The sequence below is a fragment of the Embleya scabrispora genome, from assembly GCF_002024165.1.
GTDB lineage: Bacteria > Actinomycetota > Actinomycetes > Streptomycetales > Streptomycetaceae > Embleya > Embleya scabrispora_A.
This window is the reverse complement of record NZ_MWQN01000004.1, coordinates 1-56217: the sequence shown is the minus strand read 5'-3', so window position 1 is coordinate 56217 and position 56217 is coordinate 1. Positions and strand designations below refer to the sequence as shown.

Here is a 56217-nt window from a genome sequence, read left to right as displayed (position 1 = left end):
CCAACGGCACCGGCGTACCCGTGCCGCAGAGGGGATGACCGCGGGCGTCGATCCGCCGCCGGTGTGCTCGCGTGCCGGTGACACGGTCCCTGGCGGGGCGGTCGTTCCTTCGTCCCGGTGGCCGGTTCAGCGGGAGTTGGACCAGACCAGGATGCCGGCGGCCGAATTCCGTGGTCACCGGGATGTGTGCCGCGGTCGCCTCCTCCAGGCGCGATTCGTCGACGACGATCGGGCTCACGTCGTCGCCGAGCGGGGCGAGGGCTCGCCCCTGGCCGGAAGCCGGATCATGGCGACGGCCGCGCGCAGTGCCGGCAGGTGCTCGGGAATGGACGCCATCGCCATCGCCACCGGCGCGCTGCGCAGTCGGTTCTCGAACAGATCGATCAGCGCGGCGTACCCGTCCGGGGACTCGACCGACACCGGGTATCCCTCGATCGCGCCGTGGCAACAGGAACGCCCCCCGTGCCGAATCGGTAGACGGCTCCGGAGGGCCCTCGAGGACGACGTGGAGCCGGGAGTGATTGAGAACCTCGACCTGGTCCGGATTCACATACACGCGACGGTTCACCATCACCGCATCCCGCAGGGCCGCCCCCCACGCCGCCGCTCCCTATTTCGATCCCGACGGTTGTGGACCGGGGTGCGAACCGGCCCGTCGGCGTCTTTTCGATCTCATCGTGCCGGGCGAGTCAGGCCGGCGATCTTGTCGACCTGGGCCTTCATGACGGCCTTGGGGATCGCCGTCGGCGGTGGACCGTACATTCCCACGGAAGTGCCTCTGAGCAGTATCGGCCCAACTCGCACCACGGTGACGACGGACGAGTACTGCTCGCCCGTGTCGAAGTCCATCGTCAGGCTGTCGTCGCCGATGCCGTGGCCCGGGCCGCCGGTCAGTGTGTCCTCGGTCGCGGCACCCGGATCGGCGGGGTCGTCGGTCCACACCGCGAAGTCGCCGCACGACGGCAACGCCTTCCAGGCGGCCTCCAGGGCCTTGGCCGCGCCGTCCCCGGGGAGCACGGCGATGCTCACCGCGTTGACGGTGCCGGGTGCGTCCTCCGAGTCCAGTCCGAGGTGCGTCACGGTCGTGGGCGTCGCGGCCCCGGAGAGGTCCTCCAGGTCGGCGATCGGCTGACACTGCGGCTTGGTCGCCCTGGGGTTCAACGCCACCCGGGTGGCCTCCCCGGTCGGCGTCCACCCCGGCGGCAGGTCGCCGGGTACGACCCAGGCCGCCCGCAATCGTTCGGCGGTCGACTCCCCGCTCTTCGTCGCGTCGGGCACACCATCGGACGGGACCGCGGGCGAACCCGCCGCGGCGGCAGGGCCGTCGGAGGAGCGTTTCGGATCACGGGCCTCGCCCGAGCCGGACCGACACGCCCCGGCCGCCAGGACCAGGGGAACGACGACGGCGGCGGCGGCGAGACGCCCGCGGGCGGTGTGCATAACAGGGTCTACCGATCACTGGGTCCTGGGGACGCGCGCATCCTCGCACGCCCGCCCCGGCCGACATACCGTGCCCGTGCACCGACACGTTCGCCCTGCGGCCGTCGAACGCCCCCGCCGTCGTGTCGGCTGTGCCCGCGGGGTCGGGTCGGGTCGGGTGTGGTGTCGGGGCGGGGTGGGGTGTGTGGGTCAGCCGGGGAGGACGCCCTTGATGGTGTCGACGGGCACGGTTTGTTCGGCCTTGGGGGTGTCGACGTGGACCGGGGTGCCGTGGCGGGAGAAGGTCGTGGTGGCGACGACGTCCATGCCCGCCTCTTGGAGTGTCAGTCGGGTGCGGACGACGCGGCCCTCGGAGTTCAGCCACACGTCCGCGGGGATGCTCAGCCGACCGTCGGGGAACAGCGGTGCGATGTCCGGGGGTCCGGCGCGTATCTTCTCGGTGATGCGCAGGGTGATCGCGTCCTCGAGGAGTGCCCCGCGATAGTGGGTGGTGGGCGTGCCGTCGAGGTCCTCGGCGCCGACCCTGGTCGTCTCGTGGATCGAGGCGAGTTGTTCGAGGACGTGCTCGGGATCGTTCAGCGGGGCGCGGAGCACGTAGTGGGCTTCGGCGGCCGTGCGCGGCATCGTCGCCCATTTGCCCTCGGTCTGCGGCAGGTTGGACACATGGACGCGGCCGTCGGCGAAGATTTCGTCGATGTGGCTGATACCGCCCTCGGGGAAGTCCACGGCGACGTGCCCGAGGTCGCCGGCGAAATCGAAGTCGCCGGTCATCGTCAGCATGAAGTGTTTGCCCTCGGCGCCGAGTTCGTGTCGCGTCTCGAAGTGGGCGGTGCCCGCGCGGGTGGCGGCGATGGCCGTGCGGACCGTCTCGCCATGATCGGCGGCCGGGGGAGCGGGTTGCGATGGGGACTCGGCCCGGCCGGGGGAGGTGCCGGAGCAACCGGCACACAGGGCGACGACGGCGAGGAAGGGTACGGCACGGCGAATCATGGCGCTCCGGGGTCACACGACGAGACGACGTCGGGGAGGCGACGTTCGCGGTCGAGGCGAGCGTGCCATACCGGTTGGCCGCCAGTGAACCGGATTTCCCGCCGGGGAGGCCGACCTCGGGCTTTCATGACGCTGCCCGGCCGGCTCGTCGTAGATCGCGGACGGGAGTTGCGTGCCGTGTGGGCGGGCGGGTCGTACGGTGGCGTTCGCGTGTTGGATGACGTTCGGGGTCGGCGGGTCGTGGATGAAGCAGTGGGCCACGGTCACCAAAGGTGATCGTGCGCAGTGGGACTACGTTCCACCGCGACCGCCGAAAGCCCTCACGGGAACCGCACGTTGCCCCCATCGCGGCCTCCGGGCGGAAAGGGCATCCCGGATGCCGCGGAGCCTACTTCGAGAGCGGCGAAGGTGGGGGAGCAGGCCTGCGACGACATCCTCGGGGGTGAACGTGAAGGTGTTCCGGAACGGGCCGTCGCCGTGGCGGACGGCCAGGAGCAGGGGCTCGGCGTCGGGCCCGAGGGAACGCCCCCACCCGTGAGGAGTTCGGTCGGCCGGGCGGACCGCCCTGCGCATCGACCGGACCCGCACGGCGCGAGGGGGACGGGTACCGGTTCGCCGAGGTCCACGTCGTGCTCGACACCATGAACGCCGTGCCGTTCGCCGAGCGGTGACGCCCGCTTCCGCCGCGTCGGTGACCCCGAGGAAGAGGTACGGAGGAGCGAGGCGGGCCGGTGGACGGACCGGTCCGCCTCGTGCGTTGTCCGGGCCGGGTTCGGGTGCGGGTCCGGGCCCACCTTCCCCGTCGTCGAGCCCCGTCCGACCGCCGGCGTCGGGCGTCGGTATCGTCGCGGGGTGAAGGATGACGAGGGCGGCCGGGTATCCCCAGTCGATCTGCTGCTCGAGTACACCGATGCGGCGACGGCCGCGCGGGTCCGCGTCCGTCTCGGGCCGTCGGTCGTTGTCTCCGACGTCGAAGCCGGCGTTCACCGTGTTCGGGCCGGCGCCGTGGCGCTCGGCACGCAGTCGCCGCCGGACGGCGTGGCAGGCCCGGACCCGGGCACCCCCTTGGCGCAGTGGCTGCGGAATCTCAAGACCCGCGTGGACGGCACGGCACTCGACGGACATTCCCGCAGCGACTGGGACCTGATCGCAGCCGAGCACCTGCGCGTGCCATACCGCGACGACATCGCTCGTCAGTTGCTCATCCACCCCGACTGCCCGACGGACGCCGCCCTCGTCCTGGCCGCCGAGTCGCCGGGCGATGTCACCACGGGGCGCCAGGGCACCGCGTTCAGCGCGGCGCTGGACCGACGCCTCCTGACCGCCCGGCAATTCGCCCTCGAGGGCCGACCCGCGTGGCGCGCGCTGGGCACCGTGGCTCGGCACGCGCGTGCCGTGCACGCCGAGCCCCGCATCGCACCCCTGGACCGCGTCCTGGACGAGGCGGCCCGCATGCTCCCGGGCCCCGACCCGGCCGCGTGGGCGTGGCTGGCGCACCACGCACCGGACTACCCGGGGACGTTCACCGAGTTGTGCGCGGACGCCGCAAGCGCCGCCGGTCCAGACCGCGTCGGCGCCGGGGCGCCCCTCGCGGGAGCCGACCCGCACGATCGCGACACCGCCCGGGTCATGGCGCAACGTTGGGGCCGCATGACCCCGCTCGGACTGCTGGGCCGGCTCCCGCCGAAGGACGCCGCCGCCGTGCTCGCGGTGCTGCCCTCCGACGTCCGCGACGTGTTCAGGTGGGTCGACGAGCCGCTTCCCGGCCACCTCGTCCTCGCGCTGATGCGAAACCCTGAGCTCGACGCGCGTGCCCTCGTCGGCCGGCTGATCCCCGACCGAAAGACGGCGGGCGTGCTGCTCGCGAGGCACGACCGGCACATCAACGCCGCGCTGTTGTTCGAGTCGTCGAACCCCGCGATCCGGTACGCGGCCTTCGTCGCGACCCGCCGCGACGCGTCGCCCCGGGTGCGGCTGACGGCATTCGACCGCAGTTGGCTGAACGCGCCGTACCGGGACGGCTGCCTGGAGGCGGTGCACGGCCATCACACCGCGTTGCTCCGCGCGGTGCTGCGCCGCCGCGCCGACGACCTGGGCCCGGCGGGCGTGTTGCGGGGGCTGCTCAGCCTGTGGGAGGCGCAGGGCCGGGGGGCGCTGCTCGACCCCCGGCTGCGGTCGCTGCTGACCCACACGCCCGCCACGCGGCAGGCCCGGCGGTGGGCCCTCGGCGCCCCCGACGGCCTGGCCCGATTGCGCGCCGAAACCCTGCGCCGTGAGCAGCCGGACGAGCTCGTCGCCGCCATTCGCGCACGGCCCGAACGCGCGGCGCGGCACGTGCCGGACTCGTTCTGGCCCGCGGCCGCGGCGGCCCACGAGCACGACCCGCTGCCGCGCGCGGCGCTGGTGCTCCTCGCCCGGCATTCGTCGTGTCCCGCCGAACTGCTCCGTGCGGCCGCGGACGTGGACGACCGGCTGGCGGTCGAACTGGCCGCCGGCTCGCGCGAGCACGCGCTCGCGGCACTCGCCCGGCCGCTTCCACCCGCGTCGCGGCAGGCTCGTCTCGGACTGTGCTGGTTCGGCAACGCCCTCGCCGACGAAGTGCTCTCGGTCGGGGAGTTCGTCGAACTCGGCCACCCGGCGGTGCGGTTGCTGGAAGCACTGGCGGACCTGTTCGGCGTCTTCCCCGACGGCCACGCCGAAGCCTCCGCCATGATCGCCGAGCACGTGCGGGCGACGATCGCCGGCGACCCGGAGGCGTGGGCGGTGGCCGTGATGCTGCTGCCGGACTTCACCGGGACCGTACCGGAACTCCTCGCGACAGCAGCGGCGGCCGCGTCCACGTGATTCGGCCCGCGGGGCGGCGAATTCCGGACAGGCGGCGATGATACGAAGCCGTCGGAATCCTCGTGACACGGGGGAGGGGCGGACCGGAGCACCCCCTCCGGTCGACCGGCGACACCGGGTTGCGTGCACGGGCGTTCCGCGATGGCGTGGGCGGGCGCGGTGGAAACGGACGCCTCGTCGGGTCGGCGTTCCGCCGGCCACGCGCGCATTCACCCGTCGCGGCACGACCACCTCGATGCAGCCCCGCAACACGGTGCTTGCGGCGTCGTCGCACGGTGTGGGTTCGGCGTTGACGATGATCGACTCGACACCGCGGTCGATCGCGGCGGTGCACGGGTCGGCGGCGGCTCGCACCCGCAGCGAGGTTCCGATCACGAGCAATACCTCGGCCGTCCGCAAGGCGTTCGCGGTACGCCCGACGAGGTCGAGATCCCGGTGTTCGCCGAACGGGACCGTGTCCGGGCGCAACGTCCCCTTCCCGCACGCCGGACACGGGGGCTCGTCCATGCCGCCCGGACCCGCGCGCAGCGCGTCCGCCATCGGCACCCGGCAGCGGCATCGCACGCAGCGGGCCCGAGCCGGGCTCCCGTGCAGTTCGAGCACGCGCTCGACGGGGCTGCCCGCCGTCCGATGCAGTCCGTCGACGTTCCGCATGGCGATGATCGCCCGAAGCCGGGGGAGCGCCCGGTGCGCCGCGCCGGCGACATGCCGGGCCTGCGGCGCCGGCCGCCGTGCCGGGGAGGTTCGTCGAGCTGCGGGTCCGGTGCTCCGGAGGTCAGGCCGAGGTGTCTGCCGTCGGCCCGGTGGCCGAGACCGGGACGTGTGTCGCGGATGCGCCGCGGCCTCTTTGGATGAACCGGTCGACCCGGGCAGGTTGTTCGGCGTCGAAGGCGTGCTCGGGAACGGTGGCGACACAGCCCGGGGCCGTCCCGATCACCAACAACCCGTACTGCCGCCGTACGTCCAACGCCGCGGGCCAGAGCACCGTCGACGCGCCCACGCCCGGTCGGGTGCGGGTGAAGCCGTCGTCGTCCAGGACGACTTCGATCACACCCTGCCCGATCAGCGAGCGCACCTGCCTGCCGTGAACGAACACCAGGGCAAACGGCATGAGGAGCAGCCATCAGCGCGCGAAGCCCTCCTCGGTGAGGATCGCCAACAGGGGCAGGAATACGGGCAGCGTGACGATCAACCACCGGATCCGCTTCGGATACGCCGCGAGCATCGTCGCGGCACCACTCCTCCACGTGTGCGTGAAGGTAGTCGAGATCACCATGCGCGGATGCCAAAGCACATCGGAACCACCGGCCGGGTGGCATCCGGCGACCCACCTCCGGGGCGGGAGGGGTTCGCAAACATCGACCTCTGCTCCGACGCCGAGGTCTCGCCGAGGGATCTCGGCCGTGCTGGAATTCGGTGTGCTCCGACGCAGGTTGGCGTCGGTGCCCTGATCGGAGAAGGCTCACTGTTGGCAAGGCACTCGACGACGTGCAACACCGTCCACGCTCTCCCGACCCACCCCGACCACCACGTACACCTGCGACACGCGAGCATCGGCCGGAACGACGTCGTCGAGGAAACCCTGCGTCTCGAAGGCCCCATCGCCCACATGCCCCTGCGCTACGCCCTCGAGGACATCGACCTCGACGAGGGCGTTACCATCCGCCACGGCGATGCCATGATCATCGCCTTCGGCGCGGCCGGCCGCGCCCCGGCCGTGCACGCCGACCCCAATGTGTTCGACCCCGCCCGCGCGGGCAAGGAACACCTCGCCTTCGGCCACGGCCCGCACCACCGCCTCGGCGCGCCCCTGACCCGCATGGAGGCCGACGTCGCGCTACGCGCCCTCTTCACCCGCTTCCCCCGCCTCACCCTCGCCCACCCCGAACACGCCCTCGCACGCCGGGAATCGTTCACAGCCAACGGCCTCCGCGAACTCCCCGTCCCCCTGTCGAGTACAAGCCCCGCGTGCTCGGGCACCCTGCCCCACGGTGTCCGCGCGTGACGTTCGCACTGGTCACCGGCTCGAATTGGGATGCCCACTCGGCCGGTAGCTTGTATGAATACCCCATGTCGATTCGTGTGCTGCTTACCGATCTGGACCACGCGAACTGGGAGGACGTGGTCGACCTGACGGTCTCCCGGGAACAACGCGACTTCATCGCGCCGAACGTGTACTCGATCGCGGAGAGTCGCTTTCTCCCGGGTTTCGTGACCAGGGCGGTGCTGCACGAGGGGCGCGCGGTGGGTTTCGCGATGTACGGACCCGATCCCGACGACGGGGAGATCTGGCTCTACCGCTTGATGATCGACGAGGCCCACCAGGCCCGGGGACTGGGACGCGCCGCTCTCCGGGAAGTCGTCACGCACGCGCGGGAGGTGTTCTCGGCACCCCTGATCCGGCTCGGTGTACGTGCGGACAATGTTGCGGCCAGGGCGCTGTACATCTCCGCGGGATTCGTTCTCACAGGCCGGGTCTTCGGCGACGAGGAGATCCTGGACCTACACCTCTCCGGTCAGCGCGGGGCCAACTGAGCCGTCGTGTCTGTGGGTATGACCGTGCCGACAGCACTCCTCCCGCCCCGCGTGCAGTCGGTCATTCGTTCCGAACCGGTCGCCGTACAGGCGGCCGGTCACCGGGACCGACACGCAAGAGGTAGATCGAGACGGAGTTCGCGGTGGCGAGGCGGAAGGCTTCGCGTCCGGGCGGATGTTGCGGTGGCACCGGGGCACCCGGCCCAGCCCTGGAAGGACATCGATGGGTGGGCCGACACCCGGAACGCGAACCCACGAGCGTTCACCCGCCTGTTCTCCCGGGGCGGCGAGGTGCGGTGCCGGGCGTCGTGGAACTCGGCGGCGGTTCGAAGACACGCGCTAGCTAGCGGACGGTCCCGGTTCCGAGGCCGGCCACGACCAGGCCGGTGAGTGTGTCGACCACGTCATCCACGGAGGCCCGCCCGCGGTTCAGTTCGATGGCGAGCGCCTCGGCCGCGCCCAGCACGCCGGTACAGCACAGCCGAAGGGCGTCGACCCGAAGGTGCGTGTACGGCCGCAGCGCGGCGGCCATCAGGTCGGCATAGTCGTCGGCCATCTCCTGTCTGCCTGCCTCCATGTCCGGATTGCCCTTGAGCGCCGCGGAAACCGCGTTGAGCTCCGGCATGTCGGTGGCGCAGGCGAAATACGCGGCGCTGATGACGCGGGCGACCTCCTCGGCAACGGGCGCGGCATCCCGCAACGCCCGGGTGACGGAGGCCCGGTGGCGTTCGTCGAGGCGCCGGTAGAGCGCGAGCAGCAGGCCGGGGCGGGTGCCGAAGTGGTCGTACACGATCGGCCTGCTGACGCCGGCTGCCTCGGCGAGGGTGACCAGCGTGAGCCCGTCGGCACCCTGGGTGCGCACGATCGCCACGGCGGTGTCGAGCAACTGCTCCCGCCTGGCCGCCTTGGACAGGCGGGTCGGTGTGGTCGCCATGGTCCTCCCTTGCTGTCGCCTTCCAGCTTATGTTACAAAACGTAGGTTACAAAATGTAGGTTGGCGATGGCGAAGGAGACTCACCATGGGACGGCCCAACTCGGTTCTGATTCTGGGTGGTTCGGGGCAGGCGGGTGCGGGTGCCGCCGCCGTGCTGCGCCGATGGCACCCGGAACTGCCCCTGACGATCGCGGGCCGCGACTTCGGCCGCGCCCAGCGGGTCGCCGACGAACTCGGCGCGGCCACAGCCGCGACCGTCGACCTGGGGCGCGGGGACTTGGGCCTGCCGGCCGACGGAGGATATCTGGCGGTCGTCGCCGCGCTGTGGGACGACCGGTTGCAGGGGCTGAGGTACGCGCAGGAGCGCGGGTTGCCCTACCTGAGCATTTCCAGCGGCCTGGTGGACATCGCACCGGAGATCGTCGCGAGCGCCCAACGCCCGGGCGGCTCCGCGGTCTTGATGGCGAGTCACTTCTGTGCGGGGATCGGTGTTCTGGCGACGCTGTACGCCACCAGGGAGTTCGAACGCATCGACACGATCCGCATCGGCGCCGTCCTGGACGAGTCGGATGCCGGCGGCCCCGCGGGGCTGGCGGATCTTGAGCGGTGGGCCACCGCCACCTCGGCCGGACTGGTGCGCCGTGACGGCGTGTTCACGTGGGTCGCCGAACCCGACGCGCGGACGGATGTGCCACGTACCGACGGGATCCTCGTGCCCGGACGGAGCATCGCCATCCTCGACGTGCCGAGTCTCGCGCTGGCGACGGGGGCGCCGAACGTCCGCTTCGACTTCGCCGTCGGTGAGTCCGCGGGTCGGCGGCGCGGCGGCCCCGCCTCCGTCGAGATCCGCATCGACGTCGAAGGAACCGGCCCAGGGGGGCAACCGCGCGGCCTGCACCGCTACCTGGTCCATCCGGACGGGCAACGACCGCTGACCGCGCTGGGCATCGCCCTCGGCGTCGAGCGACTGCTCGGGCTGCGCGGCGCGGCCGTACCGCCGGGCGTCCACACTCCCGAGGCACTGCTCGACGCGTCCTACGCGGCGGAGCGTTTGGCGGAAATCGGCGCCGAGTTCGTCGACGTGCCCGGCGACAAGTGAACGCCTTCGCGGGCCCGCCGGCGGTCACGCGTGTTCGGTGAGCCGCGCCGGCGACGTGCCGGGCCCGGCGGCACCGGCGGCCTGCTCGCCGGCCTGCTCGGCGCCCGGGAGTCGCTGCTCTCGCCAGGCGAGGAAGATCATGACCGCGGGGAGCAGGATGTCGGCGATCAACACCCCGCCGGTGTTGCCCGGCTCGTGGTCGCCGTGGGCGAACCACTGGTGGACGTGGCCGACGGCCGCACCCCACAGGAACATGCCGGCGCCGAGGCCGATGGTCACGCGCTCGCGGGGCGTGGCCGAGCGCGAGGCCGCCCGCAAGCCCATGACGGCCAGGCCCAGATTCGCGAAGGCGATCTCGAACTGGAACGGGCTGCGCGTGAAACCGATGGTGTCGGCCATCGTGCCGGGCCCGACGAGGAAGGCCACCGTCATCCACAGGCTGCCGCACCCGAGCGCGGCGACGGCCCACCAGCGCTGCCAGGTCTCCAGCGCGGCTCGCCGAGAAGGGCTCCGGCGGGTGCGGAGCAGTGCACCGACCACCGCCAACAGCACCCAGAACAGAGGAAACGCGGACTTCATGGTGTAGGTCATAGCGTCCATGATTCGAGTGTTGCATGGTTAATATTAACTATGCAACATTCCTGTTAGGCTCGTCTCATGGACGACGGACTCGCAGACCTGCTGCACCGCGTGGTGTACCTCCTCGGCGAGGCCACCCGGAAACGCACCGACGACGCGGACGGCCCGAGCTACAGCCAAATGCGCCTACTGGGCACGCTGGAGGAGATCGAGCCCGCGACGCAGCACCGCCTGGCACAGGCGATGTCGGTCTCCGACCCGGCGATCAGCCGCGCGCTGCGCCCGCTGGAGGCCGCGGGGCTCGTACGCGTGCGCGTCGATCCCGAACACGCGCGGCGGCGCTTGGTCGAGACGACCGAGGCGGGCCGGAAGGCGTTCCACGACAGCGGGAAGCCGCTGTACGACGAGCTGCGCGAGGGCCTGCTCAGGGCGGACTTCCCCTACGAGCGCTACCTCGCCGACACCGCGACGCTGGCACGGATCCTGGAAGGCGCCCGAGCCGAATAGCGGGGCCCGTTCCCGGAACCCGCCGCCCGGTGTCGTACCGCGACGTGTACGTTCGGGCGTCCCCACCCGCTCGGCGCCCGCCTCGGGCGGCGGCCGAGCCCGCACCGGCTCGACGCCCGTGCCGAGGGATTCGCCGACTTCGTCGTGCCCATGCGCGGTGGGGCGCCGTCCGGATCGTGGCCACCGCGCGGGAGGGCCGTCAGCGGGATCGACGACCACACGCGCTTTGGCATCCCGGACAGCCGGATTGCGTCGTCACACCGGTCCGGATCGGCAATCGGTGTCCCGGCCGGCGTGGGGCTCGGTGAAATGCCGTGAATTGGCGGGCGGTTGTCGCCGATGATCCGCACGTGACCGACTTCGACGACGCCGCCCGACCCGTGTCCGGCGCCCCCGAGTGGGGTGCCGGCCGCAGCAGTCCGAGCAGCGATGGCAGCGCCTGACAACCCGGTCGGCCCTGGGATTGGGATTGCCCGAGGCCCGCGACGGCGGACTCTCGATCGGGGTGGCGAACCTTACCGCCCGGGCACCCGCCTTGCCTCGCTCGGGGGACCGGCCCCGATGCGTCGCCGGCGAGAGCCGCCCACCCGCCTGCCGTCTTCGAGGACCACCCTGCCGTTCTCGTCGGCAATCGTGCCGTCGGCCCGCAGCCGAGCCCGGATCTCCTTCGGGACGGGACCCGTGAAACGCGTCGGTGCCGCCTCGGCCTCGCACGATAGGGGCAGTGCCTCAGACCCTCCCACCCGGACGGCAAGGTTCTCCGCTCGGGGCGTCGGTTCTCCGATCCGATGCCCGCCGGGCACGCCGAGGTGCGGCCGATGGTGTCCTCTCGCGCCGTCGCGTACGGAGGCGCCGCGCGCCCGATGCCCGGGCTGCGCCGTGCGAAGGTCGCCAACCTCGTGGTCGAATCGGCCGCTCGCGCAACGTTCCCGCGAACCCGCAGCACGAGACGAAGGCGTCCCCGCCGAGGGTGCCGTAACCGGAACTGCCGGAGGGGGCGTTCCCGTGCGGAAGCCCCCCGGAAGCCCCCCGGGAACACCCCTTCCGCATGTCCGCGGTCAGGCGTACACGATCTCGTGCTTGTCCTGGTCGGCCGCCGCGAACGCGAGCAGGTGCGCGGCCTCGGCCTCGATGTCCGCGCGGTGCGCCTTGAGCGCGTCCTTCGGCTCGGGGCCCGAGCTGATCAGCAGGGTCGCGGTCTCGCTGGTGCGTTCGATGCGCCACGCCGCGCGCCCGAAGCCGTCCACCAGCAGGCCGCCCCACAGCATGTTCCCTTGCGACAACCGCCACTGGTGCCACTCCTTCGAGATGACCCGTGTGCGGTCGTCGTGGGAGAGGAGCAGGTTGTCGAAGTCGGCGAGGAACCGCACGGGCGCGGGGACGTCGGCGTCGGGGCGCGGCGCGTCGGGGAGGTCGAACAGTTCGCGTCCCGCCTCGTCGCGGAAGACGACCAGTCGGGGGCGCAGGCGTTCGAGGACGGGCTTGAGGCGGGTGATGCCGCACCACACCTGGACATCCTTGACGGAGGCAGGGCCGAGTGCGGCGAGGTAGCGCAGCACCATCGCGTCGATGGACGGGTCGGCGTCGAGCGGCTTGCCGAGCCACACGTCGGAGGTGGTGTGCGCGATGGCACCGCTCCGGCCCCACAGTCCGCGCGGCGGCACCTGGACGAGGGGTGCCCACGCACGCAGCGCCTGGGCGAGGGCGGGCGGCTGGGCGTCCGGCCACTTTTCGCCTAGGTACGCGCCCACCTCGGCGAAGGTGCGCGGCTGCTCTTCGACGAACGCCCGTCCGATGCGGATCAGTTCGTCACGGTCGGCGGCGGCGTAGCCCTTGCCGTGCGCGCCCTTGGTCATGCGTTCGAGAACCGGGTCGATGAGCGGCCGCCAGGCGAGGCAGTCGGCGGCGCTGACGGTGTGGATGGTGGAGCGCATGAGCGCGATCCGGACGACCTGGCGGCCGGTCATCAGGTCGACCAACTCCGCGGGGTCGAAGCCGGCGATGCGCGTCCACAGCGTGTAGTACGACGACGTGGGGTGCTGCGCCTGCAGGCCCGCGAGGTGTTCCACCATCTCAAGGGCGGGTATGGAGACACGCTTCAGGAGGTGTTGCCTGGCCAGGGTCGCGCGGTTGAGCTCACGCCGGCTGAGGACTCGGGCACGTTCGGTCGTCATGGGACCGACTCTATGAGCCCATCAGGAAAGTTTCGCTCCTAAATGCGCGAGCCCGCGACGAAGCGCTCCCACTGCCGAAACGCTCGGGAAGGTCACGCCACGGGAGGCCCGTTCGTGTTCGGGACAGATCCCGTCCTCGACAAAATCCACGGTGAGCTACGCGTCCTTCTCGTGCCGGCCGTTCGACGGAGGAGAAGCAAGCACCTGCCCATCGGAGTTGTTCGGCGGCGGAGGGCCCTTCGACGCATCCGGCGGCGGCTTCTCGTGCCGTCCCATGAACGCCTCCTCGACCACCCGGAGAAAACCCATGGGGCGCGACGTGGCGTCCGACCGAGCGCGGATCCCGGGTGGCCGGCGACCGCGACCCCGCCCGATCACCCGCCTCCGGGGCAGGGTACGCCGCCCCGCTCCCGCCACCGGACACGCGCGCCGTCTCCGGCGCAGGTACGGCGGACGGGCCACGCCGGCCGAGGAGTTCACCACGACTCCGCCTCGGCCCTCGGGGCACTCGGCGACACATCGCCACAGCCTTCCGCGCTCGCCGCACCCGCCTCGTGCAGGGCCCGGTCGACCCGGCGCGGCCCCGGTGATATGTCCAGGCCAACTGCCTGCAAGGCAACACCCAAACCGGGGTCGTGCAAATCATGTCCTGCAACAAACGACAGAACCAGGCATGGCTTGTCTCCGGCACGGGACTCGAGAACGCGACCATTCGCGCCGGCTACGCCCAGTCCAAGTGCCTGAGCCACAACCCCTCCACGGACGTCGTCTACCTCGTGGCATGCGAGGGCACACGAACGCAGGCATGGCTCCTGTCCTGACCGCCTCACCTGCACGCACGGCGCCCCGGCCCCGCCCGCGCGTTTTCCGTCGCGACGCGCGCGGCGGCGCGATCCGGGGCGTGTCCGTCCGCACCCGGCGCGTGTACCTGCGGCTCGGTGACCCCCCGGAGGCCGGCGGCAGGGCACGGCAGGCAACGCGACGCCGGCGGCGACCGCAACGGGTCGCCGCCGACGCACCGTCAAGCGGGAGCGGCCTTCGATCGCCCGCCCCGAAGCGTTCCATCCGATGACCCGCAGGAGCCGGTTCGGCGATCCGGCACCCGCATTCGCGGACAGTTGGATCGCCGCCGCGCCACTGACATGCGGTGTCGCCATGGAGATGCCACTGGCCTTCCGTGTGGCGGTGTCACCGTCCTTCCACGCCGAGACGATGTTCGTCCCGGGAGCGAACAGGTCGGTACACGTGCCGTAGTTCGAACCGGACGCCCGTCGGTCGAAGGCGTCGGAATTCTGCACCGTGATCGCCTCGGGAGCCGGCCAGGCGAGTAGTCACAGGCATCCGTGCCGTCGTTGCCCGCGCCCGCGACGTAGGTGATCCCCGCGGCGATCGACTTGCGGAACTGCCGACGCGACACCCGAATGCCGGTGTCGGTTACGTAGGCGGTCACGTTCGCGCCGCACCATTTTCCCGGGGCCGCGCCCACCACTTCGCCATGCCGGGATCAGGGGAGTTCGGCGACCTCGATGCCGCGGCGGGCGATGCGGTGTGTGATGCGGCGTTTCGGCAGGTAGGCGCGGACGAAGCGGTAGTCGTAGGCCTTGTCGCCGGTGAATCAAGGCCTGGGCTGTCGTGGGTGTTCGCGCCGGAGATCCCCATCGACAGGGGCAGACCAGCGCGATCGACCAACAGGTGGATCCTCGACCCGTACTTCCCCCGATCCACAGGATGGGGACCCGTCACCTCCCCCTTTTCAGGGCCCGCATGTTCACCGAGTCCACCGCGCACCGCGACACGCTCGAACAACTCCCACAGCTCGTCCGGCACCAGCCGCTCCACAAGCGTCGTCACACACGCCACAGGATAGCGAGCACGCCAAAAGAAACGACGTTCCAGGGGCAAGTAGCTAGTCGGCTGCGTGGCCGAGCTGAGCCGGTGCTGCCTGCGGCGCGCCGGTGGCGGTGAACAGGGCGTGGGCGGTGGTGCGGACGTGTTCTGCGACGACTTCCGGGGTGGAGGCGTCGAGTTTGCCGTCGAGGTGGAGGAAGGCCAGGCCGTGGACGAGGGCCCACACCATGGTGGAGAGGGCCTCGGGGTCGCCGTGGGGGAAGGCGGCGCGGGCGATGCCGCGCACGTACTCCTTGATCGCGGCGGTCGCGTTGGCCCGCTCCTCGTTGGCGGGGTCGCAAGGTTCGGCGAACATCACGCGGAACAGTGCCGGGTGCCGGAGTGCGAACCGGACGTAGGCGACAGCCACGTCGGCGAGTTCGTCGGGGGTCGCCGGTGACGGATGTACGGAGGCGAGCTGTTCGGTGAGCTCGCGGTACCCCTCGGCGGCGACCGCGGACAGCAGGGCCTCGCGGTCGGCGTAGTGGCGGTATGGGGCGCCGGTCGACACGCCTGCGCGCCGTGCCACGGCGCGCAGCGACAGTGCGGCGCTGCCGTCTTCCTCCAGAAGGTCGCGTGCGGCGCGCAGGCAGGCCGTTCGCAGATCGCCGTGGTGGTACGAGCCGCTTGCTTGCGACACAGGTCACACTCCCTCGCGTATGCACTGCTTACATCTATCCTTTAATGTGAGCAGTGCACACATTGTAGGGGATTTCGGATCGAGAGGAGAACGCGGATGACCAGCGAGTTGTTCTCGCCACTGTCGCTGCGCTCCGGGCAGGTGCTGGGCAACCGGATCGCGAAGGCGGCCATGGAGGAGATGGCCGGCCGAGGTCAGGTCCCCGACGGCAGGCTGCTCGCGCTGTACCGGTGATGGGCCTCCGGCGGCACCGGCCTGCTCATCACCGGCAACGTCATGGTGCACGCCGAGGCGCTTACCGGTCCCGGCGGCGTCGTACTCGACCGGGCCGCGCCGCTGGAGCCGTTCGCCGCATGCGCCGAAGCGGCCAAGTCCGGAGGCGGGGCGGTCTGGATGCAGGTCAACCACCCCGGCCGCCAGGTCCAGGCCGACATGCCCGGTGTCGTGTGGGGGCCATCCGACGCCGGCGCCGGAGCCTCGCGGCCTGTCGCGGAGCCGTGATGACGCCCGGTAGTGGCCGATCGCTCTCGACCGCGTATTGGACGATGATGGTCGAGGGCGCCTGTGCCGGGTCCGGGCGGACGACGGCACCGTTCCCGTCCCGAGCGTGAGGGAGAACGCCATGACCAAGGTCCTCTTCGTGGTGTCCGCAGCGGATCGTTGGACGCTGCGGGACGGAGTGGTGCATCCCTCGGGCTTCTGGGGCGAAGAGCTGGCGATGCCGCACAAGATCTTCTCCGCGGCGGGGTGGGAGACCACGATCGCCACCCCGGGCGGAAAACCACCGACGCTGGATCGGCTCAGCATGTCGTGGACCGCCGGCCTGCCGGGCAAGCTGCGCGAGGTTCGCCGGTACCTGGACACGATCAAGACCGCGCTCGACAACCCCCGGTCGCTGGACGACGTCGACTCGGACGCCTTCGACGTGGTGTTCTACCCCGGCGGCCACGGACCGATGGAAGACCTCGCGGTCGACCCGGTCTCCGGCGCGCTGCTCACCCGCGCGCTGGCCTCCGGCAAGCCGCTTGCCCTGCTGTGCCACGCGCCCGCCGCGGCGTTCGCGGCGCACAACGCCGACGGATCGTGGCCGTTTGCCGGATACCGGATGACCGGCCTGTCCAACGTCGAGGAGAAGTTCAACAGCTTCGGCCGCAAGGCCAAGTGGCTGCTGGAGGACCGCTTGCGCGCCGGCGGTGCCCACTACACCAAGTCCCGCCTGCCGTTGCGTCCCTTCGTCGTCGTCGACCGCAACCTCTACACCGGCCAGAACCCGGCCTCCTCCGAACAGCTCGCCCAGCGGCTCGTCGCCGACGTCGGCTGACCCGCCCGCGTACAGGGCGCCGCGGGCGGCGTTCCGCTCGGTGTGGCGACACGGTCCCGACGTCTCATGGTCAGCGCCGATCGCGGGCACCCGGCGTGCCGAGCGCGGTCGCTACCGGACGCGGTGCGACGGAGTTCGCGCGAACGAACTGCTGCACGACACAGAGCGCTCCTGCCGACCGACGCCCGGCCCGGCCCGGCTCGCCACGGCCGTTCCGGTGTGCGGACCAGCCGAATCCGGGGGCAGTACCGAGAATCACGCGAGAGACCGAGAGACGCTGTCGCCCTCAAGCGCTCGGGGCGGCCGAGCCGCCTCGGGGACCTCCGACACGTCCTGCCGGCGTTGTGGCATGTGATGCGCCCGGCGCGCGGGGCGCTGCCGCCATTCCCGGCGCGTTCCTCACGCTTGCCGTCCTCGAACGGGGGCATTCGTGCGTCCGGTTCGAGACCGCGCGCGAAGCCGAGGCTGCGCCCGGGCCCTGGGTTCGCTTGCCGGAGCGCTGATCATCAGGCCTGCGGGGCGGGTGGTGGACACCGCCGCCGCGGTGTCCGCACGGCTCGATGCCCTGGGAACCGCGACGCCGGGAAGGTCAGCGGACACGTGCGGCTTTCAGGAGCTTCAAGGCGCCGGTGAACACGGCCGCCCAGGTCTCGGGTGAGACGCGCGCCGGTGGGGTGAAGCCCTGGACGCGCTGGTGGGCGACGGTCTGAGGTTCGGTGTACTTGAGGATTCCGTCGGCGCCATGGCGGCGGCCGAGTCCGGAGTCGCCCATGCCGCCCATGGGTGCGTCGATGCTGCCCCAGGCGGCGGCGAAGGCTTCGTTGACGTTGACGGTGCCGGCGTGGACGCGCGCGGCGACGGTCCGGCCGCGGGCTCCGTTGCGGGTCCAGACGCAGGCGTTGAGGCCGTACGGCGTGGCGTTGGCCCGCGCGATCGCGTCGTCGACGTCGCGGTAGGAGTGGATGGAGACGACGGGCCCGAAGGTCTCGTGCTCGTACACGGTCATGTCGGGGGTGACGCCGGTGAGGATCGTCGGTTCGTAGAACAGCGGCCCGATGTCGGGCCGCGCCCTGCCGCCGGCGAGGACGGTCGCGCCCTTGCCGGCGGCGTCCTCGACGTGGGCGGTGACGGTGGCCAGTTGGGACGGGTTGGTGAGGCTGCCGACGTCGACGCTGTAGTCGTACGACGCGCCGAGCTTCAGCTTCTCGGTGCGGGCGACGAACGCGGCGACGAACCGGTCGCGGATGGGCTCGGCGACGTACAGGCGCTCGATGGAGACGCAGAGTTGGCCGGCGGAGGGGAAGCACGCGGCGACGGCGCCGTCGGCGGCCTTGTCGATGTCGGCGTCGTCGAGGACGATCATGGCGTTCTTGCCGCCGAGTTCGAGGGACGCGCCGATGAGACGTGCGCCGGCGTCGCTCGCGATCCGGCGACCGACGGCGGTGGAGCCGGTGAACATCATGTAGTCGGCGTTGTCCATCAGCGCGCCGCCGATGGAGCTGCCGCGCCCGACGACCATCTGCCACACGTCGGTCGGCAGGCCGGCCTCGTGCATCAGGTCCAGCGCCCACAGCGCGGTCAGCGCGGTCTGGGTATCCGGCTTCTGGACGACGGCGTTGCCGGCCATGAGCGCCGGGATGGCGTCGCCGGCGGCCATGCTGAGCGGGTAGTTCCACGGGGAGATGACGGTGACGACGCCCTTGGGATGGCGTAGTTCGGTGGTGTGGGTGAGCACCGGGATCGCGCCGCGACGACGCTTGGGCTTCAGCAGTTTCTGCGCGCTGCGGGCGTAGTAGCGGGAGGTGATCGCGATGTCGGTGACCTCCAGGAACGCGTCGCGGCGGGTCTTGCCGCTCTCGGCCTGCATCAGGTCCAAGGCCTCGTCCCGGCGGGCCAGGACGAGGTCGTGGAAGCGCAGCAGGATCCTCGCGCGCTCGCGCGGCGCGGTAGCGGCCCAGACTTGCTGGGCGGTGCGGGCGCGCGCGAAGGCGTCTTGGACGTCTGTCGGCGTGGACACGGGCAGGTCGGCCAACGGCGCGCCGGTGTAGGGGGTGTCGGTGGTGACCCTGGCGGCATCCGCGACTGCCGCGACGCGGCGGGTCAGGCGCGCGATCAGCTCCGGGGTCAGCGACGCGGGCAGGCTGCTGGGGCTGCGGGTGTCGAGGAGGGCGTGGTCGGTGGTCATGGGGGGAGGCTCCTGGTGCCTAGTGCCGGGTGGGGACGGAGACGGGGACCGGCATGTGCAGGGCGAGTTGCCCTTCGGTCATGACGTCGAGGCGCACGGTCCTGGTCGGGTCGAGGGAGCGTAGGTCGTCGGCCATGCGGCCCTCGCCGATCTCGAGGACGAGTTCGCGGGGTCGGCGCTTGGTGCCCGCGGACAGCACGTTGGTCTGGCTGAACGTCGAGTGCCATGCGCCGTCGATCGACGTGTACGAGGTCAGGGCCGAGACGCGCTCGCCGCTCGGATACGCGGTCTGGGCGGGGGTGGACACCGCGAGGGAAACGTCCGTCCCGCCCGCGTCGTTGGCGACGCGCGCGGTGGTCCGGTCGGCGTCGATGTCGACGTCGAGCCCGGTCACCCACTTGGGGAAGCCGTAGCCGTCGTGCCCGCGGACCTGCGCGATCTCGGTGCTCACCGGCAACGACAACACGTACGAGTCGAGGTGCTCGTTCTTGAGCGCGGCGGCGAGGTCGACCAGTCCGAGGCGGCGGTGCCGGGCCGGCCTGACGGCGATGCCGACCGCGGCCTCGGTGTAGAAGTCGATGTCGCACACGTCGTAGCGGAAGAACATGAGCGAGACCAGCCCGAATCCCGGCGCGACCTCCAGCGGCGCGAGCTCGGAGGGCAGGCGCCTGCGGATCGCGCGGGAGCGGGCCGGCATCGTCAGCCGGGCCGTCGAGACGCGGTAGTAGAAGTTCGGGGTGAGCGTGCTGCCGATCGGCGAGTCGACTCGGGTCTTGGGCAGGCGCCGGAAGAAGTCGACGCCGCTGACGCGGGAGTCGCGGGCGACCGCGTCGAGGTCGGTGTCCATCCGATACCGGTCGTACAGACCGCCCTTGGGGACGGTGACGGCCCGGCCGCCCAAGTCGACCTCGACGGTGTCCTGCTGGGGCGATGACATCGGCTACTCCTCTACATGTGAGCGGTGCATACATAAGCAGGCTAACCAGGGATGTAAGCACCGTCAACAATGAGCTGGGCGCAGGAACGCCGACGGTGCCCCCGGCACGACGAAGCCGGGCCCGCCTGCGCCACGTTGGCGCCGGGGCCCGGCCTGGTCGGTGGGGAGGGGGTATCCGGCGTCGTTGTCAGTTGCCGTGCAGTGCCGTACGCAGGGCGTCGACGGCGAGCGCGCGGGCGACGTTCGCCGCGCGGGTGTCGCGCAGGCTGTCCAGGAGCAGGAAGTCGTGGACCATGCCGGCCACGCGGACGCTGGTGACATCCACGCCGGCCTCGCGCAGTTTGTTGGCGTACTGCTCGCCTTCGTCGCGCAGCACGTCGGCCTCGTCGGTGATGACCAGAGTGGTCGGGAGGCCCTTCAGCTGATCCAGGCTCGCCTGGAGCGGGGAGGCGTGGTGCTCGGCGCGCTGGGCGGGGTCGGTGGTGTACGCGTCCCAAAACCACTTCATGCCGTCGCGCGTCAGGTAGTAACCCTCGGCGAACTGCAGGTAGGACGGCGTGTCGAAGTCCGCGTCGGCCACCGGGTAAAGCAGCACCTGAGCCTTGAGGTCGATGCCGCCGCGTTCCTTGTTCATCAGCGCGAACACCGCGGACATGCAGCCGCCGACCGACTCGCCGGTGACGGCAATGCGCGCGGTGTCCAGGCCGTGCTCCGCACCGTGCTCCATAACCCACTGACCCACGGCGTAGTTCTGCTCGACCTGCGTGGGGTACTTCGCCTCGGGCGCCCGGTCGTAGACCGGGAAGACTCCCGCAGCGCCCGCGCCGACGGCGAGTTCGCGGAAGAGGCGGTCGTGGGTTTTGTCGTCGCCGAAGACCCAGCCGGCGCCGTGGATGTAGAAGACGACCGGCAGCAAACCGGTGGCTCCCTCGGGTCGGATGATGCGGGTGCGGACGGTGCCCCACTCGCCGGCATCCACATCGACCCACTCCTCGTCGACGTCCGGGCGGGGCACACTCGGGTCGCTCTGGAGGCTCAGCAGGATGTCGCGGCCCTTCTCGGGCGGCACCTCGTAGATCCGCGGATGCGGATCGGTGGCGTCGCACAACTCCTGTGCCGCGGGTTCCAGATAGGGCGTGACGGGCGGGGGAAGCGGGGTCATGGCGGCTCCAATCACGGACACATGCGCGCCCTGGACAGTGCGTCCCCGCGCTGCCGGCCGACCGGGTCGGGTCGGCCGGCGGCGCGGGACGAGGCCCCTCGACCCATCCTGGTACGCGGCCCGGGCAGTGCAACCCGGCGCAAACGGATTTCGCGCCGCCGACCGTCCCGCGGCGCGTTGCGGCCTACCGCGTTCGGCTCTCCCGGCCTGCGAAGCGGAGCACCGGGCCGGACCGTGGGGGAATGCCGCAGAGCGTGTCGGCCGAGGCGAAAAACGCCATCACGCCGCGGGCCCACCGCGCTGGTGACCGGCGTGATCACCCTCCGGATGTTGTTCATCGCCTCCTACGTGGGGCGCTGCACGACCCAAGGCTCAAGGACGTGCCGTTCGCGGTGGTGGCGCCGCAGGCCGTGGCGGAGCAGACCGTGGCACGCCTCGACGCGCTGCCGGGCTCGCCGTTGGACCCGCACGGTGGCCGACGAAGCAACCGCACGGCGGCAGATCACGAACCGGGACATCGACGGCGCACTCGTGGCGAACCCGATTGGCACGACCGACACCCTGCTGGTCGCCGCCGGCGGCGGCAAAGCACTCGCCATCGCCCTGGACACGCCGACCGCAACTCTGGACCGCACGCAGGGCCGCACGCAGGGCCGCACCGTCCACACGGTCGACGTGGCCCCGGCATCCCCGCACGACTTCAATGCCTTGCCGGCCTTCCACCTCGTCATCGGCTGGTGCGTCGGGGCCTACCGGTGCGCGTCGACCCTGGCGATCAGCGCCGGCGCCCGCCCCGCCAACCCCATCCGGGCAGCGACACGGCTGGGCACCATGACGCTCGTCGCGATCGCCGGCGGACTCGGCGGCGCGGTCATCGTCGGACCGATCCTGGGGACCCTGCCGGGCAGCGTTTTGGTGTCACTGTGGTGGCTCGGCGCCTTGATCACTTCGCGGTGGGGTCCGCCACCCTCGCCCCCCAAGGGCTCTTCGGCATCATCGGCCTGGCCATCCTGCTCGTGCGGGCAACCCGAGCGCGGGCGGCGCGTTTCCCCAACCGGTGCTGCCGCCGTTCCGGCAGGCGATCGGCCCGGCCCTTCCTCCCGGCGCAGGTACCTGGGCGGCCCGTTCGATCGCCTACTTCCACGGCAACGCCATGACCTCGGCCCTGCTGGTGCTCTCCTCCTGGGCGCTCGCCGGAATCGTCGTCACGATGCTCGCCGCGATCCTGCGACAACGCCGCCCGGCAGCCCCGAAAGCCGACGCGGCGGAGCGGGACGGCCGCCCCACCGCAGAGCCGGGCCGATGGCACCATAGGCCGGTGCGCGGCGCGGCACGGTCGTGTCAGTCGTTCACGAGCACGATCTTGCCGGTGTGCCCGCCGGACTCCATCACCCGGTGCGCCTCGGCAGCCTGGGACATCGGCAGTGTCCGGTCCACGACCAGCCGAACGGCCCCGCTCTCGATCATCGGCCAGACGTGACGCTGCACGTCCGCGACAATGGCCGCCTTCTGGACGGCGGAACGCGTGCGCAGCGTCGTACCGTGCACCGACAACCGCTTGAACACCAAATCCGCCAGGTTCAACGAGCCCTCCAGGCCGTCCTGCAGGCCGATGACGACCAGTCGTCCGTCCGCGGCGAGGGAACGCACGTTGCGTTCGAGGTAGCCGCCGCCGACCACGTCGAGGATCACGTCGTACGGGCCCTGCTCGGCGAAGTCCTCCGTGCGGTAGTCGATCGTCACGTCGGCCCCCAACTCCCGCGCCTGGGCGGCCTTCTCGGGGCCGCCCACGGTGGTGACCACACGTGCCCCCAGCGCCTTGGCGACCTGGATCGCGAAAGTGCCGATACCCCCGCCGCCGCCGTGTACGAGCAGTGTCTCGCCCGCCGTGAGTCCCGCGGTCATGACGAGGTTGGACCACACCGTGGCCGCGGCCTCGGGCAGGGCCGCCGCCTCGACCAGGCCGACCCCCCGAGGAACCGTCAGCAGTTGCCCCGCCGGCACGGCCACCTTCTGGGCATAGCCACCCCCGGTCAGCAACGCGCACACCTCGTCACCCACCCGCCGGCCGGTCACACCCCCACCGACGGCGCTGATCCGACCCGAGATCTCCAGCCCCGGGTACGGGGACGTGCCCGGCGCCAGCGGGTACAACCCCCAGCGCTGCATGACGTCGGCCCGATTCAGGGCACTGGCGCTCACATCGACGACGACCTCGCCGGGCGCGGGCCGCGGATCCTCGACGTCGATCCACTCCAGGACCTCGGGGCCACCCGGTTGCGTGATCGCTACAGCTTTCATTGCTCTCCCATCCCACGGCCGACCGAAGGGCTCGTGCAGTGCCGACGCAAACACGGCGGCAAGCCCGCGGCGAAAGATGCACGCGCCGACCGCACGGACCGCGGGGCCGTCACCGCGATCACCGGCAACCCACACCCCGAGGAGGATCACCGCAAGCCCAATGTATGCACTGCATACACTGCGGTGAGAAGTATGCGCCGTCAACATTCGTGGGTGCCCACCACTGTCCTCGCCGTGCCCTCGAACTCCTCGGCGGTAGGCACCCCTGCCGGCGACGGCGCGCCGCCACACAGTCGAGCGGTGTCGATATGACCATCGTCGCGCGCACGTGCTACCCGCGCCCGATCGACGACCGCACACAAGATGCGTTCAGACCTGTTTCGGCGGGCTCTCCGATTCGCCGCCCCGGGAGTCCGTCCGGATCACGGTCGACGACTGGTGGTTGCCGGGTAGTGACCGGGAAGCTCTGCAAGGTTCGCTCACGATCGGTTCCGACGGGCTCGTCTTGGCTCGTTTCCTGGTGCGTTCGAAGGATCGAGCGGATGCAGCCAACCGCCGTGAACATACGGTGTCGAAGCCGCCCGGCAGCGCGGCCGTCGACCATACGCATAGGACTTCGAGCCCGCATTCGTCCTCGGCCGCGTCGATCGCATGCCCGGAACACATGCGGCTACGGCGTCCACCCGGCGGCGGCCGCGTCGGTTTCGGCGCCGGGTGCGGCGACGTCAGCATGCTGCGGGTGCTCCACAGGGCCGCGACCACAAGCCCGGCCGGGACGCGGTCCTCGCGCGGTGGGTTGCCGGGTGCCGGGTTGAGTCCGCGTACCAGCGGCCGCCGGACAATGGCACGTGCCGAGACGGCTCGCCCGGGTGGCCCCACGAAGGAAACTCCTGCGCCGGGGCTGTCATTGGGCCGATGTGCGGGTCGCCGTACCGGGCGGTCGCCGAGGCCGGCGTACGGCAGGGGCGCCGACGACGAGCTGACGGCGCGGCAGCCGGCGGCAGGTACTCGACGAAAGGAACCGGGTGTGATCCCGTTGTACCCCCACCGTACGAAGGGGCCGGGCGTGCCCGGCACGGGCCCGGGCGGCATCGGGCCTTTCGGTCGGTGGTCCGATCCCGAGGACGACCTGGACCGCGACGACGACATCGACGCGGACGAGCAACCGTCGGCCGGGGACCCTGGATGACGTGTGGTCCGCGTCCGAGCGTGCGCCTGTTGCGAGGGCCGGTTGCCGAGGAACGTCGCCGTCGGGCCGGACGCCTCGGCGGGGTGGGCGGTGGCGTGATCACCGGCAGGTGATCGACGCGATCGCGTTCTCCCGACCGCACCCGCTCTGATCTCGAGATCTACACGTGGTGAGTCGGCTGTCAGGAAATGCACACTCGGAGCCGGCGCTATCCCGATGGCGCGGTTCACCGGCAACCCACCGGATAGTCCCGTTGTTCGTAGGCTGCGAATATCGCCACGACGGCTCGCTGTTGTCGGGGCCGTTCCCAAGTACGTAGAGGACGGGCACGATGAAGCACGCGCGCAAACTGACGGTCGGTCTCGGTGCCGTGGCGATGTCGGTCGGCATGGTCGCCACTGCCGGTGTCGCGAACGCCGGCACGAATGCCACGGACTACGGCTACAACTCCTACACCGGTGCCAAGGCCGCGAAGGTCTATTTCCAGCACAACGGTGACGTGTTCTACATCCACGACCTGGCCGCCGACGGCTGGGGGGTGGCCGTCCAGTATCGAGTCAACAACTCCAAAACCACCACGATGGTCCACTGGGGCGGTGCCAACACCATGGTCGCCATCGGCCGCAGCGAAATCCCCGAGGGTGCGACCGTCCAGTTCCGGGCATGCCGGTGGCTTTCCGACCGGTCGGACTGTGGCCCCATGGCTTGGAGTGAAAGCGCAGTCAAGGCCAAGGCCTGATACCGCCCCCGAACGGGCAACAGGGCCTTCCGGTCGCCGTGTGGGAATTTACAATCCTACCGAATCCGGAAGGCCCTCATTCCGTGATCGAGGCCGACATCGACCACCCCACAGACGCCGACCTATCGGCCCACGGCGTCCGCAACCTCGGCCGACCCGGCCGACTCGTTCGGCGGATCAAGGCCGAGGGCGCCGCGAGCCGCACCCGGGTCCGCGACTGCGGCCTCGATCCGCAGAACGCCGGTTGAGGCAGATCTCCCGCACGCTACGACGGCGCACCGGCCGGACCCTGGGCGAGATCGATCGGCTCACCGGTGAGTGGCCACGATCGCCCGGGCCACCCTGCGAGACGTGGCCGCCGTCGAGCGCAACGCCCACCACGCGCCGCGCGTTCGCTTCACGGGACGGCCGGCGCACCTGATCGGCGAGCTCGCAGAGACCGTGGCGGATGCTCGGCGCCGCTGGAACAGACCGCCCGGCGGCTCGCGGGCAACCGGACCATCCCGAACCGGTTGATCTCGCTCGCCGACCCGACGCCCGCCCGACCGCAAGGGCAACCCACGGCATCCCACGGCATCCCACCCAGTTCGGCTACACCGCCCTCGCCGAGGACGAACGCGGCGTCGTCGTCGACCACCCGGTCGGGAGCCGCCCGGCCCGTTCCCCACGGAACCCGAGGACGACGGGGACACCCCGAAGGAGGTTTCCCGCCGCGCGCCTCGGCGGCATCGAATACCTCGACGACGACCTGCGGGACGAGCAGTCGTACCCCATCAGCGCCATGTCCGCCCCCGCGTTCGCCGGTGACGGCACCGCCGCGCTGAATGTCAGCATGTATGTGTGGGCCGACCTCGACCCACCGGCCATCCGAGCCATCGGCAACCGACTGCTGATGGCTTCCCACGCCATCACCCGCGAACTGCGCGGAACCACCCCGAAGGACTTCCCCGTCAAGCGTCGGAAGTAGCGGGCCTTCATCCGCCTGACGTCCCGGATGACGGACAACCACGTGGCACATGTGGGACTCTCCGCGAAGGGCCTTGTCCCGCCGGTGCGCGGGCCGACGGGGTCGACCCTGGGCTCAGGGGCGTGGTTGGCGGTCCACCAGTCGCTGCACGAACTCGTGCAGGTACCGCGTAAAGCCCGCGCCTTCGGGTGCTCGCCGTCGGGGTGACCGCTTCGGTGGTCTTCGGCAGTTCGTGGGTGAGGGGGCCGCCCATTTCGGCGCGGTCATGCCGAGATCGTGTGGGGCCGGGTGGGGCCATCTCGCGCGCGAGGGCGGTGTCCGTGCGGGTCTCGTCGATTCGCGCTCGATGGATAGCGGTGTCGTCGATCCGGCCCTAGCCTACCGACAAGCCAACCGTTCGTTCAGGCTCATGGAGGACACATGCATGGTCGGCGCGCAGCACTCGCAACAATGGTGGCGATGACCTGTGTTGTGGGCCTGCCGGGCGTCGGGCAGGCCACGCCTGCGGTCGGTGGCAAGGAGCTCGTCACCAACGGGGCTTTCGAGCCGGATCCCGCCTATTGGTGGACCACCGGTGCGACCACGGCCGACACCGTGGACGGGCGGGCTCGGGTCACGGTTCCCGATCACACCCGAGCGCCCTGGGATTCGATGCTCGGGCAAGGTGGCCTGCACCTGACCAACCTCGCGATGTACACGCTCTCCTTCGACGCCTCGGCGACCACGTCCGCCAAGGTTCGGGTCACCGTCCAGTCGCATCTCCCGCCCTACAGGACGGTCTTGGACCGAACCGTCACGTTCGCCGAGAAGACCGGCAGGCACACGCTGCCCTTTCTGGCGATACCCGGCATCGACGCGACCCAGGTCACCTTCCAACTCGGGGGCCGAGCCAAGGGGTTCCAGGCCACCTTGGACAACGTGTCGCTGCTGCCCACCGGTTCGCAGGTCCCCGGCGTGCCCGTGAGACCCGCGACCTCCTCCCGTCCCGGCGCGAAGCCGGCCGGTATCCCCGTCGCCCGACCGTCCTCCGCCTCCCCACCGGTCGGCACGACGACGTCCTCGCCCACCGCCGAGGTCCCCCCGGCGAGTCCGGGCGAAAGGTTCTACACCGATCCGACGAACAACGCGGCGGCGTGGGTACGAGGGCACGGGTCCGACCCACGCGCGACGAAGATCCGCGCCGCGATCGCCACGCAGGCCGGCGCCCGCTGGTTCGGCGCCTGGAGCGGGGACATCGGCAAGGCGGTGCGTACGTACGTCGACGCCGCCTCGGCAACCCGGAGCACCCCCATCCTGGTGCCTTACAACATCCCGGACCGGGACTGCGGCGGCGCGTCCGGCGGCGGTGCCGCCGGTCCGGACGCCTACCGCCGTTGGATCTCCGACTTCGCAGGCGCGGTTGGCGATCGCTCGGCGATCGTGGTGATCGAGCCCGATGCCGTTGCCAACGTCGACTGCATGTCGACGCAGGGTCGGGACGCCCGCTTCGCCCTGTTGCGCTACGCCACCGAGCAGTTCAAGGCCAAGGCGCCCAACGCCAAGGTGTACCTCGACGGCGGCAACGCGGGTTGGATCGCGCCCACCACCATGGCATCGCGGCTGGCCCGGGCCGGAGTGGCCAATGTGCGCGGATTCGCGGTCAACGTCTCGAACTACAAGTCCACGGCGGACTCGGCCGGTTACGCCGAGAAGGTCCGCGCCGCGCTGCCGAACGGTGGGGCTCGAACCGCCAAGTACCTGATCGACACCAGTCGCAACGGCAACGGCGGCGCCGACGGCGCGTGGTGCAACCCGGCCGGCAGCAAGCTCGGCAAACCGTCCCGAGCGGGGACCGGCAGCGCCGAGTACGAGCTGTGGATCAAGGTGCCGGGTGACTCCGACGGCCCGTGCGGCATCGCCCCGGGTGTCGCGGCCGGTACCTTCGACCCGAACCTCGCCACCCGCTTGATCGACGGCAACTAGATGGCGTCTGAGAAGGGTTGTTCAGGGAAGCTGATTTGGTAGTTGCTTCTCGCGGGGGATGCGGGTCATGGTCGGGCCACGTGCTGTGTACGGGACGGATCCGTCCGATGTGGAATGGGAGGTTCCGGCTCCCCTCGTGCCGCCGCCGAGGCCGGGTGGTCGACCGCCCAGGCACCCTCGGCGCGAGATCCTCAACGCTTTGTCGTACCGGCTTCGGGCCGGCTGCACGTGGCGCCTGCTTCCGCACGACTTCCCGCCGTACCGGACGATCTACCACTACTGGCGAACGTGGCGGATCGAGGACCGGTGGGAGGCGATCCTCGCCAGGCTTCGGGAGCGGGAACGCACCGCCCAGGACCGTGATCCGACACCGAGTGCCGAGATCGTGGACAGCCGGAACGTCGAGGGCACGGAGCGGGGCGGATGGCACGGATACGACGGCGGGAAGAAGGTGTCGGGCGTCAAGCGTCACCTCCTGGTCGACACGCTCGGGCCGGTCCCGGCGGTCTGCATCGGTCCCGCGAACGTCGACGACCGCGACGGCGCCGAAGTCCTCCTCGCACGCGCCGCGGACAGGCTCCCGCGACTTCGGTACCTGTGGGCCGACCAGGGGTACCGCGGCCGGGACTTCGCGGACGGCATCCGCGAAACCCACGGGATCACCGTCGGCGTCGTGCAACGCCGCGACGGCGGCTTCCGAAGCACCTGGGCCCCGGCCGGGGCCCCGCCACGAGAGGTACCGGTGTTCGCGGTGGTTCCCCGCCGGTGGGTGGTCGAGAGAACCTTCGCCTGGCCGGGACGGTACCGGCGGCTGTCCAAGGACTACCAGTCCGGTTGCACCGCCCACGACGCCGAGTCGGAGACGCGCTTCCGGGCCGGGATGTCGTGTGGTCCACAGCCGGCGGGCTCTCGTTGTGGCCGGCTGCAGCGACGTGAACGAACCCAGCGGGGTCGGTTCGCCTGACGTCTCCCTTCGACTCCGGGTGCCGTCCGACCCACCCGTCGGGCTACCCCGGCCGTATGTGCGCCGACGTCGATCTCGGCCGTCGCGGACTCGCGCAGCAGCGGCTCGACGGTGTCCAAGTGGTGGATGACGGCGGCGCGTTCCTCGGGCCGCTTGCCGTAAGGGTTGTCGGTCCGGACCGCGATCCGGGCCGGCAGCACCTCGGTAGGCGCGCTGAGCAGCACGATGTGGTCGAACACGGGATGGAAGCGGCTCTGGTTGGTCTTGCAGCCGGCCACGAAGAGAGTGCCGCCGTCGGAGTCGCCGAGCAGATCGGCGATGGCCCGCTCGCGCCGGATCCAGTCGGCGGCGCCGTCCTCATCGGTGACCCAGTGGCTCCACCTGTCGCTGTCGGTGCCCACCGCACGGTGCCCGCGCCCGCACAGCCGCTCCATCGCCGTCGACTTGCCGGTGCCGGACATGCCGGTGATCGAGGCCTTCGCCGTGGCGCGAGCCTACGCGAGCCGGGTGGGGAGGACGGGCGGCAATCGTGCTTGTGGACAGAGGCATGCCGGCGGACGTGATCCCTGAGACCGATCGGCCGGCGCCGCGTCGCTTGGGCGTCGTGTGCTACCGCGGCGCGGGCGTCGCAAACTCGCCGCGCAATTCGCGTTCGAGGATCTTGCCGGTGGCGTGCATGGGGAGGGCATCGCGGAACTCGACCGGGCGCGGGTATGTGTGGGCGGCCATGGTGTCGCGGGACCAGGCGACCGGGTCCTCCTCGGTGACCTTCGCTCCGGGTGCGCGGAGGACGAAGGCCTCTGTACCTCCTCGTCGTGGCGTTCGTGCGGTACCGACCCCGACCGCCATGCCGACATCGGGGTGGGAGTGCAGGACTTCCTCGATCTCTCGCGGGTACTCGTTGGAGCCGCCTCGGATGATCAGGTCCTTCGTCCGGTCGACGATGTAGAGCCAGCCGTCCTCGTCGCGGCGGGCCGGGTCCCCCGTGCGGAACCAACCGTCGCGCACGACCTCGGCGGTGGCCTCGGGGCTGCCGTGGTAGCCACGCTTGACGTTGTGGCCGCGGACGGCGTTCTCGCCGACCCGGTCGGGGCGGACCGGGTCCAATCGGAGCCGAGCAGGTCGACTGCCACACCCCAGACGGGCTTGCCCATGGACCCCCGGCCCGGCCGTGGTGCCCATGGGCGTGAATGTCGCCACCGGCCTGGTCTCGGAGAGGCCGTATCCTTCGCGGATCGTGATGTGGAAGCGGCCGGTGAAACGGTGGTGGATCTCGACCGGAAGCGCCGCGCCACCGGAGACGGCGATGCGCAGGTGCCGAGCGACGGCGTCGGCGTCGGTCTCCGCGTCGGTGGAGGTGGAACTGGGGCCCAGCAGTGCCCAGTACATGGTCGGCACGCCCGCGAAGATGGTGACCCGGTGTCGGCGCATCAGGGACAGCGCACCCTCGGCGTCGAAGCGTGGCATGAGCACCGGAGTCGCCCGCGCGGCCAGTCCCGCGTTCAACTGCACCGTCTGCCCGAAGGAGTGGAACAGCGGCAGCGTGACCAGGGGACGCCGTGCTCGACCTCGCTGAACAGCTTGTGGCAGGTCAGCGCGTTCAGGGTGAGGTTGGCGTGGGTGAGTTCGGCGCCCTTGGGTCGGCCGGTGGTACCGGAGGCGACCGCTTGACAAGCCGGGCGCCAAGATCTCCTTCCGGAGCTGCCGGACGCGCCCGGTGGGGTGCTCCTCGCGACGCCGTCGTAGGTGGTCGCGGTAGGGGTCGACCGGGGTGGGCCGGTACTGGGGGCTTTCGGTGCTCGCGCGAAGGATCGCGACGACGCGACTCATGCGTGGATCTCCTGTGGCCTGGATGACGTGGAAGTGGTGCCCGCGATCGTGAGTTCGCCGGGGAAGTGGCAGGCGACCGTGCGTCCGGGCGAATGCTCCGCGAGCGGCGGGGTGGTGGTGGCACAGATGCTTCGTTCGGGAAAGCGTGTAGGGCCGATCGGGCAGCGTCCGTGGAAGCGGCACGCGGCCGGCGGGTTCAGTGGGCTGGGCAGGTCGCCGGTAAGGATGATGCGTTCGCGGGTGTGCTCGACCCGGGGGTCGGGTTCGGGCACGGCGGAGAGCAGACTCGCGGTGTAGGGATGGAGCGGCGACCTGGTGATCTCGTCGGCGGGGCCCATTTCGACGATGCGGCCGAGGTACATGACGGCGATGCGGTGCGAGAGGTGACGGACGACGGCGAGATCGTGCGCGATGAACAGGTAGGCGAGCCCCAGGCGTTCCTGGAGTTCACGCAGGAGGTTGACGATCTGTGCCTGCAACGAGACGTCGAGCGCGGAGACGGGTTCGTCGCACACCACGACGCGAGGATCGACGGCGAGGGCGCGGGCGATGGCGATGCGTTGGCGTTGTCCGCCGGAGAACTCGTGCGGGTACCGACTGCCGGCTTCGGATCCCAGACCCACGAGTTCGAGGAGTTCCGCGACGCGCGCGTCGGCCTTCTCGCCGCGTGCGATGTCGTTGACCTGGAGGGGTTCGCGCAGGAGCGCGCCGACGGTCATGCGCGGATCGAGTGAACTGTAGGGGTCTTGGAAGACCATTTGCACGCCTCGGCGCACGGTACGAAGGCTCGCCTTCGTGAGCGTCGTGCCGTCGTAGCGGACCTCGCCCGAGGTTGCCGGGTGAATGCCGAGGACGACCTTTCCCAGTGTCGACTTGCCGCAACCGGATTCACCGACCAGGCCGAGGGTTTCGCCAGGGGCGATGGTCAGGGAGACATCGTCGACGGCACGAACCGAACCCTTGTTCCGACCCCACCCCCGGCGTACCGCGAAATGCTTCGATATCGCGCGCACTTCGAGCAGCGGCTCGGAGTCGAACGCGAGCGGGAGGCGCGCGTGGGACACCTCGCCGGCAGCGCGGGTGTCCGGGGCCGAGTCGGTGCCTGCGTCGGCGTTGGTGAACGGGCCGGGAAGCAGACACGCGGCCGCCCGTTCCCCGGGACCGAGCAGAGGTGTCTCGGTGCGGCAGCGATCCTCCGCGGCCGGGCAGCGCGGCGCGTAGGCACAGCCGGTCGACTTCGCGATCAGGTCGGGTGGACGTCCTTCGATGGGCACGAGTCGGACGTCTCGGCCGGCGTCGAGCCGGGGAGTGGCAGCGAGCAGGCCCGCGGTGTAGGGGTGTTGGGGCGCGGTGAACAACTCGTCCACGGGGGCGCGTTCGACGATCCTTCCGCCGTACATGACCATGGCCCGGTCGCACAGGCGCGCGACCACGCCGAGGTTGTGCGTGATGAGCACGACGGCGGTGCCCAGTTCGCGGCCGAGCGTGGCGAGCAGGTCGAGGATCTGGGCCTGCACGGTGACGTCGAGTGCGGTCGTGGGCTCGTCGGCGATGATCAGGTCGGGCCGGTTGGCGAGCGCCATCGCGATCATGACGCGTTGACGCATGCCACCGGAGTAGGCGTGCGGGTAGTCGCGTAACCGCGCCTCGGGGTCGGGAATGCCGACCTGCGTCATGACTTCGACGGCGCGGTCGCGGGCTTGGTGGCGGCTGAGTCCTCGGACGCCCTCGATGATCTGGTCGCGAATGCGCATGAGCGGGTTGAGGGTGGACATGGGGTCTTGGAAGATCATGCCGATTCCCGCGCCGCGGACCTCCCGCATTTCCGGTTCGTTCAAGGTGAGAAGGTCGCGGCCTTTGAACAGGACCTGGCCGGATTCGATCCGCCCGGGCCGGCGGACCATGTCGAGCACGGACATCGCGGTGACCGACTTGCCCGATCCCGACTCGCCGACCAGGGCCACGGTCTCTCCGGCGTGCACGTCGAAACTCACGCCGTCGACGGCGCGTACGACGCCGCGCGGGGTGTGGAATCGGGTGACCAGGTCGCGGACTTGCAGGAGTGGCTGCTCGCTCATCGGACGACCGTTCCTTCTGCGGCTTTCACGAGTGGTCGGGTAGCCGGAGTGCGTTGCCGCACCCCGGCCCCCTCGGAACCGGATGTGCGAGTCGTCCTCGCATCCGGTTCGAGCGGGCCCCTGGAAGCGTTCGGGGTGGTCATGTCTGCTCGGCCTTTCTGTTGTCGCAGGCGTGATGTTGGCGATGACTTTCGGCGTGTACGAGGCGATGATTGCTTGGCGCGCCCGAGCGCGGTCCCGCCCATGGACGAAGTGGTGCTTGTGCAGCATCTTCATCGACACCGAGAACCGGGCCGCCCCTTCGCATGCCGCCCCGCCTGGAACCCGTCGAGCAGGCCACCTTGGACCTCCAGGCCCTCACCCGCCAACGCGCGGACCGCACCACCGAGGCCCGCGTCGCGGCGATCGACCAACTCGCCACGCTCCTCGACATGCACCGGCCGGGCGGCAAGGCCGTCTTCGCGAACCTCGACAGCGACATTGCCCCGGCCTTCCTGGAGCGATGCCCCCCGCCGGCGCGGCCAAGCACACCGCCGGACGCCTGGAAGCCTGGTGCAAGCGCCGATGGGGCAAGGCACCCGGCGGCGTGCTCATCGAACGTCTGCGTTCGGCCCCGACCGCGGCCTCCCGTCTCGGCGAGGCGGTCGTCGAGCGGCTGGTCCGCGTCCGGGTCCAACTCGTCCAGGGCATACGCACGACCATCCGCCTGCCCGACACGGCCATCGCCGAGGTGGTCGAAAACCGCCCCTACGCACCGCTGTTCGCGTCCATGCCACGCATCGGCGAGGTGAACCTCGGCCGGGTCGTGGGCGAGATCGGCCCACTCCCGGAACGCGCCCGGACCTGTGAGCAGCTCATCGCCGAGGCCGGCGCCGTCCCCGTCACCCGCGCCTCGGGAAAGTCCCGCACAGTCGCGTTCCATTTCGCGACCAACCGAAGAGCCCGGCTCGCGCCGACCACCTTCGCCGACAACAGCCGGCACGGCAGCCCGTGGGTCGCGAAGATCTGCACCGACGGCCGCGCCCGCCAAAAACGCCACCCCCACGCCACCCGCATCCTCGCCCGAGCCTGGCTGCGCGTGATGCGGGCCTGCCGGCGCGACGGCGTCTGCCACGACCCCGCCACCCACCGAACCGACGGCAGGATCGACACGGCCCCCGAGACCCCCTCGGCGGCATGGAGGTTGACTCAGGCTCATGCGTCGGCCTCCGGTAGGCGGGCGGTCAGGCCGCCGTCGACGGGCAGCACGGCCCCGGTGATGAACGACGCCTGATCCCCCGTCAGGAAGGCGACGGCGTGCGCGACTTCCTGGGGACGACCGGGTCGGCGTAGTGGGTAGGGGGCCATGCGACGGGTGAGGGCGGCGGGGTCGGACCAGGCGTGTTCGTTGCGTTCGACGGCGATGAAGCCGGGGTTGATCGCGTTGACGCGGATTCCGAGCGGACCCCATTCGACGGCGGCCGCGCGGGTGAACGCGACGAGTCCGGCCTTGGCCGCCGCGTAGGCGCCGAAGTCGGGCAGCGCGGCGCCCGCGTGAACGGACGCGATGTTGACGATCGCGCCGGATCGGCCGCCGCGTTCGGCGGCGAACGCCCGCGACAGGTGGACGGCGGCGTGCAGGCTGACGTCGAAGGTGCGGGACCAGCCGTCGGATGTGCCGTCGAGAATGGACGCACGTTCCTCGGCGAAGGCGTTGTTGACGAGGATGTCGACAACGGTGCCTGCGGCGCGCAGGACGCGGGTGGGCGCGTCGGAGTCGGTGAGGTCGACGCGCACGGGCACGAGGCCGGGACCGGGTGGCGTCGGTTCGATGTCCACCGCGATGACGCGCGCGCCGCCTGCGGCGAGTTCGCGCGCGATGGCGAGTCCGATGCCGCGTGCGGTGCCGGTCACGATGGCCGTCTTGGTGGGCGGGCGCTGGGTGTCGGCGCTGTTCATCGGCGCAGGAGTCCCTTGTTCAGGCCGTCCGCGATCAGGTTGAAACCGATCACCAGCGCGGTGACCACGACCATGGGGCCGAGGGCGTACGCGGGGTTTTGGGACAGGAAGTTGATGCTCGTGCGCAGGAGCGAGCCGAGCGAGGGATCGGGCGGGCGCACGCCGATGCCGACGAAGCTCATCGCGCCTTCGATGAAGACCGCGAGGGACAGCGACAGCGCGGCCTGCACGATGAGGGCGTCGACGCTGTTGGGCAGGATGTGGCGAAAGAGCACGCGGGTGGGGCGAGTGCCGACCACGCGGGCGGCGATGACGTAGTCGCGGTCGCGTTGGGAGATGACCGCGTCGCGGGTGAGTCGACCGAACAGTGGGATGTTGACACCGATGACGGTGAGCACGATCGCGGTGGTGCCGGGCCCTTGGATCGCGGCGATGGTGACACCCAGGACGAGCGCGGTGAACGCGAGCATGATGTCGAAGAGGCGTTGCAGGACCACGTCGAGGTAACGATGGACACCGGACAACAGGCCGATGGCCGTGCCGATGAAAGCGCCGGTGGGAACGGCCGCGGCGGTGATGAACACGTCGACGCGAATGCCGTGGAGGACGCGGCTCAGCAGGTCGCGTCCGAACTCGTCGGTGCCCAACAGGTGTGCGCCGCTGGGTCCGGCGAGCGCGTCGGCGCTTTGCGCATCGGGCCCGTGCGTGGCGAGCAGGGGTGCGGCGAGGCCGGCGCCGAAGACGAGTACGACGATCGCGAGCCCGGTGATGGTGGCGCCGCCGCGCAACCGGGCGACGAGCGACGCCTTGCGGCCGATGGCGGTTACGGTGGCTGTGGCGGGGATGGTGGTCGCCGTGGGGGTGGCGGTCATCGTGCCTCCGGTCGTAGCCGTGGGTCGATCGCGGCGTGGGCGAGGTCGGTCACGGTCTGCAGGATGACGGACACCGCGACCGCGAGGAGCAGCAGGTCCTGGACGAGCAGGTAGTCACGGCCCAGGACCGCGTTGAGCAGGAGTTGGCCGATGCCAGGCCACGCGAAGATCGCCTCGACGACGATGGCCCCGCCCAGGAGTTGGCCGATTTGGATGCCGAGGGCGGTGATGACGGGCGGGAGCGCGTTGGGCAACACGTGGCGGAAAAGGAGGCGTCGCGCACTGATGCCCTTGGCGATGCCCGTCTGGACGAAATCCTCGTCCTGGACACGGCGGAGGGAGGCGGCGAGGAAACGGGCGATGACCGCCGCCGCGGGCAGGGCGAGACACAGGGCGGGCATGAGCAGGTATTGCGCGGCGATTTCTGGATCGTCGAGGAGGGCGACGCGTCCGGCCGCGGGCAGGATCGGCCAGGCGATGGAGAACAGCAGGACGAGCAGGACACCGCTGACGTACGGCGGAACGGCGAACGCGAGCCCGGTGACAGCGCCTGCGCCGGTGCGTACGGTGCGACGCCGGCCCGCGCCGAGGGCAAGCCCGAGGGTGCCGCCGATGAGGATGGCCAGGACGAGCGCGGCGAGAGTCAGTTCCAGGGTGGCGCCGAGGCCCGAGCCGATCAGTGTGGCGATGGGTGCGCCGAGAATGTACGAGTCGCCGAGGTCGCCGGTGAGCAGTCCGCCGAGCCAGTGGAAGTATTGCGAGGCGAGCGAGTCGTCGAGGCCGAGTTGGGTGCGGACGGCCTCGACGGCCTGTGGTGTGGGGTCGGGCCCCGCGAGCACGACCGCGGGGTCGCCCGGGGCCAGTCGCAGCACGGCAAAGACGAGCATCGAGGCGACGAGCAGGACGAGCAGGGCTGAGGGGACGCGCCGTAAGGAATACGCAAGCATGGTCGGTCCGTTCGGTCCGAGTCTTCGGGTCGAAATGTGGGGGTGGGCGTGAGCAGCCTGGGTGCCAGGCCCGCGCACGGCCTGCGTGCCGGGGCTCGCCTAATCCAGATACGCGTCGTCGAGATTCAGGTAGTCGAACATCGAGTAGGCGAGGCCCCGAAGTCGTTTGGTGACGGTGAATGTGTGGGCGCTGGTGACCAGGTCGGTGACGAACTGCTGATCGAGCAGGAAGTCGTTGACGCGGTCCGACGCCGCCTTCGTGGCGGCCGGATCGGCGGCGCTCCACAGAGCGTTGGCGATGGACTGGTATTCCGGGCTGACGAAGTTCGACGCGTTCTTGTCCGCGTTGAACGGAAAGGCGCCTTTGACGAGGGTGGCCGGCGCCAGTTGTCCGAACCCGTGGCCGTTGACGAACAGGCCGGGGAGTTTTCCGCCGGTGAGTCGGCCTTGGAAGTCGGCGGCCTGGAGCGGGACCGCGCGGGCGTCGATTCCGGCTTGGCTCAGGTTGTACTGGACGATCTCCGCGATGCGCGCGTTGGCGCCCAGGCCCGCGTTGTACACGATGTCCAGTCGTGCGCCCCTGGCACCGGCCTCGCGGATCAACTCCTTGGCCCGGTCCGGGTTGTACGTGTAGTGCCGGGCCTTGGCCGCGTCGTAGGCGGGCGAGGTGGGTGACCACGGAAGCGACGACGTGGTGCCGATGCCGCCGAGGACCTGGTCGAGGATGCGTTGGCGGTCGATACCCCATGCGATGGCCTGACGCACACGCTTGTCGTCGAGCGGTTTCACCGAGACGTTGGACGCGACGTAGTAGGCCGAGTCGTAGGGGTCGGCGGCGACGACCTTGAACCTGCGGTCGTTGGTGATCCCGACGGCGTCCAGGGGCGCGATGTCGAGGACCAGGTGGGTTTGCCCGGAGCGCATCGACGACAACATGGATTGCGACTGACTGACGATGGTGATGTCGACGCCGTCGAGATAGGGCCGGCTCGGCTTGAAGTACTTCTCGTTGCGGCGGAGTTTCAGGCCGGCTCCGGGCGAGTACGAGGCGACACGGAAGGGCCCGGTGCCGATGATCCGGCTGCCTTTGGCGAGTTCGGCGATCGACTCGCGGTCGGGGATGACGAGAATCTCGAACAGGTCGAAGACGTTGCTCATCGGACGGGCGAGCTTGAGCCGGACGTCGAGGCCGTCGCTGTCGATGTCGGCGATCGCCTTGGCGACGTGCTTGAGTTGTGAGGAGACGTTGTCCTTGTGCAGGTTCGTGATCGCGAAGACCACATCTCGGGCGTCGAAGGGACGACCCGAGTGGTAGGTGACGCCGGGGCGGAGCCGGAAGGTCAAGGTATCGCCCTTGAGTTCCCACGACTGGGCGAGCCCCGGGAGAGGTTGCAGCGTCTTGTGGTCGTACTCGATGAGTGTGTTGAAGACGGTGCGACAGATCGTCATATTCGGGTTGTTGTGGCCGAAGACCGTCGCGGGCTGGATGTCGGAACTCTGCGCGATCCTGAGTATTCCGCCGGCGGCGGGGCCGCCTTTGCCCGTTCCCTTGCCCGATGCTTCGTGTAAGGCCGATCGACAGCCGGCGAGAGCCAGGGACGAGGCACCGAGTCCAAGGGCGCCAAGCATGGTGCGGCGGGATATCCCTTGTGTCGCAAGGACGCTCATCCGGACTCCTGGAGGCTGACGGACCATACGGGGGTGACCGAGGAGTGGGTGGTGTCCAGGTCCAGGCCGATGCCGGGGCCGTCCGGAACGATGTAGTGACCGTGCCGAACGGGCTCACCGTTCGTCAGGACGTCGCCACGCCAGGGAACTTCGCCGAACGCGTACTCCAGGACACCGGGGACGACGGCGGCGACGTGCGCGCCGAAGGCCGTGGCGATCGGACCGCTCGGGTTGTGCAGGGACACGGACGCGCCGACCTCGATGGCGGCGTGCGCGAGGGCCAGCGCCGCGTGGACACCACCGGCGTGCTTGACGTCGGGCATGACCACGTCGAGAAGGTCGGCGACGGCCTCGACCTGACCCCGGTCGGTGGCGAACTCGCCGCCGGCGAGCCGGACTTCGCCGGTGTATCTACGCAACCTGCGCAGCTCGTCCACGTGCTCGATGCCGACGGCGTCCTCGAGCCAGTCGAGTCGTAGCGCGAGCAGGTCGTCCAGGACGGGGAGCAGTTCGTCGAGCACGACACGTTCATGGCAGTCGACCATCAGGCCGGGGTCGGGGCCGAGGGCCTGACGAACGGCCCGGACCCGGCTCAGGCCCAGGTCGGGCAGTGGGCGATCGCCCGGCGTATCGAACGGAGCGAGTTTCACGCCGCCGAACCCGGCCGCCACCGCTTGGCCGGCCGTGGCGGCGACGTCGCGCGGCTCGCGGCCGCCGGGGGCGCGATTGATGTTGGCGTAGAGCGGGATCGGTTCGGGACGGGTGCCGCCGAGCCATCTCCACAACGGCACGCCGGCGGCGCGGGCGGCGAGGTCGCACAGCGCCTGCTCGATGCCGCCCCACACGGTCGTATGTAGAAAGTCGGAGCGGGCCCCGGCCCTTTGTCTCACGGCGGTGAAGTGCCCCCGAAGCGATCCGACTTCGGATGAGAGGTCGCGAACCCGGTGGGCGTCGCGATCCCGGGCGAAGTCGCCGACGACGTCTTCGGCCTGGAGGAACGGGGTCCATTCGTCGAGTGCGGCGACGACGTCGGCAAGCGGGCCGCCGTCGGAGCATTCGCCGTAGGCGGTGAGCCCATCGGACGTGCGCAGGCGCAGGACGAGCCAACTGGTCCGCTCGGAGACGGCGCAGTGATAGAGCGTCAGGTCAGTCACGTGCGCGCCTCGCGGGACGACGCCAAGAGGGTCGAGGTGGCGCGGCCCGCGCGGGTCGGGTCGCCCTGCGACGGGGATGACGTGGGGTGACGCGTCGTCGACGTGCTCATGCGACTTCCTCGACGTACGCGAACGGGTCACGCAGCACATCGGCGAGGAGCGGCGCCGCGGCGGACACGACGAGCGCGCCGACGCCGAGGGTGGTGACCTGAACGCGGCTCCCCACTCCACGTCCTTGATAGACCATGGACTCCGCCTCGGCACGCAGAACATTCAGATACGCGTCCTCGGTGACCATCGACCCCGCGAGGACGACGCGCTCCGGGTTGACGACGTCGATCACGGTGCCCACAGCTCGGCCGACGAGACGCGCTCGCGTGCGCAGCAGGCCGTCGGCGGTCTCGTCGCCCGCGTCGGCCAAGGCGATGAGTGCGTCGAGGTCGTCGGCGGCGAGCCCGGCGTCCGCGGCGGCGGCGAGAACGGCGACGTCGCTCGCGACCTGTTCCAAACAGCCGGTACGTCCGCAAGCGCAGCGCACGTGCGAAACGGCGTCGACGCGCAGGTGCGCTATGCGTCCGGCGGCCGAGTTCGGCCCGCGGTGGATGACTCGGTCGATGACGACGGCGGCGTCGACGACGTTGCCGACGAAGACGAGCACGAGGTCGTCGGCTTCGCGACCCGCCCCGTACCAGAGTTCGGCTTGCGCGGTGGCTCGCGTGTGCTGTTCCAAGCGAAACGGTCCGGGGAGCCGATCGGCGAGCATCGCGCGAAGCGGCACGTCGGTCCAGGCGAGCGGGCGGTGTGCGACGACGACGCCTTCGGTGCTGTCGACCCAACCACCGATGCTCGCGCTGCTGCCCAGAAGGCGACGGTCGGCCGCGTGCCGGGCCAGGAACGCCGCCGCGCCCGCGGCGGCTTGGTCGACCAGTTCCCGAGGGGTGCGCCCGGTGTGGGTGAGTGCGGTTCGCGCGTGCACTCGGCCATCGAGGCCGACGAGGCCGAACGTGGTGCGGCGCAGGCCGAAGTGGAGACCGAGAACGACCGGGCCGCCGGCGTCGATCCGGACGGGAATTCGTGGGCGGCCCAGGTCGGTCGGAGCCTGGGGAGCGAGGTCGTGCACGAGCCCCGCCGCGATCAGACTGCCGGTGAGTTTGGTGACGGAGGGCGCGGAGAGCCCGGTCTGTCGGGCTATCTCCGCACGGGACACGGGGCCGTGGGCCAAAATCGCGCGAAGAATGGCGGACGCGTTACCGCGACGCATGTTCTCCGCACGGTGTCCGCCGGACACCAGGCCGGGCGGCCTGCTCGCGGTCGCGTCGATGTGTGTGCCGCCCATGTGCTTCACCTTTCGTGCCTCGCTTCCTTGGCAGACTTAGTTTCTGAAACTTAGTCAGCCGGATCCCGGACGACAAGTGATCGTTCGGTAAAGATTCGAAAATGCGCGCCGCTGCGGGCGGCACGTCGACGGTGGCACTCGATCCCAACCGTCGACGGGGCGCGGTAGTCGCCCATCACGCCGTTGGCGAAGGCGGGGCACAGCTTGGGCAGGACGAGCACGGTGTTGTCGCTCGACACACGTACCCGATCCGGGGGGCGGAGGCCGCACCGGCGGCCCGCACGCCGACGACCTTCGCCAGGCCCGCCTGAGTGGCTGCGCTGATCACCTCGGTGACGAGAAAAGCAGTGGTGGGTGCCTCCGTCAGCCGATTGCTCTGTGATGTCAGTGAACTCGTCTGTCAGGATGGCGATGGGGGTCAGCCAGGGGGGCCACGGTTCGTCGCCATGGCAGCGTTCTTCGCTGCCGGGAGCACGCGTGTCAGATTCCAGTCTTCCCTTGACCCTTCCGGGGCGCCCGCTCTGCTCGGTCGCGCAAGGCAGTGGGGAGTGGTCGTGAAACGGCAGGACGTGAAGGACGAGATCATCCATCTGCGCTCCGCAGACGTGGACTTGGGCAAGCGGTTCATGTTGGTATGCGCGCGCACTCCCAGCCGGTGCAGACCGGGACGTGGAGCCTGGAGACCCAACGGTTCGGCACCAACCGGGCCGAACTACGGCGACTGCCGGCCTGGCTGATCGAGCGTCAGGTCGAGGTGGTGGTCATGGAGGCGACGTCCGATTACTGGCGGGGTGTGTACTACCTGCTGCAGCCACACCAACCTGATGCTGGTCAACCCCGCCCACCTCAAGGGCATCCGCGGCCGCAAGACCGACCCGAACGACGCGGCCTCCCCGGCCCGTGCCGTCGCGTCGGGGATGGTGATGGCACCCTTCGTGCCCGAGCGCGCGATTCGGGAGCTGCGCGACCTGACCCGGCGACGCACCGAGATCGTCCGCGCCGCGGGCTGGGAGGCCCAGCGGCTGGAAAAGGAACTCGAGGACACCGGCATGAAACTCACCTCCGTCCTGACCGACGTGCTCGGCGTCTCAGGCCGGGCCATCCTGGAAGCGCTGATCGCGGGCGCGCGTGCCCCCGAGTACCTCGCGGACCTCGCCGTGGGTAAGGCCCGTGCCAAGATTCACGATCGCCATCTGGCGCGTCCTGAACGACCATGCTCCCTACCGCGAAATCGGCGCCGACTACTTCACCAAACGTGACCCCGCTCGCGCCATGCGCCGCATGACCAAGGAGGCCAACAGCCTCGGGCTGACAGCCCGCTTCGATCCCATCGCAGCCGCCTGACCTGCACAAGTGCACTGTATTTTCGTGTCATAGCCACCCCAAGATGTACGCCGACAGGTGGTGCCGTCGACCGCCCGGATCGCGAAAATTCCTCATCCGGGTGGCCTGCCGGCCGATTCGCTGGAGGAGTCCCTCGCCACACGGCCACGGTGGCGATAGGAGGAACGGCTCACATCTTCCGACTCGACGAGCCGGACCGGCGGCTCGGCGCCTGTATTCGGTCCGGCCGTGAGGAGGTCTCGTCTTCGGCGTGGGCTTGGTCGCCGACCTGTTCTCGCGCTCGGTTGGTCGGCCAGGGGATCTCCCGAAGAACATCCTCGGGCGTCGGCATCGCGTCCGGGTAGTGCCGGCGGATCTCCCGGATCACCGAGGCGTCCGCGGCGCACAGGTCCCAGCTCGTGCCGTCGAACTCCCTCAGTACCACCCTCAGCTCATCGCCCGCGTACCCGGCGAAGTCCGCGTCGACGAACTGAACCCCCGGCGCGACCAGGGCCAACAGGTCCAGGGTGCCGATTCCGGCGCCGGAGGAGGCGTTCTCGATCTCGGTGAACCCGGTGACCGGGTCGGCATCGTCGATCCACACCTTCCAGGTGAGACCGATTCCGAAGCTCCCCAGGCGCACGAGGAGTTCCGCCAGGGTGACGTAGTGCCGACCGGAGCGCGGTCCCTCCCCGGGAAGGCGGTCACGCCAGGCCGCGAACGTGACCGACCGAAATGCGCCGGGAGACCTCGTCATCGGTGCGGGCTCCGTTCGCTACGAGGATCGATGTGCCCTCACATCATGATCTTCCGCGATCACACCCGCAGGTCCTTTCGAGGACGTCGGTACCGGTCGCGGCCGGCCAGGCCGGCCTCGGACGGCGCCGTCGAAGGTGCGCCACGGCCTCGTCGACACGGCCGAGGGCGATCGGAAAGCGGACCAGGACGGCCGAGTTGCCGGCAGGGCGCCGTTCGAGCACGGTCACAACCTCCCCCGAACCGGCCGGCGTCGGCGAGCACCTCGGCGATGGCCCACGCCGCGCACCCGCCGCCACTGTCGGAAGAACTCGATGCCGCGCGCCCCACCACGCGCCCGCGCGCGCTCGAATCCGCGCCGGCGCCGCGACGGACAGGCCCCCGAAGCCCTCGTTCACCCACAGGAGTTGCCCGCCCCCGGATGCTCGATTCCCCAGCATGGGGGCGTGCCACCCTGGCGGGGGAGTGGCGCGGACGTCGAGGGGACACCCTGGACCAGGATGCCGATTCCGGGCCGCCCCCGATCGACACGAAAACCCCCAGCGTCGCCCGCATGCACGACTACCTCCTCGGCGGCACCGACAACTACCCCGCCGACCGCCGCGCCTGCTCGAAACTTCTGCGCGTGGCCCCCGACATCCGCGCCCTCGCGCTCAACAACCGGGCGTTCCTGCGCCGGGCGGTGCGCGTGCCGGCACGCGAGCACGGGATCCGGCAGTTCCTCGACCACGGCTCCGGGCTGCCGACACGCGACAACGTCCACCAGGTCGCCCGGGCCGTCCACCCCGACTGCCGCGTCGTCTACGTCGACAACGACCCCACCGCCGAGGCCCACGGCCGCACCCTCCTCGACGAGAACGACGGATCGGCCCGCTTCCTGCGCGCCGACCTGCGCCGGCCGGACGCCATCCTCGACCACCGCGACGTCCGAGCCACCCTCGACTTGGAACGGCCCGTCGCCGCCCTGTTCGTGTCCGTGCTCCACTGCGTCCCCGAACGTGACGACCCCAAGGCGATCGTGCGCCGCGTCGCGGAGCGCCTGTGTTCGGGCAGTTTCGTGCTGGTGTGCCAACTCGTCAGCCGCGATCCGCACGCCCGCGAGGCCCCCACCCGCTGCATGGACGAGGCCACCGGCGGCCGATGGGGCGCCGTGCGTTCCCCCGCGGCGGTGGACGGCTTCCTCGACGGGCTGGACGTCGAACCACCCGGGCTGACGGAGATCACCACATGGCGCCCCGACACCGAACCCCGCACCCTCCAGGGCACCGACGTCATCGAGTACGGCGGCCTCGCCCGCATCCCCTGAACTTTCACCGATACAAGCCCTGTCGCTGCTCTCCCGGGCCGGGCGGCGGCTCCGAGTGCGGGCATCGGCACCACCCCCGACGAGATGAGCTTGATCTTTAACCCATTCTTCGGGGTTTGGTGCATTTGTCGTGGTGGCTGGGTCGGGTGTAGGACTCGCCGGTTTTGACGATGCGCTCGACGTCATGGCGGGGTGCCGGTCTGTGGTTCCTCGAGCCTGGCGGTCGCCCCGGACCGGGGGTCGAGGGTTTCGGTGCGCCGGCCGGACGTGCGGTCTTCGAGCGGAGGTTCCTGAACCCTCGGCGGACTCGGGCGAGGGTCAGTCGGTTCGGTGCGGCGGGTTTCTTCCAGGGGCGTCGCAGGTCGTCGGCGAGCGGCCGGGCGAGGAACAGTTGCGCGTAGGCCGCGATCACGATCCGGTCCGGCGATCAGCGGATTCGGGGTCGCGGATCCTGGGCGCGGTCCAGCCGAGCGTCTGCTTGAACAGGCGGAACGTGTGCTCGATGTCGAACCTTCGCAGGAACGACTGCCGGCAGCGGTCGACGTCGGCTTCGGTGGCATCGGTTCGGGACCACCACAACCACACCGGCTTGGGCTCGCCTCCAATGGGCAGGTGGTCGACTCGGAGCCGGACGACTGTTCCGGAGATCATCGGCAGTTCGCCGTCGAACCCTTCCCAGGCACTGCGGCGGGTCAGCCGGGGGTGGAGCCGGTCCCACGCGGTCGCGGTTGCGGTGCCGTAGCGGGTGGTCTCGGTGGTTGTCGCTGCCTGCGGCTCGCCCCAGGTGTCGGGTTGTCCGAAGACGAACTCGTCGCCGTGCTCGGGCGGTCGGCCGCCCTGCGGGTCGTAGACCCTCGCAGGCGTCGGCCGGCGCATGACGCGGTCCGAGCGCATCCGGCCGAGCACCTCGAGCGGCAGGTCCGCCAGGAGGAAGGCGATGCGGGGCACGTCGTAGCCGGCGTCGAGCACCACGAGTATGTCCGGGTCCCGAGGTGTGTACTGCTCGGCAATCAGGCGTTCGACGACCGCGCGGACCTGGACGGCGGTGGTGGCCGCGACGTCCTCGCCCGGCCCGAGCCGGACCGCGTCCAGGACCACGGTCCACGAACTGCGGCCCGAATCCAGCGCCGCGACGATCGAGTACGGCCAACCGGGCACCATCCGGTGCTTGCCCTCGCCCCGGCCGAAGGTGTGGCAGAACGAGCGGTCCGGGCTGGTGTCCGCGTCCGGCCGCAGCCACGGCGAGACGTCGACCGCGAGGACGATCCGCCCGTCCGCGGCTCTGGGGGCAGAGGCAGCCCGGCCAGGGTGTCCCGCAGTCGGTCGGTGTCGATCCGGCCGCCGTTGACCGCGTCGTGGAGCGCTCCGTGACCACGGCGGTGCTCCGGTGCGAGTGACAGCCCGACCAACGTCCCCACCGGGCCGTCGGCACACAACACGGCATCCGCCAACTCGAACAGCGCGTCTCCGCGGCGGGTCGGACAGGCATGGAACCCGACCCGGAAACGGGACAGTTCCGCCAACGCCTCAAGTCGCTCCGGCCCATACGGCGGACTCGTCACCACGGCCTCCGCCCCGATCCCTCTGCGCCTTTTCGTCAAGGCAAAGGATCCGGCAAAGGCTGCTGACATCACACGCGATCACCGAAAGCGCGGACACACGAGCGCCGGACTGCTACCGGCCCGGCGGGAGGTTCGGCATCAAGCCAGAGGAGCCGCCACCGGCGATACACACAGGCCATGCCGCCCGCAGGACGTTCCCGATCACCGGATCCACGCTCGACCACGACCCCGCCGTCCTCGGCCCACAGCCGGTCCCCGGCGCGCAAGAACAGCGGCTGCTCCAGTTCGAACACCGAGCACCCGGGCTCGAAGTCCACCCTGTTCAGCAGCAACATCCTCGGGGCCGTGACACGTTCACCAGTCAGCATCACTTCCCCATACTCTCGCAGAGGTCGAGTGAGCTTCCCGAGCGCGCCAGCGGAATCGATGATCGCGACCTGGGTTAAAGAACAAGATGAGCGCCTGTTCCCAAAGCTGCCGGTGACGTTCGCGGGTCGGATTCACACGAGGCCCAGGCGGAGGTCGTCGGTGAGCCGGATCGGAGCCGTCAGGGAGAGCGAGCCTGCGGCGTCACACCGGTGTCCGCAGGGACCTGTAGGTTCGGTGATCATGTTCAAGGGGTGGTGGCGTGTGCTGCCGGACGAGGAGCGGCAGACGTGGACGTTGAGGCCGTTCCTGGGTGTGGGGCCGCTGCGCTTCGGCATGAGTCCCGACGAGGTGGCGGACGCGATGAGCGGGGTCACTGCGGAAACCGAGCAGTACAGACGTAGTTGTCCGGCGAATTGGACGTCTACGCGGTCGAGGAGGGGAGGTATCGGGGGTTCGGTCTGCACCTGTACTACCGGGACGAGCGGCTCGCGGGTGTCGCGGTCGACGCCCTGTGCGGGCCACAGGTCCTCGCGGACGGCGTGGAGGTGGTCGGCCGAGTGCCCTCCGTTCTGGAACAATGGATGCTTGACCGTGCCGAGAGCCGCCCGCCCTACACCGAACTCGCATACATGAGCGGAGGCGTTCCGTCCTCCGCGTCCCTGGGCGTGACGATCAATGTGCAGCGGGAGGGCGACCGCCTCCTCACCCGGCCGGTTTTCTACCCTGCCGAGGCACTCGACGACCTCTCCCACTGGCTGCCGAGGGATGCCTGGGAGATCCACGACTGAGCGCTGCCGCGCGGAACCCGTGGTCGTCAGCCTCTGTCGTTCCCGCGGGATGTCGGCCGGTTCGTCCGGCGTGACTGCCTGAAGGGTGACGTGCCTGGTCATCAGGGTGACGGTCCGGGTAATCAGTGATTCCAAGTGCTGGACGAGTCGTTCGTAGTTGCGGGCGTGCCAAAAGAGCACGTCCGATTCTGTCGTCCGCCGGACCGCGACGAACCTCACCGGAATCGGCATCTCCGCGTAGTGCGCCGATGGCGCGGTCACGGCCCCGGCGTGGTCGACCCGCATGCCCAGGTACGAAGGACATCCGCAGGAGCGGCGCGGTAATCAGGACGATGGTCGTGCGGGCCGGACGCTCGGGTCGCCGCTTGGGTGCGTTAGCGGCTATGGGCGGTGACGATCATGTCTTCGCTGTCACTGCGGGACTCCGCGGCGAGGCAGAGGCGTTCGAGGAATGCGCGGTAGCGTTCCACGTCGCGGGCGCGGCTGATGTAGGTGGCGGCCTCGGCGTGTTCGAGGTAGACCATCTCCTGCGGACCGCCGTGGGGGAACCGCAGCAGCGTCATCGAGGAGGGCGGCGTCAGGTCCGTGGCACTGGCGAACCGCACGATCCGCACCTGCACCCACCGGCGTTCGATCGCCTCGAGCAGGAACGCCATCTGCTCGGCCATCACCCCCGCCCCGCCCACCGGGCGTTGCAACACGCTCTCGTCCAGCAGCGCGATCAGCGTCTCCGTGCGCTGCCCGTTGCTCAGCACCTCCTGCCGACCCCGGCGCAGCGCGACGCGCTGTTCGATCTCGTGAGGTTCGGCGTCGGGCAGCCCCCCCGGCGGTGACCGCGCGCATACGCGGGGATCTGCAGGAGGCCGGGGACGACATGGACCTCCCAGGTGCTGATGCGTGTCGCGGACTCCTCGGGGCTGATCAGGCGGCGCAGCCAGCCGGGGGTGACGTCGGCGTAGCGGTGCCACCAGGATTCTCGTCGGTCTTGCGCAGCAGGTCCTCGACGGTGGCCAGCGTCGCGGGCTCGCGCACGCCAGAGGCGCGCAACAGGTCCATCACGTCGTGGTGTTTCGGCGGGCTCTCGCCGCGTTCCAGGCGGGAGTTCTTCGACCGCGACCCGCGCACCACCTCCGCCGCCGCCTGCAGCCCCACGCCCCGCTCCGTCCGCAGGTCCCGCAGCATCGACCCGAGGACCTTCATCGCGGCCGACGGCCGATCGGGGACCGTCTGGGAACCGCGACCGGAGGGTAAGGGTCCGAGGGCGTTGGAGGACAACGATACGCGGCGACTTCACACGAACGAAAGGCGGAAAAAAGGGGAAGCGCGTCAGTATTCCGCAGGCGCGCACCCCCGGTCCCCTGATCCCATCATCACACCGCGTACTTTGCGCGAACTATGCGATCAGCCAATCGAATTCCCCGGTCTTGGCGCTCGCCACGAACGTCGCGATCTCCGTTTTCGTGTACACCAGTGCCGGCCCGTGCGGATCCCGCGAGTCGCGCACCGCCACCGCGCCACCCGCCGTCACGCTCAACTCCACACACTGTCCCGTCGCCGAACTCGCCGCATTCCGAACCCATTTCGACACGCCAAGACTCCCGGCAGGCGCGCCGTTCCCGTGTTCCCACACGTTCCCTCACCGCTTTCCCACCCGCCCGACCCGCACGCCCTACATGGCCGCACAGCCACTCGTGCAATACCGTATGCATTTGCACAAGCCGATTTCCTCAGCTAGCCGGCCACCCGAGACCACGAAGTCCCTCGAACGAGTGATGGATTCGAGCCCGATCGCCGCACTCCGTCCCGGTGTTGCGTCCGAGGAAAGCCGCGCGGCGAGGGGAGTCGGATGCCCGGATTGGTCCCTGAACTGCCCTCGTCGTGCCGTCGGTACGCTTGCCGGTGTGGGGTGGGACCTGGCGACGTGGCGGCGGTGCTTCCACGCGGGAATGGGGCGTGGATCGGGATTCCGGCGTCCGGTCGGATCGGCGTCGGTGTCGCCGGCGAGGGGCGGGCAAGCCTCGAGGGCTCGGGTTTCGTGCCGATGTGGCCATTCATGGAACGTGGACTGTCGGAGTGCCTGGGCGAGTTCCGGGACCGGTGGGACGCGCTCGCGGACGGTGGGATCGCCTCCCCGGAGCGACTGTTGGAGCTGACGGTCTCCTCGGCGGTCGAGTCCCGCCGCCCGTACTGGATGCAAGCCGCGGCGTCATGGCTCGTCGAGATGCAGGCCACGTCGGGCTTCGACCAGGCACTCGTGCACAACCTGATCCGACGCCCGTCCGCGTCGCCCGAGATGTCCCAGCAGTGGAGGCAGCGATGAAGGAGGGCTCTCGAAGGGACCGAGGCCGAGCACGAAAGCCTGTCCGGGATCCCGAGGAAGCCACGCTCGTGACAACGCAAGCCTGAACGTGCGAGCGACATCCGACGGCGGAACCGGGTACCGAGGTGGGCGACCCCGTTGCCCAAGGTGTGCTGCTTTGCTGTGAAAGCACTGCCCCCAGTGGTTACGAGGACGCCGCAACGGCGGCGCTTCATTCCGACGGCGACCGGCACCCGGTCACACCGGCACTCGTGACGCGGTCCCGGTCACGGCCCCGCGCCCGGTGCACACGGCCGGTCGAAGTTGCCCGAGACGGCGAACTTCCACGACGTTGTGTCACCCCCGTCCCGACACACTCCGCGCCGACGGAACGTGAACCCTCCACCCACGGCGGCGTCGCCCCCGAGTCCGACGGCGCGGTGCGATCGGCGACTTCGCCCCGTCCGCCCCCCCGGAGCGTACCCGAACGCCCGGGTGACGCCGTGTTCGTCGTAGATTCGCGACCGCAGGGGCCCAGAGGTTGCGCCCGACGTCGCCCGGCCGGACGTGCCTGCCGTGGGGGGCTGTAAAACACACACTAACGGCTCTGCCTCACATCCGGTGGTAGCGGAGTGTGGTTCCGTGATCATGTTCGAGTGCTGAGTGCGAACGAGCTTGTGGGCGTGGTGTTTTCAGGTCTTGCGCCGCTGGTGGTCGAGGAGGTTGCGGACGGGGGCGAGGTCATCCGAGGGCGCACTCGGACGCCTGGCGGTCCGGTGGATTGCCCGGATTGCGGCTGTCGGACCGGTCGGGTGCACGCCTTTCATGAACGCACGGTGACCGATGTGCCCGTCGGCGCCGGCGGGTGGTCATGGTCGCCCGGCTCCCGCGTTGTCTGCCCCACGTCGGCTTGCCTTCGCATCGCATTCCGTGAGCAGATACCCGGCGTGTTGGAGCGCTACCAGCGGCGGACGATGCGGCTGCTCACCCAAGTCCGTGCCGTGGTGCGGGAACTCGCAGGCCGCGCAGGCGCAGGGACGCTGAAGGCGCTCGGAGCGGGGCTGTCGCGGCGCACCGCCCTGCGCGTCCCGGCAGCACTCCCGCTGCCCCCGCCGCGGTTTCCGCAGGTCCTGGGCGTGGACGACTTCGCGCTCGAGCGCGCCACCGCCACGCGACCGTGCCGACCGACGCCGAGACCGGCGAACGTATCGATGTCCTGCCCGGCCGCGGCGTCGGCGAGCCGGAAGGATGGCTGCGAGGCCATCCGGGCGTCGAGATCGTCCGCCGGGACGGCTCAGGCGCTTACGCCGAGGCGATACGCCGTGCGCTTCCCGACGCGGTGCAGGGCAGCGATCGGTGGCATTCATGGCGGAACCTCTGTGAGAAAACGCTTGCCGAGGTCCGCTCGCACAGCTCGTGCCGGGCCACCGTCAACCCGCCCCGGCCCGGCGGCGTCCACGAGCAGACCACCCGCGAACGCCGGCATCGGGTCCACGACCTGCCCGGCAAAGGCGTCAGCCTGCTCGAATGCGCCCGCCGGCTGAACGTGTCCCCGAACACCGTCAAACGGTACGCACACACCCGCGAACCCGACGCCCCGCGACGCGCCCCGCGCTACCGGCCGACGCTGGTCGACCCCTACCGGACCATCTGCGCGCACGCCGCGCGACCGACCCCGCCGTGCCCGTGACCCGGCTCTTCCAGGACATCAAGGAACTCGGCTACACCGGCAGCTTCAACCTCCTCCACCGCTACAGCACCCACGGCCGAGCCGAGGGCGACCGGCCCGTGACCACGCCCAGGCGTTCGCCCGCCTTCTCCCCACCCGCCCGGACAGCCCGCCGCGAGAAGGACACCGACCTCATCCGAGACCTCACCGCCACATGCCCCGAGATGACACAACTCCACACCCACATCGCCGAGTTCGCCTCTCTCCCGGCCCCCGCTCATGGAAACGACACCAGGCTCACGGCATGGATCACCGCAGTCCGCGCGTCCGACCTTGGCCGTCCGCACGCCTTCGCCAACGGCCTCGAACTCGACCGCGCGGCAGTCGACACCGCGCTCACCACACCCCACCACAACGCACGCACCGAAGGCGTCAACACCCGAACCAAACGCATCATGAGGCAGATGCACGGACGAGCCGGATTCGACCCCCTCCGCCACCGCATCCTCCTCCCACGACACTCACGCAGAGCTACCACCGGAAGTGAGGCAGAGCCGTTAGTTTTACAGACCCGAACCTGGCGGTCTCCTACTGGCAGGTTGGGTGGACCGGTGAGGCGATCGACCTGCTGGAGCGGGTGGTGGCCGACAGCGAGCGGCTGCTGGGCGCCGAACACCCCGACACGCTCGCGAGGCTGGCTGCCTTACGTGAATTGAGGCGTCCCTGACGTGCGACCCGGGGGCTTCCCTGACCCGTGTGCTCGTCTTTGCCCGGACCGAGGCCGGCCGTGGATGTCGCGTACTGGTCGGCGTCGGCGTGTGCGGGTCGGGACCCACCCGAGCCTGCGAACGCCGGGGCGCCGTCACGTCGTTCGTCCGAGGTCATGATGCGGATGCCCAGGGCGTCGGCCTTGGCGCGTTTGGATCCTGCCCTTTCGCCGCCACGACCAGGGTGGTCTTGGCGGAGACGCTCGAGGCGGCGCGTTCGACGAGTTCGGTCATTTCATTGCAGTGGCTCCGGGCGCTCCCACCGCTGGTTTGTCAAGTCTCCGCGGCTCACCGGGAGGTGATCAACGCTCCGAACCGGTCCTCGCATCTCCGGCTGTCGTCAGGCGGGTTGCGCGGGTGTGGTCCCCAGGGTTCGGATCGCGAGATCGATCGCGGTGGCCAGGCGCTCCAGATCGTGGCCTGCGCGTTCCCGGACTCGCAGGCCGAGAACTGTCGTGAACAGCAATTCCACGGCCCCCTCGATGTCGAGATCGGTGGACAGTTCGCCTCGCTCCCGCCCCTCGGTCAGCACCGCACGCAGGGCCTGCCGGGTGACCGCGAATGCGGCCTCGGTCCGCTCCTGGACCTGGGCGTCAGTGGTGCCGAGTTCGGACGCGGTGTTGACCACGAAGCAGCCGCGACCGGACTCACCGTCCGCCGGGCAGGTCACCAGCCACAACATCCATTCCCGCAGCACCTCACGAACCGGGCGGTCACTCGCGTCCAGACGCCGGCGGGCCTGCGTCGACTCGGTGGCCCGGTAGTGGTCGAGTGCGCGCAGAAAGAGTGTGTGCTTGTCCGTGAACGTCCGGTACAGGCTGCTGGGCGTGAGCTTCAGCGCGTCGCCGAGGTCGCGCACCGAAGTGGCGTGGTAACCGCGCTGCCAGAAAAGCTCGGTCGCCGAGTTGACCGCGCTCTGCTCGTCGAACTGTCGAGGGCGTGCCATGGGTTCACCTTACCAGCTTGTGGAGCGTTCGCTCCCATATTAGGGTCTCTGATTCGGGAGCGATCGCTCCCGAATCGCTGGAGGAGGATCCGTTGACGACCGCAGAACAGACGCCCACCCGGACACAGGAACCAGCGACCCCGGACAGGAGTCGCTGGATGGCGGTCTGCGTGGTGACTCTCGGCACCTTTCTGCTGGTGACCGCCGAACAACTGCCGATCGGCCTGCTCACCACAGTGGGGTCCGCGCTGTCGGTCTCCGAGGGGACCGCAGGACTGATGGTGACGGTGCCCAGCGTCGTCGCCGGGGTCGCGGCACCGCTGGTCCCGATGATCGTCGGGTCGCTGGACCGGCGCATTCTGCTGCTCGGGCTGATGGCCCTGATGACCGTCGCGAACCTGGGCTCCGCCCTGGCGCCGAACTTCGCGGTGCTGGTGGGTTCCCGGGTGCTGGTCGGCATAGCGGTCGGCGGTTTCTGGGCTGTTGCCGCCGGCCTGGCTGTCCGGCTCGTCACCCCCGCCGACGTACCTCGCGCCACCGCGGTCATTTTCGGCGGCGTGGGAGCCGCGAACGTGTTCGGCGTTCCGCTCGGCACCCTGATCGGTGACATGACCGGATGGCGTATCGCCTTCTCCTCGCTCAGCGCCCTGGCCCTCGTGACCTTGATCGCCTTGTTGGCGGTACTGCCGAGGCTGGTCGCCTCCCAGGCCATCCGGCCCAAGGTACTGATGGAGCAACTCCGCAATCCGGGCGTGCGCGTCGGCATCATCGCGACGGCGCTCCTCGTGTTCGGACACTTCGCCGCATACACCTTCGTGAGCCCGGCGCTGCAGAAACTGTCGGGGATCGACGAACGCTACGTCGGTCCGCTGCTGTTCGGATTCGGCGCGGCCGGCATGATCGGCAACTTCCTCGCCGGTGCGGCGCTCTCCCGCCGCGTGCACCGCAACGTGCTGACCATCGCCGTGGCCATGACCGCCGCGATGCCCCTCTTCCTGCTACTCGGCCGGATCGCGATCGGCGGCGCCATTCTGCTGATCGTCTGGGGCCTGGCCTTCGGCGGTGTGTCCGTGGGCCTCCAGACCTGGATGATCAAGGCCGCTCCGCAGGCTGTGGAAGCCGCCTCCTCGCTATGGGTGGCGGTGTTCAACCTGTCCATCGGCTTCGGCGCGCTGACCGGCGGCATCATCGTCGACAAGCTCACGCTCCAAGGCGTGCTCTGGCTCGGTGGCGCCTCCGCCTTGCTCGCCGCCCTGGCGATCTGGACCGCCCGCACCAACGACGCCGTGCGCTGACCGAGATCCACTCGGGCTGACCGGATACTGGAGAAGGACCTCCGGTACCCGGGCAGCCCCGAGGCCAACCGTCACCTGAGCGCTTGAGCTCGCCATCCTGTGCCGACATCACCGACACTGCCGGCCGGGTCCGGAGGCCCCGTGGCGCCACCCGTGGGTCAGGCCCCCAGCAGTTGGAGCGCGGCCTGCGACGGGCTTTCGTCCGCAGCGCTGTAGACGAGCAGGCGATGGTCGGGCTCGTCGGCCAGAACGAGGGTCTCCAGCTCCACGGTGAGTTCGCCGACCTCGGGATGTCGCAGGTGACGCGGCCCGGAGGCGTGCTCGGCAACCGGATGGGCGGCCCACAGCGTGGCGAACTCTTCGCTCTTCATGGCGAGATCACCGACGAGGGCGGCCAGTTCGATGTCTTCCCGGTGCCGGCCGACTGCCAGCCGCAGCGACGCGACAGCGCAGGACGTCGAGTTTTCCCAGCGCGGGTACAGATCGCGGTGGTGCGGATCCAGGAACAACATCCGGGTGAGGTTGGGGCGTCGGTCGGAACGATCCGGCGCGTCCGGGTCCAGGTGACCGGCCAGGAGCCGGTGACCGAGTGGGTTCCACGCCAGTACCTCGGTGCGCATCCCGACGACGACGGCAGGCACGTTCAGGGAGCCGATGAGCTGCCGGGTGCCGTGGCGCGCCGTCGCGGGCGCCGCCGTACGCGGATGAGCCCGACGGGGTCTGGCGAGGTTGTGCAGGTAGCCGCGTTCGTCGTCGCTCAGCTCCAGCGCGCGGGCGAGCGCCTCGATGACCGACTCCGACGCCTGGTGGCTCTGGCCCTGTTCCAGCCGTGTGTAGTACGTGACGCTCACTCCCGCGAGCCGGGCCAGTTCCTCACGGCGAAGCCCGGGGACACGACGTGCTCCGTAGGAGGCGATCCCCAAGTCCTCCGGGCTGAGCCTGCCGCGCCGCGTCCGCAGGAACTCGCCGAGCGTGGTACCGGTTTCCATGCGTCCCATGGTGCCCGCGCGTTCGCCCGGCCGCCTGACCCTGGCAGTGCCAGGCAGCCGGTGACCATCCACGCCATGGTCTGGAGGCCGCTCTCCGCAAGGGCGAGGGTTGCGCACCATGAAGCAATGGACGATGAACACGGTCGGTCGCGCCAACCTGGAACTCACCGACGTCCCGATCCCCGAGCCGGGCCCCGGCGAGATCCTGGTCAAGGTCTCGGCCGTCTCACTCAACTACCGGGACAGGCTCGCCATCGAGGAGGGGCTGACCATGGTCTTCCCCGACGCCGGCCCGTTCGTGCCGGGATCCGACATGGCCGGCGAGGTCGTCGGCGCGGGAACGGACGTGGATCGCTTCGCGCCGGGCGACCGCGTGATCTCCACCTGTCTGCCCGGCTGGATCGAGGGTCCGGGCCCCGGCAATGCCCGGATCGGCGGTCCGGAAGCCCTGGGCAGCGGCCACCACCCCGGAGTCCTGGCCGAGTACGTGGCACTCGACCAGGACTGGGCGGTACGGGCACCACACAACCTCGGCGACATCGAGGCGAGCACGCTCCCCATGGCCGGTCTGTCGGCCTGGACCGCCCTGATCGAGCGGGGCCGGGTACACGCCGGCGAGACCGTGGTGGTGCAGGGGACCGGCGGCGTCGCACTCTTCGGCCTACAGATCGCCACGGCCCACGGGGCCGAGGTCATCGTCGTCTCCGGCGACGACGCCAAGCTCGCCCGCGCCAGGGACCTGGGCGCCGTCCACGGGATCAACCGGCTCACCGAGGACTGGGTCGAGACCGTCTACGCACTCACCCGCGACCACGGAGCCGACCACATCCTGGAGACCTTCGGCGGCCACCACCTCTCCCGCTCGATCGAGGCGGCGGCGGTCGGCGGCCGCATTTCCCTCATCGGCATCCTTCAGGGCTACGAGATCTCCGGCCATGTCGCCCACCTGGCCCGCAAGAAGCTGCGCAT

Annotated in this window: 49 protein-coding genes and 9 pseudogenes; 24 read left to right on the top strand and 34 right to left on the bottom strand. The window is 70.3% G+C overall.

The annotated features are described in order from the left end of the window. Positions 1 to 234: 234 nt before the first annotated feature. The 3 genes from B4N89_RS40800 to B4N89_RS40790 form a co-directional block, all read right to left on the bottom strand. Positions 235 to 471: a DUF6210 family protein gene (locus B4N89_RS40800; RefSeq protein WP_268812615.1), complete on the bottom strand. Its 237-nt coding sequence runs from the start codon at positions 469 to 471 to the stop codon at positions 235 to 237. Positions 472 to 672: 201 nt separating this feature from the next. Continuing rightward, entirely contained in the window at positions 673 to 1278 is a 606-nt protein-coding gene (locus B4N89_RS40795; protein ID WP_143658259.1) for a hypothetical protein, read from the bottom strand. A gap of 351 nt (positions 1279 to 1629) precedes the next feature. Continuing rightward, on the bottom strand, positions 1630 to 2430 hold the full coding sequence (locus B4N89_RS40790; RefSeq protein ID WP_078981687.1) for a hypothetical protein: 801 nt from the start codon (positions 2428 to 2430) through the stop codon (positions 1630 to 1632). Between the two features lie 852 nt (positions 2431 to 3282). Between B4N89_RS40790 and B4N89_RS40785 the strand changes: the two genes are divergently transcribed. Further along, entirely contained in the window at positions 3283 to 5274 is a 1992-nt protein-coding gene (locus B4N89_RS40785) for a hypothetical protein (RefSeq protein WP_078981686.1), read from the top strand. Between the two features lie 360 nt (positions 5275 to 5634). On the opposite strand, the pseudogene B4N89_RS53565 reads toward B4N89_RS40785, so the two are convergent. The 3 genes and pseudogenes from B4N89_RS53565 to B4N89_RS50315 all read right to left on the bottom strand — a co-directional run. After that, a pseudogene (locus tag B4N89_RS53565) lies at positions 5635 to 5928 on the bottom strand (Sir2 family NAD-dependent protein deacetylase); the annotation flags it as partial. 121 nt (positions 5929 to 6049) lie between these two features. Continuing rightward, positions 6050 to 6385, bottom strand: a complete 336-nt coding sequence (locus B4N89_RS48365; protein WP_101897524.1) for a hypothetical protein — start codon at positions 6383 to 6385, stop codon at positions 6050 to 6052. A gap of 12 nt (positions 6386 to 6397) precedes the next feature. After that, entirely contained in the window at positions 6398 to 6550 is a 153-nt protein-coding gene (locus B4N89_RS50315) for a hypothetical protein (RefSeq protein ID WP_161500987.1), read from the bottom strand. Between the two features lie 192 nt (positions 6551 to 6742). Between B4N89_RS50315 and B4N89_RS48360 the strand changes: the two genes are divergently transcribed. After that, positions 6743 to 7279 carry a cytochrome P450 gene (locus tag B4N89_RS48360; RefSeq protein ID WP_235619271.1) on the top strand — a complete coding sequence of 179 codons (537 nt, stop codon included), beginning with the start codon at positions 6743 to 6745 and terminating at the stop codon, positions 7277 to 7279. Between the two features lie 65 nt (positions 7280 to 7344). Further along, entirely contained in the window at positions 7345 to 7809 is a 465-nt protein-coding gene (locus B4N89_RS40775; RefSeq protein ID WP_078981684.1) for a GNAT family N-acetyltransferase, read from the top strand. Positions 7810 to 8152: 343 nt separating this feature from the next. Here the strand turns inward: B4N89_RS40775 and B4N89_RS40770 are convergent, their stop codons facing one another. Further along, positions 8153 to 8743, bottom strand: coding sequence for a TetR/AcrR family transcriptional regulator (locus B4N89_RS40770; protein ID WP_078981683.1), 591 nt, complete (start codon positions 8741 to 8743; stop codon positions 8153 to 8155). A gap of 85 nt (positions 8744 to 8828) precedes the next feature. Here B4N89_RS40770 and B4N89_RS40765 point away from each other — a divergent pair, with 85 nt between their 5' ends. Beyond that, positions 8829 to 9842 carry a saccharopine dehydrogenase gene (locus tag B4N89_RS40765; protein WP_078981682.1) on the top strand — a complete coding sequence of 338 codons (1014 nt, stop codon included), beginning with the start codon at positions 8829 to 8831 and terminating at the stop codon, positions 9840 to 9842. Between the two features lie 24 nt (positions 9843 to 9866). On the opposite strand, the gene B4N89_RS40760 is transcribed toward B4N89_RS40765, so the two are convergent. Then, on the bottom strand, positions 9867 to 10442 hold the full coding sequence (locus B4N89_RS40760) for a DUF6790 family protein (RefSeq protein ID WP_078981681.1): 576 nt from the start codon (positions 10440 to 10442) through the stop codon (positions 9867 to 9869). Between the two features lie 57 nt (positions 10443 to 10499). Here B4N89_RS40760 and B4N89_RS40755 point away from each other — a divergent pair, with 57 nt between their 5' ends. Continuing rightward, complete coding sequence (locus tag B4N89_RS40755) at positions 10500 to 10928, top strand: MarR family winged helix-turn-helix transcriptional regulator (RefSeq protein ID WP_078981680.1); 429 nt, start codon at positions 10500 to 10502, stop codon at positions 10926 to 10928. A 1058-nt stretch (positions 10929 to 11986) separates the two neighbouring features. Here the strand turns inward: B4N89_RS40755 and B4N89_RS40750 are convergent. Further along, positions 11987 to 13102: a winged helix DNA-binding domain-containing protein gene (locus B4N89_RS40750; protein ID WP_078981679.1), complete on the bottom strand. Its 1116-nt coding sequence runs from the start codon at positions 13100 to 13102 to the stop codon at positions 11987 to 11989. 608 nt (positions 13103 to 13710) lie between these two features. Between B4N89_RS40750 and B4N89_RS48785 the strand changes: the two genes are divergently transcribed. Further along, a complete protein-coding gene (locus B4N89_RS48785; protein WP_268812614.1) occupies positions 13711 to 13923 on the top strand; it encodes a ricin-type beta-trefoil lectin domain protein in 213 nt (70 codons plus the stop codon). A 294-nt stretch (positions 13924 to 14217) separates the two neighbouring features. Here the strand turns inward: B4N89_RS48785 and B4N89_RS53185 are convergent. From B4N89_RS53185 to B4N89_RS40740, 4 genes and pseudogenes are all read right to left on the bottom strand, one after another. Further along, positions 14218 to 14400 (bottom strand): annotated as a pseudogene (locus B4N89_RS53185) (S8 family serine peptidase); the annotation flags it as partial. A 215-nt stretch (positions 14401 to 14615) separates the two neighbouring features. After that, positions 14616 to 14708: pseudogene (locus B4N89_RS53560) on the bottom strand (IS5/IS1182 family transposase); the annotation flags it as partial. A 20-nt stretch (positions 14709 to 14728) separates the two neighbouring features. Then, positions 14729 to 14860, bottom strand: a pseudogene (locus B4N89_RS53555) (IS5/IS1182 family transposase); the annotation flags it as partial. Positions 14861 to 15008: 148 nt separating this feature from the next. Then, positions 15009 to 15629, bottom strand: a complete 621-nt coding sequence (locus tag B4N89_RS40740) for a TetR/AcrR family transcriptional regulator (protein WP_078981678.1) — start codon at positions 15627 to 15629, stop codon at positions 15009 to 15011. 96 nt (positions 15630 to 15725) lie between these two features. On the opposite strand from B4N89_RS40740, the gene B4N89_RS52195 reads away from it, so the two are divergent. The 3 genes from B4N89_RS52195 (at position 15726) to B4N89_RS40730 (ending at position 16950) form a co-directional block, all read left to right on the top strand. After that, a complete protein-coding gene (locus B4N89_RS52195; protein WP_235619270.1) occupies positions 15726 to 15863 on the top strand; it encodes a hypothetical protein in 138 nt (45 codons plus the stop codon). Between the two features lie 42 nt (positions 15864 to 15905). Then, on the top strand, positions 15906 to 16130 hold the full coding sequence (locus tag B4N89_RS52190; RefSeq protein WP_235619269.1) for a hypothetical protein: 225 nt from the start codon (positions 15906 to 15908) through the stop codon (positions 16128 to 16130). A 121-nt stretch (positions 16131 to 16251) separates the two neighbouring features. After that, a complete protein-coding gene (locus B4N89_RS40730; RefSeq protein ID WP_078981677.1) occupies positions 16252 to 16950 on the top strand; it encodes a type 1 glutamine amidotransferase domain-containing protein in 699 nt (232 codons plus the stop codon). A gap of 589 nt (positions 16951 to 17539) precedes the next feature. Here the strand turns inward: B4N89_RS40730 and B4N89_RS40725 are convergent. The 3 genes from B4N89_RS40725 to B4N89_RS40715 form a co-directional block, all read right to left on the bottom strand. Continuing rightward, positions 17540 to 19135, bottom strand: a complete 1596-nt coding sequence (locus tag B4N89_RS40725) for a succinic semialdehyde dehydrogenase (RefSeq protein WP_078981676.1) — start codon at positions 19133 to 19135, stop codon at positions 17540 to 17542. 19 nt (positions 19136 to 19154) lie between these two features. Beyond that, complete coding sequence (locus B4N89_RS40720; RefSeq protein ID WP_078981675.1) at positions 19155 to 20072, bottom strand: acetoacetate decarboxylase family protein; 918 nt, start codon at positions 20070 to 20072, stop codon at positions 19155 to 19157. 187 nt (positions 20073 to 20259) lie between these two features. Beyond that, positions 20260 to 21234: an alpha/beta hydrolase gene (locus tag B4N89_RS40715; RefSeq protein ID WP_078981674.1), complete on the bottom strand. Its 975-nt coding sequence runs from the start codon at positions 21232 to 21234 to the stop codon at positions 20260 to 20262. 242 nt (positions 21235 to 21476) lie between these two features. Here B4N89_RS40715 and B4N89_RS40710 point away from each other — a divergent pair. Beyond that, positions 21477 to 22492 (top strand): annotated as a pseudogene (locus B4N89_RS40710) (DUF3533 domain-containing protein); the annotation flags it as partial. Between the two features lie 83 nt (positions 22493 to 22575). Here B4N89_RS40710 and B4N89_RS40705 read toward each other — a convergent pair. After that, entirely contained in the window at positions 22576 to 23535 is a 960-nt protein-coding gene (locus tag B4N89_RS40705) for an NAD(P)H-quinone oxidoreductase (protein WP_078981673.1), read from the bottom strand. 1066 nt (positions 23536 to 24601) lie between these two features. On the opposite strand from B4N89_RS40705, the gene B4N89_RS52845 reads away from it, so the two are divergent. From B4N89_RS52845 to B4N89_RS53550, 5 genes and pseudogenes are all read left to right on the top strand, one after another. Continuing rightward, on the top strand, positions 24602 to 24724 hold the full coding sequence (locus B4N89_RS52845) for a hypothetical protein (RefSeq protein WP_268812592.1): 123 nt from the start codon (positions 24602 to 24604) through the stop codon (positions 24722 to 24724). A 331-nt stretch (positions 24725 to 25055) separates the two neighbouring features. Then, positions 25056 to 25463, top strand: coding sequence for a hypothetical protein (locus B4N89_RS40700; protein ID WP_078981672.1), 408 nt, complete (start codon positions 25056 to 25058; stop codon positions 25461 to 25463). An 80-nt stretch (positions 25464 to 25543) separates the two neighbouring features. Next, positions 25544 to 26106: pseudogene (locus tag B4N89_RS40695) on the top strand (ISNCY family transposase); the annotation flags it as partial. A 783-nt stretch (positions 26107 to 26889) separates the two neighbouring features. Next, positions 26890 to 28392, top strand: coding sequence for a glycoside hydrolase family 6 protein (locus B4N89_RS40690; protein WP_161500986.1), 1503 nt, complete (start codon positions 26890 to 26892; stop codon positions 28390 to 28392). A 58-nt stretch (positions 28393 to 28450) separates the two neighbouring features. After that, a pseudogene (locus B4N89_RS53550) lies at positions 28451 to 29164 on the top strand (IS5 family transposase); the annotation flags it as partial. A gap of 50 nt (positions 29165 to 29214) precedes the next feature. Here B4N89_RS53550 and B4N89_RS52185 read toward each other — a convergent pair. The 3 genes from B4N89_RS52185 to B4N89_RS40670 form a co-directional block, all read right to left on the bottom strand. Further along, positions 29215 to 29817: a hypothetical protein gene (locus tag B4N89_RS52185; RefSeq protein ID WP_107504207.1), complete on the bottom strand. Its 603-nt coding sequence runs from the start codon at positions 29815 to 29817 to the stop codon at positions 29215 to 29217. 148 nt (positions 29818 to 29965) lie between these two features. After that, positions 29966 to 31186, bottom strand: coding sequence for an AMP-binding protein (locus tag B4N89_RS40675; RefSeq protein WP_107504206.1), 1221 nt, complete (start codon positions 31184 to 31186; stop codon positions 29966 to 29968). Next, positions 31183 to 33264: an ABC transporter ATP-binding protein gene (locus B4N89_RS40670; RefSeq protein WP_078981670.1), complete on the bottom strand. Its 2082-nt coding sequence runs from the start codon at positions 33262 to 33264 to the stop codon at positions 31183 to 31185. The genes B4N89_RS40675 and B4N89_RS40670 overlap by 4 nt, the downstream gene beginning before the upstream one ends. A gap of 502 nt (positions 33265 to 33766) precedes the next feature. Between B4N89_RS40670 and B4N89_RS40665 the strand changes: the two genes are divergently transcribed. Next, positions 33767 to 34537, top strand: coding sequence for a transposase (locus B4N89_RS40665; protein ID WP_201261149.1), 771 nt, complete (start codon positions 33767 to 33769; stop codon positions 34535 to 34537). On the opposite strand, the gene B4N89_RS40660 is transcribed toward B4N89_RS40665, so the two are convergent. The 6 genes from B4N89_RS40660 to B4N89_RS40625 form a co-directional block, all read right to left on the bottom strand. After that, on the bottom strand, positions 34459 to 35202 hold the full coding sequence (locus B4N89_RS40660; protein ID WP_078981669.1) for an SDR family NAD(P)-dependent oxidoreductase: 744 nt from the start codon (positions 35200 to 35202) through the stop codon (positions 34459 to 34461). The genes B4N89_RS40665 and B4N89_RS40660 overlap by 79 nt on opposite strands. After that, the gene (locus B4N89_RS40655) at positions 35199 to 36074 is read right to left on the bottom strand and encodes an ABC transporter permease (RefSeq protein WP_078981668.1); all 876 of its coding nucleotides are present in this window, start codon (positions 36072 to 36074) and stop codon (positions 35199 to 35201) included. Before B4N89_RS40655 ends, B4N89_RS40660 begins: the two co-directional genes overlap by 4 nt. After that, the gene (locus B4N89_RS40650) at positions 36071 to 37021 is read right to left on the bottom strand and encodes an ABC transporter permease (protein WP_078981667.1); all 951 of its coding nucleotides are present in this window, start codon (positions 37019 to 37021) and stop codon (positions 36071 to 36073) included. Before B4N89_RS40650 ends, B4N89_RS40655 begins: the two co-directional genes overlap by 4 nt. A 99-nt stretch (positions 37022 to 37120) precedes the next feature. Continuing rightward, positions 37121 to 38470 carry an ABC transporter substrate-binding protein gene (locus B4N89_RS40645; protein WP_161500984.1) on the bottom strand — a complete coding sequence of 450 codons (1350 nt, stop codon included), beginning with the start codon at positions 38468 to 38470 and terminating at the stop codon, positions 37121 to 37123. Between the two features lie 215 nt (positions 38471 to 38685). Then, positions 38686 to 39843, bottom strand: coding sequence for an enolase C-terminal domain-like protein (locus tag B4N89_RS49265; protein WP_161500983.1), 1158 nt, complete (start codon positions 39841 to 39843; stop codon positions 38686 to 38688). Positions 39844 to 39949: 106 nt separating this feature from the next. Beyond that, entirely contained in the window at positions 39950 to 41179 is a 1230-nt protein-coding gene (locus tag B4N89_RS40625) for an ROK family transcriptional regulator (protein WP_078981663.1), read from the bottom strand. 824 nt (positions 41180 to 42003) lie between these two features. Here B4N89_RS40625 and B4N89_RS50970 point away from each other — a divergent pair. Next, entirely contained in the window at positions 42004 to 42438 is a 435-nt protein-coding gene (locus B4N89_RS50970) for an IS110 family transposase (RefSeq protein ID WP_201261148.1), read from the top strand. Positions 42439 to 42692: 254 nt separating this feature from the next. Here B4N89_RS50970 and B4N89_RS50965 read toward each other — a convergent pair whose 3' ends face one another. Then, positions 42693 to 43259: a hypothetical protein gene (locus B4N89_RS50965; RefSeq protein WP_201261147.1), complete on the bottom strand. Its 567-nt coding sequence runs from the start codon at positions 43257 to 43259 to the stop codon at positions 42693 to 42695. Between the two features lie 489 nt (positions 43260 to 43748). Between B4N89_RS50965 and B4N89_RS40610 the strand changes: the two genes are divergently transcribed. Beyond that, positions 43749 to 44564: an SAM-dependent methyltransferase gene (locus B4N89_RS40610; protein WP_268812613.1), complete on the top strand. Its 816-nt coding sequence runs from the start codon at positions 43749 to 43751 to the stop codon at positions 44562 to 44564. A gap of 97 nt (positions 44565 to 44661) precedes the next feature. On the opposite strand, the pseudogene B4N89_RS40605 reads toward B4N89_RS40610, so the two are convergent. Then, positions 44662 to 46126 (bottom strand): annotated as a pseudogene (locus B4N89_RS40605) (NF041680 family putative transposase). 770 nt (positions 46127 to 46896) lie between these two features. On the opposite strand from B4N89_RS40605, the gene B4N89_RS40595 reads away from it, so the two are divergent. After that, positions 46897 to 47283 carry a hypothetical protein gene (locus B4N89_RS40595; protein WP_078981660.1) on the top strand — a complete coding sequence of 129 codons (387 nt, stop codon included), beginning with the start codon at positions 46897 to 46899 and terminating at the stop codon, positions 47281 to 47283. 374 nt (positions 47284 to 47657) lie between these two features. Here B4N89_RS40595 and B4N89_RS53545 read toward each other — a convergent pair whose 3' ends face one another. The 4 genes from B4N89_RS53545 to B4N89_RS40580 form a co-directional block, all read right to left on the bottom strand. After that, entirely contained in the window at positions 47658 to 48038 is a 381-nt protein-coding gene (locus tag B4N89_RS53545) for a DUF5753 domain-containing protein (protein WP_078981659.1), read from the bottom strand. Beyond that, the gene (locus B4N89_RS53540) at positions 48032 to 48178 is read right to left on the bottom strand and encodes a Scr1 family TA system antitoxin-like transcriptional regulator (RefSeq protein WP_414646480.1); all 147 of its coding nucleotides are present in this window, start codon (positions 48176 to 48178) and stop codon (positions 48032 to 48034) included. Before B4N89_RS53540 ends, B4N89_RS53545 begins: the two co-directional genes overlap by 7 nt. 26 nt (positions 48179 to 48204) lie before the next feature. Next, on the bottom strand, positions 48205 to 48435 hold the full coding sequence (locus B4N89_RS40585) for a hypothetical protein (RefSeq protein ID WP_161500982.1): 231 nt from the start codon (positions 48433 to 48435) through the stop codon (positions 48205 to 48207). Between the two features lie 241 nt (positions 48436 to 48676). Further along, the gene (locus tag B4N89_RS40580; RefSeq protein ID WP_321170751.1) at positions 48677 to 48871 is read right to left on the bottom strand and encodes a DUF397 domain-containing protein; all 195 of its coding nucleotides are present in this window, start codon (positions 48869 to 48871) and stop codon (positions 48677 to 48679) included. Positions 48872 to 49336: 465 nt separating this feature from the next. On the opposite strand from B4N89_RS40580, the gene B4N89_RS40575 reads away from it, so the two are divergent. The 3 genes and pseudogenes from B4N89_RS40575 (at position 49337) to B4N89_RS40565 (ending at position 51978) form a co-directional block, all read left to right on the top strand. Beyond that, positions 49337 to 49603 (top strand): hypothetical protein, encoded by a 267-nt coding sequence (locus tag B4N89_RS40575; RefSeq protein ID WP_143658257.1) that lies wholly within the window; start codon positions 49337 to 49339, stop codon positions 49601 to 49603. Positions 49604 to 50241: 638 nt separating this feature from the next. Next, positions 50242 to 51763: pseudogene (locus B4N89_RS40570) on the top strand (ISL3 family transposase); the annotation flags it as partial. 65 nt (positions 51764 to 51828) lie between these two features. Next, complete coding sequence (locus B4N89_RS40565; RefSeq protein ID WP_078981655.1) at positions 51829 to 51978, top strand: tetratricopeptide repeat protein; 150 nt, start codon at positions 51829 to 51831, stop codon at positions 51976 to 51978. A gap of 380 nt (positions 51979 to 52358) precedes the next feature. On the opposite strand, the gene B4N89_RS40560 is transcribed toward B4N89_RS40565, so the two are convergent. Further along, entirely contained in the window at positions 52359 to 52964 is a 606-nt protein-coding gene (locus B4N89_RS40560; protein WP_078981654.1) for a TetR/AcrR family transcriptional regulator, read from the bottom strand. A gap of 158 nt (positions 52965 to 53122) precedes the next feature. Here B4N89_RS40560 and B4N89_RS40555 point away from each other — a divergent pair, with 158 nt between their 5' ends. Beyond that, the gene (locus tag B4N89_RS40555; protein WP_235619266.1) at positions 53123 to 54259 is read left to right on the top strand and encodes an MFS transporter; all 1137 of its coding nucleotides are present in this window, start codon (positions 53123 to 53125) and stop codon (positions 54257 to 54259) included. Positions 54260 to 54417: 158 nt separating this feature from the next. Here the strand turns inward: B4N89_RS40555 and B4N89_RS40550 are convergent, their stop codons facing one another. After that, positions 54418 to 55248, bottom strand: coding sequence for a helix-turn-helix transcriptional regulator (locus B4N89_RS40550; protein ID WP_101897521.1), 831 nt, complete (start codon positions 55246 to 55248; stop codon positions 54418 to 54420). A 118-nt stretch (positions 55249 to 55366) separates the two neighbouring features. Here B4N89_RS40550 and B4N89_RS40545 point away from each other — a divergent pair. Next, the coding region (locus B4N89_RS40545; protein ID WP_101897520.1) for a zinc-dependent alcohol dehydrogenase family protein at positions 55367 to 56217 on the top strand (851 nt) is incomplete at its 3' end.

What these genes read in the sequence shown, in the direction of transcription:
- B4N89_RS40790 (WP_078981687.1), bottom strand. Translation starts at nt 2,430, where the DNA reads ATGATTCGCCGTGCCGTACCCTTCCTCGCCGTCGTCGCCCTGTGTGCC.
- B4N89_RS48365 (WP_101897524.1), bottom strand. Translation starts at nt 6,385, where the DNA reads ATGCCGTTTGCCCTGGTGTTCGTTCACGGCAGGCAGGTGCGCTCGCTG.
- B4N89_RS50315 (WP_161500987.1), bottom strand. Translation starts at nt 6,550, where the DNA reads ATGGTGATCTCGACTACCTTCACGCACACGTGGAGGAGTGGTGCCGCG.
- B4N89_RS40775 (WP_078981684.1), top strand. Translation starts at nt 7,345, where the DNA reads ATGTCGATTCGTGTGCTGCTTACCGATCTGGACCACGCGAACTGGGAG.
- B4N89_RS40770 (WP_078981683.1), bottom strand. Translation starts at nt 8,743, where the DNA reads ATGGCGACCACACCGACCCGCCTGTCCAAGGCGGCCAGGCGGGAGCAG.
- B4N89_RS40765 (WP_078981682.1), top strand. Translation starts at nt 8,829, where the DNA reads ATGGGACGGCCCAACTCGGTTCTGATTCTGGGTGGTTCGGGGCAGGCG.
- B4N89_RS40760 (WP_078981681.1), bottom strand. Translation starts at nt 10,442, where the DNA reads ATGGACGCTATGACCTACACCATGAAGTCCGCGTTTCCTCTGTTCTGG.
- B4N89_RS40755 (WP_078981680.1), top strand. Translation starts at nt 10,500, where the DNA reads ATGGACGACGGACTCGCAGACCTGCTGCACCGCGTGGTGTACCTCCTC.
- B4N89_RS40750 (WP_078981679.1), bottom strand. Translation starts at nt 13,102, where the DNA reads ATGACGACCGAACGTGCCCGAGTCCTCAGCCGGCGTGAGCTCAACCGC.
- B4N89_RS52195 (WP_235619270.1), top strand. Translation starts at nt 15,726, where the DNA reads ATGACCAGCGAGTTGTTCTCGCCACTGTCGCTGCGCTCCGGGCAGGTG.
- B4N89_RS52190 (WP_235619269.1), top strand. Translation starts at nt 15,906, where the DNA reads ATGGTGCACGCCGAGGCGCTTACCGGTCCCGGCGGCGTCGTACTCGAC.
- B4N89_RS40730 (WP_078981677.1), top strand. Translation starts at nt 16,252, where the DNA reads ATGACCAAGGTCCTCTTCGTGGTGTCCGCAGCGGATCGTTGGACGCTG.
- B4N89_RS40725 (WP_078981676.1), bottom strand. Translation starts at nt 19,135, where the DNA reads ATGACCACCGACCACGCCCTCCTCGACACCCGCAGCCCCAGCAGCCTG.
- B4N89_RS40720 (WP_078981675.1), bottom strand. Translation starts at nt 20,072, where the DNA reads ATGTCATCGCCCCAGCAGGACACCGTCGAGGTCGACTTGGGCGGCCGG.
- B4N89_RS40715 (WP_078981674.1), bottom strand. Translation starts at nt 21,234, where the DNA reads ATGACCCCGCTTCCCCCGCCCGTCACGCCCTATCTGGAACCCGCGGCA.
- B4N89_RS40705 (WP_078981673.1), bottom strand. Translation starts at nt 23,535, where the DNA reads ATGAAAGCTGTAGCGATCACGCAACCGGGTGGCCCCGAGGTCCTGGAG.
- B4N89_RS40700 (WP_078981672.1), top strand. Translation starts at nt 25,056, where the DNA reads ATGAAGCACGCGCGCAAACTGACGGTCGGTCTCGGTGCCGTGGCGATG.
- B4N89_RS40690 (WP_161500986.1), top strand. Translation starts at nt 26,890, where the DNA reads ATGACCTGTGTTGTGGGCCTGCCGGGCGTCGGGCAGGCCACGCCTGCG.
- B4N89_RS52185 (WP_107504207.1), bottom strand. Translation starts at nt 29,817, where the DNA reads ATGTCCGGCACCGGCAAGTCGACGGCGATGGAGCGGCTGTGCGGGCGC.
- B4N89_RS40675 (WP_107504206.1), bottom strand. Translation starts at nt 31,186, where the DNA reads ATGAGTCGCGTCGTCGCGATCCTTCGCGCGAGCACCGAAAGCCCCCAG.
- B4N89_RS40670 (WP_078981670.1), bottom strand. Translation starts at nt 33,264, where the DNA reads ATGAGCGAGCAGCCACTCCTGCAAGTCCGCGACCTGGTCACCCGATTC.
- B4N89_RS40665 (WP_201261149.1), top strand. Translation starts at nt 33,767, where the DNA reads ATGCCCCCCGCCGGCGCGGCCAAGCACACCGCCGGACGCCTGGAAGCC.
- B4N89_RS40660 (WP_078981669.1), bottom strand. Translation starts at nt 35,202, where the DNA reads ATGAACAGCGCCGACACCCAGCGCCCGCCCACCAAGACGGCCATCGTG.
- B4N89_RS40655 (WP_078981668.1), bottom strand. Translation starts at nt 36,074, where the DNA reads ATGACCGCCACCCCCACGGCGACCACCATCCCCGCCACAGCCACCGTA.
- B4N89_RS40650 (WP_078981667.1), bottom strand. Translation starts at nt 37,021, where the DNA reads ATGCTTGCGTATTCCTTACGGCGCGTCCCCTCAGCCCTGCTCGTCCTG.
- B4N89_RS40645 (WP_161500984.1), bottom strand. Translation starts at nt 38,470, where the DNA reads ATGACGATCTGTCGCACCGTCTTCAACACACTCATCGAGTACGACCAC.
- B4N89_RS40625 (WP_078981663.1), bottom strand. Translation starts at nt 41,179, where the DNA reads ATGGGCGGCACACACATCGACGCGACCGCGAGCAGGCCGCCCGGCCTG.
- B4N89_RS50970 (WP_201261148.1), top strand. Translation starts at nt 42,004, where the DNA reads ATGCTGGTCAACCCCGCCCACCTCAAGGGCATCCGCGGCCGCAAGACC.
- B4N89_RS50965 (WP_201261147.1), bottom strand. Translation starts at nt 43,259, where the DNA reads ATGACGAGGTCTCCCGGCGCATTTCGGTCGGTCACGTTCGCGGCCTGG.
- B4N89_RS40575 (WP_143658257.1), top strand. Translation starts at nt 49,337, where the DNA reads ATGGAACGTGGACTGTCGGAGTGCCTGGGCGAGTTCCGGGACCGGTGG.
- B4N89_RS40560 (WP_078981654.1), bottom strand. Translation starts at nt 52,964, where the DNA reads ATGGCACGCCCTCGACAGTTCGACGAGCAGAGCGCGGTCAACTCGGCG.
- B4N89_RS40555 (WP_235619266.1), top strand. Translation starts at nt 53,123, where the DNA reads ATGGCGGTCTGCGTGGTGACTCTCGGCACCTTTCTGCTGGTGACCGCC.
- B4N89_RS40550 (WP_101897521.1), bottom strand. Translation starts at nt 55,248, where the DNA reads ATGGAAACCGGTACCACGCTCGGCGAGTTCCTGCGGACGCGGCGCGGC.